The 57,671-nt window shown below is 63.4% G+C and carries 19 protein-coding genes (2 of these 19 cut by a window edge); 10 read left to right on the top strand and 9 right to left on the bottom strand.

Translation table 11 applies throughout. The features are described from left to right. Positions 1-329: the end of an ATP-binding protein gene (locus tag POF45_RS06325; RefSeq protein ID WP_282316009.1), read on the top strand. 2,866 nt of this gene lie to the left of the window's left edge; only the last 329 of its 3,195 coding nucleotides appear in the window; its start codon lies off the left edge, out of view; its stop codon occupies positions 327-329. Positions 330-338: 9 nt separating this feature from the next. Here POF45_RS06325 and dkgB read toward each other — a convergent pair whose 3' ends face one another. Beyond that, positions 339-1,142 (bottom strand): 2,5-didehydrogluconate reductase DkgB, encoded by an 804-nt coding sequence (gene dkgB / locus POF45_RS06320; protein WP_259495217.1) that lies wholly within the window; start codon positions 1,140-1,142, stop codon positions 339-341. Between the two features lie 223 nt (positions 1,143-1,365). Here dkgB and POF45_RS06315 point away from each other — a divergent pair, with 223 nt between their 5' ends. From POF45_RS06315 to POF45_RS06305, 3 genes are all read left to right on the top strand, one after another. Continuing rightward, positions 1,366-2,232, top strand: coding sequence for a pirin family protein (locus POF45_RS06315; RefSeq protein WP_282315355.1), 867 nt, complete (start codon positions 1,366-1,368; stop codon positions 2,230-2,232). Between the two features lie 155 nt (positions 2,233-2,387). After that, positions 2,388-3,833 carry a mechanosensitive ion channel family protein gene (locus POF45_RS06310; RefSeq protein ID WP_282315354.1) on the top strand — a complete coding sequence of 482 codons (1,446 nt, stop codon included), beginning with the start codon at positions 2,388-2,390 and terminating at the stop codon, positions 3,831-3,833. 497 nt (positions 3,834-4,330) lie between these two features. Then, positions 4,331-4,774, top strand: a complete 444-nt coding sequence (locus tag POF45_RS06305) for a carboxymuconolactone decarboxylase family protein (protein ID WP_259495213.1) — start codon at positions 4,331-4,333, stop codon at positions 4,772-4,774. Here the strand turns inward: POF45_RS06305 and POF45_RS06300 are convergent. The 3 genes from POF45_RS06300 to POF45_RS06290 all read right to left on the bottom strand — a co-directional run bounded on the left by POF45_RS06300 (position 4,771) and on the right by POF45_RS06290 (position 8,339). Further along, positions 4,771-6,363, bottom strand: coding sequence for a DHA2 family efflux MFS transporter permease subunit (locus POF45_RS06300; protein ID WP_259495212.1), 1,593 nt, complete (start codon positions 6,361-6,363; stop codon positions 4,771-4,773). The two genes, POF45_RS06305 and POF45_RS06300, sit on opposite strands and share 4 nt — an antisense overlap. Next, entirely contained in the window at positions 6,360-7,478 is a 1,119-nt protein-coding gene (locus tag POF45_RS06295) for an HlyD family secretion protein (RefSeq protein ID WP_282315353.1), read from the bottom strand. Before POF45_RS06295 ends, POF45_RS06300 begins: the two co-directional genes overlap by 4 nt. Before the next feature lie 96 nt (positions 7,479-7,574). Then, positions 7,575-8,339: an AraC family transcriptional regulator gene (locus POF45_RS06290; protein ID WP_282315352.1), complete on the bottom strand. Its 765-nt coding sequence runs from the start codon at positions 8,337-8,339 to the stop codon at positions 7,575-7,577. 98 nt (positions 8,340-8,437) lie between these two features. On the opposite strand from POF45_RS06290, the gene POF45_RS06285 reads away from it, so the two are divergent. From POF45_RS06285 to POF45_RS06275, 3 genes are all read left to right on the top strand, one after another. Then, complete coding sequence (locus POF45_RS06285) at positions 8,438-9,559, top strand: MFS transporter (RefSeq protein WP_282315351.1); 1,122 nt, start codon at positions 8,438-8,440, stop codon at positions 9,557-9,559. A gap of 120 nt (positions 9,560-9,679) precedes the next feature. Continuing rightward, positions 9,680-11,407 carry a ShlB/FhaC/HecB family hemolysin secretion/activation protein gene (locus POF45_RS06280; protein WP_282315350.1) on the top strand — a complete coding sequence of 576 codons (1,728 nt, stop codon included), beginning with the start codon at positions 9,680-9,682 and terminating at the stop codon, positions 11,405-11,407. A 93-nt stretch (positions 11,408-11,500) separates the two neighbouring features. Beyond that, the gene (locus tag POF45_RS06275) at positions 11,501-16,012 is read left to right on the top strand and encodes a hemagglutinin repeat-containing protein (protein ID WP_282315349.1); all 4,512 of its coding nucleotides are present in this window, start codon (positions 11,501-11,503) and stop codon (positions 16,010-16,012) included. Between the two features lie 893 nt (positions 16,013-16,905). On the opposite strand, the gene POF45_RS06270 is transcribed toward POF45_RS06275, so the two are convergent. The 5 genes from POF45_RS06270 to POF45_RS06250 form a co-directional block, all read right to left on the bottom strand. Beyond that, positions 16,906-18,354, bottom strand: coding sequence for an efflux transporter outer membrane subunit (locus POF45_RS06270; RefSeq protein ID WP_259495204.1), 1,449 nt, complete (start codon positions 18,352-18,354; stop codon positions 16,906-16,908). After that, the gene (locus tag POF45_RS06265; RefSeq protein ID WP_282315348.1) at positions 18,347-19,537 is read right to left on the bottom strand and encodes an efflux RND transporter periplasmic adaptor subunit; all 1,191 of its coding nucleotides are present in this window, start codon (positions 19,535-19,537) and stop codon (positions 18,347-18,349) included. Before POF45_RS06265 ends, POF45_RS06270 begins: the two co-directional genes overlap by 8 nt. Position 19,538: 1 nt before the next feature. Then, entirely contained in the window at positions 19,539-22,739 is a 3,201-nt protein-coding gene (locus tag POF45_RS06260; RefSeq protein ID WP_282315347.1) for an efflux RND transporter permease subunit, read from the bottom strand. Between the two features lie 458 nt (positions 22,740-23,197). Then, positions 23,198-24,622 carry an efflux transporter outer membrane subunit gene (locus POF45_RS06255; RefSeq protein ID WP_282315346.1) on the bottom strand — a complete coding sequence of 475 codons (1,425 nt, stop codon included), beginning with the start codon at positions 24,620-24,622 and terminating at the stop codon, positions 23,198-23,200. Continuing rightward, a complete protein-coding gene (locus POF45_RS06250) occupies positions 24,619-25,410 on the bottom strand; it encodes a helix-turn-helix transcriptional regulator (protein WP_259495199.1) in 792 nt (263 codons plus the stop codon). The genes POF45_RS06255 and POF45_RS06250 overlap by 4 nt, the downstream gene beginning before the upstream one ends. 543 nt (positions 25,411-25,953) lie before the next feature. Between POF45_RS06250 and POF45_RS06245 the strand changes: the two genes are divergently transcribed. From POF45_RS06245 to POF45_RS06235, 3 genes are all read left to right on the top strand, one after another. After that, positions 25,954-42,006, top strand: coding sequence for a non-ribosomal peptide synthetase (locus POF45_RS06245; RefSeq protein ID WP_282315345.1), 16,053 nt, complete (start codon positions 25,954-25,956; stop codon positions 42,004-42,006). 297 nt (positions 42,007-42,303) lie between these two features. Continuing rightward, positions 42,304-55,314: a non-ribosomal peptide synthetase gene (locus tag POF45_RS06240; RefSeq protein WP_282315344.1), complete on the top strand. Its 13,011-nt coding sequence runs from the start codon at positions 42,304-42,306 to the stop codon at positions 55,312-55,314. Continuing rightward, positions 55,311-57,671: the 5' end (the start) of a non-ribosomal peptide synthetase gene (locus POF45_RS06235; protein ID WP_282315343.1), read on the top strand. It continues 5,940 nt past the right edge of the window; only the first 2,361 of its 8,301 coding nucleotides appear in the window; it begins with the start codon at positions 55,311-55,313; its stop codon lies off the right edge, out of view. The genes POF45_RS06240 and POF45_RS06235 overlap by 4 nt, the downstream gene beginning before the upstream one ends.

Below are 57,671 nucleotides of genomic sequence, written 5' to 3'. Positions count from 1 at the left end.
AAATCGATCTGGCAGGCCTGGAGCAATACGTCGGTACGGACCGTACGTTGATCAATCGGCTGCTGCATGATCTGGTCGTGACCAATCGGATGGACCGTCAACAGCTGCTTGAGGTCCAGGCTGCCAATGATCGTCAGGGCCTTGAGGACCTGGCGCACCGCATCAAGGGCGGCGCGCGCATGGTCCGGGCGATGCGCCTGATCGAGTGTTGCGAGCAACTGGAACAGGCCTGCGACGGCGACGACTGGGTGGCGATCAACGCGGCAGTGGATCGTCTGCAACAGGCCATGACCTTGCTCGATCAGAGACTTGGACAGACTGACGCTTGATCCCGAGGCTCAATCCCAGTGCGGTGCGATGCCTTTGGGGCTGGTCAGGCGCTGGCCGCGATCAAGCCCGGCGATCAAGGCCATGTCGGCCTCGCTCAACGTCAGATTGCAGGCCAGCAGGTTGCTTTGCAGGTTGGCGCGGCGGGTCGAAGACGGGATGACCGCGTAACCCGACTGCATGGCCCAGGCCAGCGTGACTTGCGCAGGTGTCGCCTGAAGGCGCTCGGCAATCTGCCGGATCAGCGGGTCTTTGAGCACTTCGCCGTAGGCCAGGGTCATGTACGACGTTATCTGGATACCCTGGCTGCGAGCAAAGTCGGCCACCTTGCGGTTTTGCAGGTACGGGTGCAGTTCAATCTGGTGGGTGGCGATGTGTTCGGCACCAACGGCGGCAATCGCCTGTTTCATCAGGTCGATGGTGAAGTTCGACACCCCGATCTGCCGGGTCAGGCCCAGCTTCTTCGCTTCGAGCAGAGCGCCCATGAATTCTTCGACCGGCACCTGGTTTTCAGGCGACGGCCAGTGAATCAGTGTCAGGTCGAGGTAGTCGGTCTGCAGTTTTTGCAGGCTTTCCCTGAGGCTGTCGATCAGTCTGTCCTTGGCGAAATTGGCGACCCAGATCTTGCTGGTGATGAACAACTGGTCACGGGCGATGCCGCTGGCGGCGATGGCCTGGCCGACCTCGGCTTCGTTCTCGTAGATTTGCGCGGTGTCGATGACCCGGTAGCCCAGCTCAAGGCCGGTGCTCACCGAATCGATGACCACCTGGCCTTGCAGACGAAACGTACCAAGACCAAAAGCGGGAACAGACATGGTTGAATCCTTCGGTTGCAGTGGGAATGGGCACCAGTATCCGCGCCGGTTAGCGTGAGAAAAACCGCCTGTTGGGCAAAGCAGTGTTGACCGCAAGTCATGAATCGAAAGCGTGTTTATCGTTCTCCTGATAGAACGATCAAGCCGGTTTTTGCCGTCTAGTGCCGCAAAGCATTCAGTTTTAAGCTTAATGCATGCGTTACTCATCCGATTTGGAGGCAGAATGAAAAACATCATCGGCATCTACACCAGCCCACGACCGCATTGGGTCGGTGACGGTTTTCCGGTTCGCACGCTGTTTTCCTATGACAACCTGGGCAAGCACATCAGCCCGTTTCTGTTGCTGGACCATGCCGGCCCCGTCGAATTCACCCCGACCACAGAACGCCGTGGCGTCGGCCAGCACCCGCATCGCGGGTTTGAAACCGTGACCATCGTCTACGACGGCGAACTGGAGCACCGCGATTCCAGCGGCGGCGGTGGCAAGATCGGCCCTGGTGACGTGCAGTGGATGACGGCCGCCTCCGGGATCATCCATGAGGAGTTCCACTCCGAAGGCTTCGCCAAAAGCGGTGGCACCATGGAAATGGTGCAACTGTGGGTCAACTTGCCTGCCAGGGACAAAATGGCCGACGCCGGTTATCAGACGATCCTCGACAGCGACATCCCGAGCATCGCGCTCAAGGACGACGCTGGCAGCCTGCGCCTGATCGCCGGTGAGTTCGACGGCCACACAGGTCCGTCGCGCACGTTCACCCCGATCGATGTCTGGGACATTCGTCTCAATGGCGGCAAGTCGTTGACCCTGGACCTGCACGAAGGTCGCAACACGGCGCTGGTGGTCCTGCGTGGCACGGTGCAGGTCAATGGCCAGGAACTGGCGCAGCAGGGACAATTGGCGCTGTTCGAACGCGATGGTCGGCAGATCAGCCTGCAAGCGAACGATGACGCGCTGGTGTTGCTGCTCAGCGGCGAACCGATCGACGAGCCCATCGTCGGACATGGCCCGTTCGTGATGAACCGCGAGCAGGAAATTCACCAGGCCTTTGCCGACTATCAGTCGGGGCGGTTTGGGCGGATGGCCTCTTGAAATCAACCCACTGACCCTGTGGGAGCGAGCAGGCTCGCTCCCACATGGGTTTTGTGTGGGTTTGAAACGTGTGCCCTGCCTGCGTGAATCAAATCCTCCTACACTGTGCCCAATTCGTGCGATCTTTGCGTATTGGCCTTTGCTGGAGTTGTTTGATGCTGTCACTGCTCACCGATCATCCACTGTTGTGCGCGGTGGTTCTGGTTCTTGTCGACATCGGTTTGTGGCGTTTGATCAGTGCCAGCGGCAGCAACTGGAAACTGGCCGTGCGCCTGGTGATTTTCTCGCTGTTCAGCTTCCTGCTGTTCAACGAGGGCCTGAACCCGATGGAGCCCCCGCCCTGGACCGACAACGTGGCACTGCACCTGGCGGCCACCGGCTTGCAGATCGGCTGGTGGCTGTTCGGCGCACGCACGCTGACGGTGCTGCTCGGCGCGGTGATGATGCAACGGGTCGGCCACACCGGGCGTCTGTTGCAGGACATCATCGGGGCGGTGATTTTCCTGATCGCGATCATCGCCGCCATGGCCTACGTGCTGGACCTGCCGGTCAAAGGTGTGCTGGCGACGTCCGGCGCGGTGGCGATCATTGTCGGCCTGGCACTGCAAAGCACGCTCAGCGATGTGTTCTCCGGCATCGTGCTGAATGCCACCAAGCCTTATCAGATCGATGACTGGATCTCCATCGACGGCACCGAAGGCCGGGTCACCGACATCGACTGGCGCGCCACGCGCATGCAGACGTCCCAGGGCAGCATGGCGGTTATCCCCAATTCCCTCGCGGCCAAGGCCAAGATCATCAACTTCAGCCGGCCCAGCGACATTTTTGGTGTCTCCATCAGCCTGCAGTTGAGTCCCCATGCCCGACCGCATACGGTCATCGACGCGCTGGAACGAGCGATGCAGGGTTGTCGGTTCCTGTTGGCCAAGCCGGCACCGTGCGTGGCGCTGAAAAGCTCCAGCAGCAGTGGCGTGGAGTACGAAATCAGCGGTTTCGTGGTGTCCATGGATCAGAAGCGCATGGTGCGCAATCTGCTGTTCGACCTGGCTTATCGGCACTTGCAGGCGTCGGGCGTCAGCCTGTTGTCCAGCGTCGAGCCTAACGCGCCGGCCAGCCTGTCACGGCCCCGGGCGTTGCTGGACAGCTCGAGCATTTTCTCGACCCTGCGCCAGGAAGAGAAAGAAACGTTCAGCCAGAACATGAAACTGCAAACGTTCCGCGCCGGGGAAGTGATCCTGGCGAGCGGCGAAGTCAGCGATCACCTGTTCATCATCGAATCCGGTGTGGTCTCGGTGGCCTTGAGCCGCGCCGGGGTCAAGTTCGAAGCCGGGCGCATGGGGCCGGGCGAGGTGATCGGCGAGGCGGGGATTTTGTCCGATGAATCGGTCCCTGCCGAATTCACTGCCAAGACCTTCTGCGCGCTGTATCGCATCGAAAAGGAATACCTCAAGCCGTGCCTCGATGCCCGTCACGACATCAACGAAGCGATGAAAGCATTGCTTGAATTGCGTCTGCACACCGCCCAGACCCTGACCCAGGAAGCGCCCAAGACGATAGAGAAGAAAGGGTTCTTGCAATGGTTGCGCAGCCGCGGGCACTGATCGATCCGTGCTGTTGTGTCGCCTGTTCCGGCCTCTTCGCGAGCAGGGGAGATGTGAGCGCCATAGAACCATGTGGGAGCCGGGCTTGCCCGCGATGAGGCCAGACCAGTCACCCCAAACCCACCCCCGGCCCAATGTGGGAGTCGGGCTTGCCCGCGATGAGGCCAGCACAGACACCCCAAACCCCAGCCCACCCCCCAGCCCAATGTGGGAGCGAGCCTGCCCGCGATGAGGCCAGCACAGTCCCCCCAAACCCCAGCCCACCCCCGGCCCAATGTGGGAGTCGGGCTTGCCCGCGATGAGGCCAGCACAGTCCCCCCAAACCCCAGCCCACCCCCCAGCCCAATGTGGGAGAGAGCCTGCCCGCAATGAGGCCAGCACAGACACCACAACCCCAGGCCCCATTGGCCACCCCATCTTCCCCACAATTGGCTATTTTTACCGCCCCGGCACCGCGTTACCGTAGCTCCACATTCATATGTTCCCTGGAGCTCACCATGCAACCGCGTATCGATTTCTACACCGCATCCCCGGACGGCCTCAAAGCCATGCTCGGTCTGGAAAATGCCGTCTCCAAATTGCCACTGGAAAAGTCCCTGCTCGAACTGGTCAAACTGCGCGCCTCGCAGATCAACGGCTGTGCCTTCTGCCTCGATATGCACACCGCCGATGCCCGCAAGGGCGGTGAAACCGAACGTCGGCTGTACACCGTGTCGGCCTGGCGTGAAACGCCGTTCTTCACCCCCCGTGAGCGTGCGGCCCTGGCCTGGACCGAAGCCCTGACCCTGCTCAGTCAGACCCACGCCCCGGACGAGGACTACGCTCAGCTCAGCGCCGAATTCAGCCCCAAGGAAATGGTCGACCTGAGCGTGGCCATCGCCACCATCAACAGCTGGAATCGCCTGGCTGTGGGCTTTCGAAAAATGCCTGCCGCTGACTAATGCGCATCCGCTGACGGCGCCGCCGGTGGTTGCACCTTGCGCATCAACGGCACCATCAGCGTCGCGATGACAAAGCACACGCCAATCATCAAGAACGCATCGCCATAGGTTTGCGTTTGCGCTTCGCGGTACGTCAGCAGCCACAGTTGATGCAGGCTGGCGGTGACGCCTGCGTTATCGCTCTGGCCGAGGGCGGCAAAGTTGTTGCCGACCTCGGACAGCCACTGATTGAGCGCTTCATTGGTGCTGTTCAGATGCTCGGCCAACCGCGTGAAATGCAGGTTGGTGCGGTCGTTGAGGATGGTCGCACACGCGGCAATACCGATGGCGCCACCGAGGTTGCGCATCAGGTTGAACAGCCCCGAGGCGTGTTTGAGTCGCGCCGGCGCCAGGCCACCCAACGTCAGCGTCACCGCAGGGGGCACCGCCAGTTGTTGGGCAATCCCGCGCAGGGCTTGCGGCAGCATCAACTCCCTGGCCCCCCAATCATGGGTAATCGGGCTGAAATCCCACATCGACAAGGCGAACAACCCCAGGCCGGTCATCATGATCCAGCGCAGGTCGACGCGGTTGGCCAGAAAGGCGTACAGCGGAATCGCCATGATCTGGAACACCCCGGTGGAAAATACCGCCAGACCAATGTCCAGCGCGCTGTAGCCGCGTACCCGACCGAGAAACAGCGGCGTCAGGTAAATGGTCGCGAACAGGCCGATCCCGGTGACGAACGAAAAGAAGCAGCCAAGGGCGAAATTGCGGTCTTTCAGCGCCCGCAGATCCACAATCGGATTGGCCACCTGCAAGGTCCGGCCAATGAACGCCAGCCCGGCCAACCCGCTGATCCATGCCGTGGTCAATATCGTGCTGTCACTGAACCAGTTCCAGCGCGGGCCTTCTTCCAGCGTGTATTCCAGACAGCCAAGAAACAGCGCCAGGAACAGCATGCTCAGGTAGTCGGCACCCTTGAGCAGCGACAGCTCCGGCTGATCGATTTTCACCAGCATCGGCACCGCCACCGCGACGAAAATCCCCGGCACCAGGTTGATGTAGAACAGCCAGTGCCAGGACGACACGTCGGTGATGAACCCGCCGATCACCGGCCCCAACGTCGGCGCCAATGACGCCACGGCGCCGATGGTCGCGGCGGCGATCACCCGTTGCTTGCCGTTGAAGAAAAAGAACGCGGTAGTGAATACCAGCGGGATCATCGAACCGCCGAGAAAACCTTGCAGGGCACGGAAGGCGATCATGCTCTGGATGTTCCAGGCCACGCCACACAGCAGGCTGGCCAACGTGAAACCAATGGCCGAGGCGCAAAACAGCCAGCGGGTCGAGAACACCCGCGACAGCCAGCCGGACAACGGAATCACGATGATTTCGGCGATCAGGTAACTGGTCTGCACCCACGCCGTTTCGTCAGTGCCGGCCGAGAGCCCGCCGCCAATGTCTCGCAACGACGCCGAGACGATCTGGATGTCCAGCAACGCAATGAACATGCCCACGCACATGCTGGCGAAGGCGAACACCTTGGTCGCTGTCGCCAGGTCGGCGGCGTTGAACGGTTGCGCAGGAGCGGCGAGGGCGCGGCTCATGGCGCGCTAGCCATGGCAGATGTCTGCGGCTCGGCACGGGTGTCGACTTCAGCCGTCACCGACAGGCCGGGACGCAAATGACCAAGCACGCCGTCCGCCGGGTCCAGCATCACGCGCACCGGCACCCGCTGGACGATTTTGGTGAAGTTGCCGGTGGCGTTTTCCGGCGGCAACACGCTGAACTGCGCGCCCGTGGCCGGGGCGAGGCTGTCCAGATGACCATGAAACACCTGCCCTGAGAGCACGTCGGCACGGATGCTTACCCGCTGACCGGGGCTCATGCGCGCCAGTTGGTCTTCCTTGAAATTGGCATCGACCCACAACCCGCTGGCTGGCACCACCGACAGCAATTGCGCCCCGGCCTGAGCATAAGCGCCGACCCGCGCCCGGCGGTTGCCGATCACGCCGTCTACCGGGGCCCGCAGCTCGGTGTAGCCGAGGTTCAATTGCGCCAGATCCCGCTCGGCCTTGGCTTGCATCAATGCGGCACGGGCCTGCTGTTTCTGGGTCTCGATCACGTTCAGTTGTCGTTGCGTGGCCAGTAACTCGGCCTGCGCCCGGGCGCCGAGGGCCTGAGCGGTCTTGAACGTGGCGTCGGCCCGCTGCGCGCTTTCCACCGAGACCGCGTTGCTGCCCACCAGGCGTTTGTAGCGGGCGTTGTCATCGCGCGAGCGAGCGGTTTCCGCACCCGTGGCATCAATCCCGGCACGGGCCTGGCCGATCACTGCCTGTTGCAATTGTTCGGTGGCGTCGAGGTTGGCCAGCAGCGCTTCTTCGGCGGCCACCGCGCCTTCGGCCTTGGCCAGGTTGGCGCGATAATCCCGCGAATCGAGGCGAATCAACACGTCGCCAGCGCTGACTTTCTGGTTGTCGGTCACCAGCACTTCTTCGATGTAACCCGCGACTTTCGGTCCGATCACCGTCACGTCGCCGCCAATGTAGGCGTCGTCGGTTTCTTCGAGAAAGCGCCCGGTGTTCCACCAGTGGGCGGCATACACACCGAGAAACACCAGCGCGGCGATGGCCACGGTCAGCAGCAATAAACGCTTGAGCATGGGCTTGCGGGTGTTCACCGCAACAGCAAGGTCGGGTTCGAGGCTGGGCATGCTGGTCATGGCAAATACCTGTGGCGGGCCGTTGTTTATTACGATCGTAATATGACGTATGTAATGTTTACTGACAATTGATTTTTATTGCCGATCGTCAGTTGCTTACTTGAGCCAGGCGCCGGGGGTGATGCCGGTCATGTCCTTGAAGAACGCGATGAAGGCGCTGTCGCTGGCAAACCCCAGTTCGAAAGCGCAATAGCCGATGTTGCGGCCGATGGTGAGCAATTCCATGGCACGCATCAACCGCCACTGTTGGCGCCATTGCTGATAACTCATGCCGGTTTCACGCTGGAAAATCCGCCCGATGGTACGGCCACTGGCGCCGATCTGACGTTCCAGCACCTGAAGTTCCGGTGGCTGTTGTTCAGGCGTTGCCAGGAGCGGCGCCAGACGTTTGTCCCGGGGCAGGGGCAAGAGCATCGGTTGCTGCGCGGCGTCGGCAATTTCGCTCAGGCACAGGCCCAGCAGGTGTGCGTGTTTGCCTTGCTGCCAATCGGTATCGAAATCGGCAGCGGCCATCGGCTCCAGCACGGCGCGCAGCAATGGGCTGACTTCAATCACGCAGACCTGTTGCGGCAAGTCCGCACACAACGCCGGGGTCAGCCAGATCGAGCGGTAGTCCACGCTCTGCTGCATCACCGCACGATGGACCACACCCGGTGGAATCCACGCGGCGCGAGAGGGCGGCAGCAGGCACAACTGCTGCGCGAGGGTGATGCGTGTGCAGCCCTGACGGGCGAATAACAACTGCCCACGCGCATGCCGATGCAACCCGGAATCGTGATCGCCCAAGGTGGAGGCGATACCAATGACCGGCGCGCCATAGCGGTCGGGATCGAAAGAGTCGTGCGCGTCGAGCCAGGCCATGGGTTGTCCGATTTAAACGATTTATTGTCAGGATCTTGATAATACGTCAGTTGCAACTGAATAAGCTGCTCGCCAGTTTTCCTGGAAGAGATGTCGTGATGAATTCAAAACGCCTGTTGGCATTGGCCATCGCCTTGCTGATGTTCCCGCAGATCGCCCAAACCCTTTACAGCCCGGCGCTGGCGGATATCGGCCAGGCCTTTGCCGTTGGCCCGCAACAAGCGGCGCAAACCCTGTCGGTGTATTTCCTGGCCTTCGCCTTCGGCGTGGTGTTGTGGGGGCGGCTGTGTGACCGGATCGGGCGCAGGCCCTCGATGCTGGCCGGTCTGGCGCTATATGTCGGTGCCTCGGTGCTGGCGCTGCGGGTCAGCACATTCAACGGCCTGTTGCTGGCTCAGGCGCTGGCCGGATTGGCGGCCGCGGTGGGGTCGGTGGTGACGCAAACCCTGCTGCGTGATCGCTTCAAAGGCGCGGAACTGGCGCAGGTGTTTTCGGTGATGGGCATCGCACTGGCGGCCAGTCCGGCCATTGGCTTGTTCACCGGGGCGAGCCTGGTACACGCCTTCGGCTACCGCGCAGTGTTGGCGGGTTTGTTGCTGCTGGCCTTGGCGCTCTGGTTGTGGTGCCTGCGGAGCTTGCCTGAAACCCGCCCGCAACACCTGACAACGCCCGCGTTGTTCGCAACCCTGTGGCACATGCTGGGCGACCGCGATATCTGGCGTTCGACGCTGTTGGTCGCGTTGTTCAACATCGCCTTGTTCAGCTACTACAGCCTGGGCCCGTTCATGTTTGAACGGCTGGGATTGAGCGCATCGATGTTTGGCTACAGCGGTGTGGTGCTCGCGCTGGGCTCTGGCCTCGGCGCCTGGCTGAACAAACGTCTGTTGCGCCGGGGGTTCAGCGGGTCGCGGCTGATCCGCCTTGCGGCATTCATCGCACTGTCCGGGGGCATCGGCGTCTGGTTGATGCAAGGCAGCGGCTGGTTTGTGCTGGCGATGCTGTGGGTGGTGCTGGCATTTGGCATGGCGATCCCCAACGTCCTCGGTTCGGCGCTGGCGAACTACGGCGACCAGCTCGGCACGGCGGGTGCGTTGTTTGGTTTGTTCTACTACCTGTTGATCGGTGCGGGATTGATGTTGGCCGCATGGTCTCAGGCGCTAGGGGAAACCCTGATAGCCTGCGGTGCCTTGGCCCTGCTAGTGATTGGCAGACAAAGCTGAGCAATTGTTTAAGAAATGTAAGCGTTGTAGGACTCGTCTTGCATTTGCGTAGGAACACTCTGACTATCACGCAAATTGATGGAGTGGCATTACGCCAGTTGATGATTGCAAGGATGTTGAGTGCCGTATTCGTTCCGCGTTGTGCCTCGTCGTCGTTCCACGCCTTGCACGCTGTTGTCGGCCCTGCTGTTGAGCCTGAGTGTTTCATCGATTCATGCAGCAGAGCCCGCCGCCCCGGGTCAGGAAGTGCTGCGCCAGCAACAACAGCAACAGCGCGATCTGCAACAACTGCAACTGGAACAGCGGCGCCGGCAACTGGAACGCGGCAGTTTCGGCCCGGCGCCTGCGACACCGGTGCTACCCACGCAGGTGGCCCCGGATGAACGCTGCTGGCCCCTGAGCGGCACGCGCATCGGCGGCGTCACACTGATCGACAGCCAGACACTCAACGAGCGAATCAAACCGCTGCTGTCGTCATGCATGGGCGTGGGCCAGATCAACCATCTGCTGGCGACCATCACGGCGCTGTATGTGGATGCCGGTTATATCGCCAGCCGACCTTACCTCGTCAGCGCACCAGCGGCGGGGCAGTCGCTGGATATCAGGGTCGATGAAGGCTATGTCGAGTCCATCGAGCTGGCGGATCAGAGCCTGCCGGTGTCCCTCGGCGGCGCGTTCCCGGGCATGCTCGGCAAGCCGCTGAACCTGCGGGACCTGGAGCAGGGCCTGGACCAGTTGAACCGGCTGCGCTCCATCGACCTGACCGCCGACGTCGCCCCCGGCACCCAGCCCGGCGCCACGCGACTTATCCTGCGTTCGCGCACCAGCGGCCAGTCGCACTGGGCGTTGGGTCTTGGCATGGACAACCTCGGCAGCGCCAGCACCGGGCGTGATCGCGACACCGTCAGCCTGAGTCTGGACAGCCCGCTGCAACTCAACGACGCGCTCAATCTGAGTGCCAGCGACACCCTCAATCAGGGCGACCGCTACAGCCGTAACGCCAGCCTTTACTACGCGATTCCTTATGGCTACTGGACGTTCAGCACCTTCGCCAGCCATGCCGAATACCGTGCACCGTTGAAAATCAGCGCGGTGACGTTTCACAGCACCGGCATCACCGATCAGCTCAGTCTGAGGGCCGACCGCGTATTGTGGCGCGATCAGGGGCATCAACTCAGCGCCAATCTGCAACTGGCGCACAAGGACGTCGACAGCTATCTGGAGAACGTCCGTCTGGGCATTCAGAGCCCGACGCTCACCGTGGCCGAAGCGGGGCTGAATCTGTTCTGGCTCAACAGCGCGGTGTGGAACCTGGACATCAATTACGCCCAGGGCCTGCGCTGGCTTGGCGCCGACGACGATGCCAATCATCAGGTCAACAACCAGCCCAAGGCGCAGTTTCGCAAGTACCGCGCCGGCCTCAGCCAGTGGCGCAACGGCCAGTTCGCTCAGCAGGCGTGGCAGTGGCAGAGCCAGCTCAACCTGCAATACAGCCCCGATCCGCTGCCGGCCATTGAACAACTGCTGGGCACCGACGACTCCGCCGTGCGCGGCTACCGGGTCAACAGCGCCTCGGGCGCCAGCGGCGCGATCTGGCGCAACACCTTGCGCCTGCCATTGCGCAGCGGTTTGCCGGTGCAGATCACCCCGCGCCTGGGCCTCGACAACGGCTGGCTGAAAGCCGACCACGGCGCCCAGGGACAACGCCTGAACGGGGCCAGCGCCGGGGTCAACCTGAGCTGGAAAAACCTGCAAGTGGACGTTGATTACCAACGCAGCCTCACCACCCCCAGCGGCTTTCGGCACGAGCCTGAAACCTGGCTGATGCGCGTGGGGTTGCAGCTATGAACACCGCAGCAAACAGCCGTCGGATCTGTGCGCGACAGCCACGGCAACCTACCAACGCGCAACGTGATGCCGCACTTTAATTGAGAGGTTTTTATGCCTGTACAGACATTTGCGTTTCATCTTTCCCCTCGGGGCAAACTGCGCTGGGCGATTGCCAGCCTGTTTCTGGTTGTGCATCTGCCGAACGCGTTGGCCGGTGGTGTGGTGGTCGCACCCGGCCCTGGCGGCACCGCGCAATTGCAAACCCAGGGCGGCGTGCCCATCGTCAACATCGTGGCGCCGAACGGCTCCGGTCTGTCGCACAACCAGTTCCTGGATTACAACGTCGACCGTCAGGGCCTGGTGCTGAACAACGCCTTGCAGGCCGGGCAGTCGCAACTGGCCGGGCAACTGGCGGCCAACCCGCAGTTCCAGGGCCAGGCGGCGAGCGTGATCCTCAACGAAGTGATCAGCCGCAACGCCTCGACCCTCAACGGCGCCCAGGAAATTTTCGGTCGCGCCGCCGATTACGTGTTGGCCAACCCCAACGGTATCTCGGTCAATGGCGGCAGCTTCATCAATACGCCGAACGCCAACCTGGTGGTCGGTCGTCCTGAATTGAACGACGGCAAGCTGCAAGCCCTGAGCACCCGCGACGCCACGGGCGCCTTGCAGGTGCAGGGGCAGGGCCTGCAAAACCGCGAGGGCTCGATCAACCTGATCGCTCCGCGCATCGACACCCAGGGCCGCGTCGACGCCCGCGATCAACTCAACCTCACCGTCGGCCGCAACCAGGTGGACTACGCCAGCGGCCGGGTGAAAGCGGTCGACCCGGCGGGCAACACCACCGAGCAACGCATCGACGCCAGCCTGTTCGGCGCAATGCAGGCCGGGCGCATCAATATTGTCAGCACCGCCGAAGGCGCGGGCGTGCGGGTTGGCCCGGTGCAGGTGGCGGGCCGCGACGGCGTGCAGATTCGCTCGGCGGGCGACCTGAGCATCAGCGGTGAAGCCGTGCCCAACAGCCTCGACGTGCAGCGTGCCGGGGTACGCAGCAGTGCCGGCGATGTCGGTTTGCACAGCGGCAAGGACCTGACCCTGGCCGCCACCGACGTCAGCGGACGTGACGTCAAACTCGACGCCAAACGCAACCTGACCCTGAGCACCGTCCAAAGCCGCAAGCTTCAGGAGCAACGGGAAAACTGGAACAGCAGCACCCTGGGCATCACCTGGGAAACCTATGACCGGACCCAGACCGACAGCGACTCGCGGCAGCACGGCAGCCAAGTGCTGGCCAGCCGCGACGCCGAGCTGTCGTCCGGTGGCAATACCGAACTCAAGGCCGCCAAGCTCGAAGCGGCGAAGAACCTCAGTGTCAAAAGCGCCGGCGATTTACGTCTGACCGCCGCCACCGAAACCCATACGCAAACCGATCAAGGCAACCACCGCAAACACCTGTGGAAAGCCAATTGGGACACCCGCAGCGAAGAACAGCGCAGCGTCACCAGCCAGTTGAAAGGTGGCAACATCGCCCTGGCCACGGCGGCACTGTTGCATTCCGAAGGCGCCGAGTTGAGCAGCCAGGGCGACATCAATCTGGCCGGCAAGCAGGTGGACATCACCAGCGCCAGCCGCACCCAGCGCAAGAGCGACAACAGCTATTCGGGCGATCTGGTGGGCGGCGGTTTCTTCGGCAAGACCGGCGATGCCGATCAGGGCAAGACCCAGAACCAGGGCAGCAAGATCAACGCGACGGGCAAGCTGATCGTCAAGGCAGATGAGGTGCGCATCAGCGGCAGCCAGGTACGTGGCGGCACCGAGGCCAGTGTCATCAGCGACAAGGGTTCGCTGGTCATCGACGGCGTGCAAGACACCTCGCACAGCAACAGCCATGACAAGGACAGCAAGTTCTTCGGCATCACCAAGGACGAAACCCGGCAGAACGCCAAGGACAGCACCACTGTGCGCAGCGGGCTGACCTCCGACAGCAACCTCACGCTCAAAAGCGCCAAAGACCTCGACGTGGCGGGCTCCACGGTCAAGGCCGGTGGCGCGCTCGACGTTGCGGCGGCGGGGGACGTCAATGTGCACTCGGCGCGGGACACCCGCGACAGCAGCAACAGCCATGAAACCCGTGGCTTCGACGCGTACGCCAAAGAGAATGCGCCGGACGCCGGGCAGTACCGCGCCGGTATTCATTACCAAGACAAACAGCAGACCGTGACCCGCAACGACGTGCACCAGCAAGGCTCCAGCCTCAGCGGTGGCAGCGTACAGGTGCAGGCGGGCGGTGACTTGACGCTCAAGGGCGCCGACGTCAACGCCACTCACGGTGATACGACCCTGAGCGGAAAAAATGTCGCGCTGCTGGCCGAGCAGGACAGCCACAACACCTCGACCGATAAAGCCAGCACCAGCGGCGGTTTCTACTACACCGGCGGCCTCGATCGCGCGGGCAGCGGCGTGGATTTTGCGCACAGCACGTCCCGGGACACCACCGGGCAAACCACGGCGCAAACCACCCGCGTCAGCAGCAGTGGCAAGCTCAACATCAACGCCGACACACTCACCACCGAAGGCGCCCGGCTCAACGCCGGCACCGGCCTGAACGTGGCGGCGGGCGAGGTCGACAATCGCGCCGCCCGCAACACCGACAGCAGCACTCACACCGAGAGCAACTGGCAGGCGGACATCGGCGCCAACGTCGAATACAAAGACATTGCCCGTCCCGTCGCCACCGCTATCAAAGACGTGTTGGGCGGCAAGGTGCCGGACAAGGACGCACTGTCCAAACTGGGCCAGCCGAACGTCGGCCTCGATCTCGCCATCGGTCATCAGGACGCCAGCCACACCGAGCAAGCCGGCAGCGCCGTGGTCAGCCAGTTCAAGGGCGGCACCGTGGACGTCAACGTCGGCGGCACCTTGCAGGACCAGGGCACGCAGTACCAGGCGAGCGCCGGCAAGGTCACTGTCAACGCCGACAAGCTGGTCGCCAACGCGGCCAGCAACAGCCACAGCAGCACCGATCAGGCACTGGATGCCAAGTCCGGTGCGCGCGTCTACACCAAAACCGGCGAAGACGTGAACGTCGCCGGCAGCGGCGCGGGCGGTAGCAGCCAAAGCAGCAAGAACAGTGACACCGCTGTGGTCGGCAGTTATGCCGGCAGCAACGGGGTCAACCTCAACCTGCGCGGCGACGGCCAGTTCGAAGGCAGCCAGTTCAACGGCGGACAGGGCGGTGTGAGCATCAAGACCGGCGGCGATCTGGCGCTGAATCAGGCCAACGACCACCAGAGCAGCGACAGCGCCAGCCTGCGCGGCAATGGCTCGCTGAGCGTCGGCACCTTACCGGGCACCGACGGCACCAACGTCAACCTGGGCGCCGGGTTCCAGCTCGATCACAAAGACAGCCAGACCCGCGACAGCCAGGCGCATGTCGCCGGTATTCAGGGCCAAGGGCCGGTGCACCTGAGCAGCGGTGGCAACCAGACCCTGCAAGGGACAAAGATCGACAGCGTCGGCGGTATCGATTTGAAGGCCGACGGCAAGCTCGATCTGCAAGCCGCCAGCGACACCCACAGCGCCACTGGCAGCCATCTGGGTGGCGGGCTCAACGTCGGCGGCAGCAAAACCAGCACCGAGAAGAGCCTGGACAAGGGCGGTAACCTCAGCGCCAATTTCAACATCGGCGGGGTCAATGAAGACACCCGGACGCTGACTGGCGGCCAACTCAATGGCCTGGGCGGCATTGCGCTCAGCGGCGATGCCATCCATCTGCAAGGCACGCAGGTCAGCGCACCGAGCGTCAGTCTGGATGCGCAGGGCGGTGGCATCTCCCAGGAGTCAGCCCAGTCCGCGCAAAACCGCAGCAACTGGAACGTGGCGCTGAATGCCGGTGGCAACCTGAGCAACAGCACGCCGACGGCTGCCGGTGACAAGGACGCGGCGAAGAGCGATCACGGCTTCAATGCCGGGGCCAAGATCGGGGTCGATTACCTGCAAGGCACCACCCAGCAGAACAGCCAGGTCAAGGCTGACAGCGTGGTCATCAACAGTGTCGGTGACGTGCATCTGGCCGGCGCGCGGATCGATGCCAAAACCGTCAACGGCAAGGTGGGCGGCGACCTGACGGTGGAAAGCCGCCAGGACAGCCAGACGAATGCCAAGGTCGATGTCGACCTGGGCCTGACCGGCAAAAAAGCCGCGCCGGCCGATAAGGACAAAGTCGCCGACAACGCCAAACCGGGCGGCACCGATTACAAGCCGACCCTCAAGATTGACGGCGGGTATTCACACAAGGACAGCGTTGGCCAGGCTTCGGGTATCAGCGGCACGCAAGGGGTGAACCTCAAGGTGGACGGTTCAACCCAACTGACCGGTGCACGGATTTCTGCCACTGAGGGTCATGTGGACCTGGGCGGTTCCAAGGTCGGCACCCGCACGGTGAACAACCGTGATTACGGAGTGACTGCAGGACTGGACCTGCCGCAAAAACCGCAAGAGGAGGGCGCCAAACCCGCCGTTTCCGCTGCGGGAGAACACAGCGTCAAACTGGGGCCAGTGACCGTGGGCGGCCATTACGACAGCCAGGCGTTGCAGGCGGGGATTGATGAGAAAAATATCTAGGCCATGAATCTGTGGTGGCGCACACATCCTGTGCCCACCGCACCCCCCCCTGTGGGAGCGGGCTTGCCCGCGATGGCGGTAGACCAGTCACGGACGATGTTGACTGACCCACCGCTATCGCGGGCAAGCCCGCTCCCACATTTTTCTGTGTTCATACACGGACTTTGTGTTCGATGAAGACCCCCCCTGTGGGAGTGGGCTTGCCCGCGATGGCGGTAATCCAGTCACTGAGATGTTGGCTGACCCGGCGCTATCGCGGGCAAGCCCGCTCCCACATTTTTTTGTGGTTGTACGCAAATCTTGTGTTCGCCGAAGGATCCCCCTGTGGGAGCGGGCTTGCCCGCGATGGCGGTAGACCAGTCACGGACGATGTTGACTGATCCACCGCTATCGCGAGCAAGCCCGCTCCCACATTTTTTTGTGGTCATACCCGGACTTTGTGTTCGCTGAAGATCCCCCTGTGGGAGTGGGCTTGCCCGCGATGGCGGTATTCCAGTCACTAAGATGTTGGCTGACCCACCGCTATCGCGAGCAAGCTCGCTCCCACATTTTTTTTGTGGTCATACCCGGATTTTGTGTTCGCTGAAGACCCCCCTTGTGGGAGTGGGCTTGCCCGCGATGGCGGTTGTCCAGTCACTAAGATGTTGGCTGACCTGGCGCTATCGCGAGCAAGCCCGCTCCCACATTTTTTTGTGGTCATACCCGGACTTTGTGTTCGCTGAATATCCCCCCTGTGGCCGTATACAGACTTTGTGTTCGCTGAAGACCCCCCCCCTGTGGGAGCGGGCTTGCCCGCGATGGCGGTAATCCAGTCACTGATATGTTGACTGACCCACCGTCTTCGCGGGCAAGCCCGCTTGCACATTCAGATCTCTGTAGGCCGTTAATTGCGCTCACTCCTTGTGCGCTGAAATACTCGCCAATTCCTCGCTCGACCAGCCGCCACCCAACGCCTTGATCAACCCCACATTGGCGCTCAACTGGCGGGTCTGCAAATCCAGCACGCTGCTTTGCGCCTGCAACGCGGTGGTCTGTGCGGAGACGACATCCAGATACCCCACAGCCCCCTGACGATACTGGTCCAGCGCCAGGTTCTCCGATTGCTGCGCCGCATCCGCCGCGTCGCGTTGGTCCTTGAGGGCCGAGCCCAGCCCGGACACCAGCGACAGGTTGTCTTCGACCTGGGCGAATGCCGCCAGCACCACGCTGCGGTAGTGCGCGCCGGCCTCATCGGTGGCAGCCCTGGCCGCGTCCAGTTCGGCCTGGTGCGCGCCACCGTCGAACAGGGTGCCCACCAGGGACGGCCCGATCATCCAGAACAGGTTGGGCGCCGAGAGCAGTTTGGCGTACTCGGCGCTTTGGAAGCCGGCCTGGGCGCTCAAGGTCAGGCTGGGATAAAACGCTGCACGGGCCACGCCGATTTTTGCATTGGCTTCGGCGGTCCGGCGTTCGGCGGCGGCGATGTCGGGGCGCCGTTGCAACAAGGTCGATGGCAAGCCGACGGGCACCACGGGCAGGGTCACGACGCGGGTGCTTTGAGCGATAGTGAAGTCCGACGCCGAAGCACCCACCAGCGCCGCAATGGCGTGTTCCAGCAGGGCGCGCTGGGCGATGTTCTGCGTCAGTTGCGATCTGGCCGAAGACAGCTGCGTGCGAGCGCGAGCCACGTCCAGCCCCGAGACAATGCCGCCGTCATGCAGACCCTGAGTCAGGTTCAGCGCTTTCTCGAACGCTGCGCCAGTTGCCGTCAGCAACCGCGTCTGTTGATCAAGGCCCCGCAGACGAATATACGTGTCGGCCAGTTGCGTTTGCAGGCTCAGGCGCGCCGAGGCCAGATCGGCTTTCTGCGCCTGGGCTTCATCTTTGCCGGCGGCGACTGTATCGCGCACGCGGCCCCACAAATCCACCTCGTAGTCGATCTCGGCCCCGACGGTCACCGAGTTGTACACATCAGGCCCGCCGGAGCGCAGCGGCTTGTTGTCCGACTGGCGAATGCGTTGCGGCTCGGCATTGCCGGTGATGGTTGGAAACAGCCCCGACTCCACCTGCCTCACAAAGGCCTGGGCCTGGGCGTAATGCGCCAGCGCGGCGCTCAGGTCCGGGTTGTTGTGCAGCAATTGCTGTTGCAGCGCGTCGAGTTGTGGGTCGTTGTACATCTGCCACCAGCCATCGCGGCTCAACTGATCCGAAGGCTGCGCGGTGGTCCAGGGTGCGATGCTGCGGAACTGCCCGGCCACCGGTGTGGGCGGCACATGGTAGGCGGGCGCCAGCGAGCAGGCACTGAGCCCCAGCACCGCGCCCAGCAACCAGCCCGATGTGCACAACACCGTCCGCTCAGCCATTGCCTTTGGCCCCCTTGTCGGGCTGCACCACTTGCACGCTGTCATCGTCGGCGAGACCGTCTGGCGGGGTGTCGATCACCCGGTCACTGGCCAACAGCCCCGAGCCGACTTCCACCGAATCACCCAGTTCGCGGGCGATGGTGATGGTTTTGAAGCGTACCTTGTCGTTCGAATCCAGCGTTGCCACCCGCAGACCGTGTTCGTCATAGATCAGCGCGCTGGCCGGCAGACGCAGGGCCTTGACCTGCACCGGCAGCTTGAATTCGACATTGGTGAAACCGCCCGGTATCAGACGTCCACCGGGATTATCGACCAGCAATTGAACCAGCGTGGTGCCCGAGGTGGCGTTGACCGAATCGGCAGTGGCGATGACCCGGGCGGGAAACTGTTCCTTCTGGTATTCGGGCACCGTCAGGCTGGCGATGGTGCCGGCCCGCACCAGCGGCGAAAAAGTCTGCGGCACCTGCACGTAAACCCGCAGACGGCTGACGTCCGACACGACGAACAACTCCGGGCCATTCGCGCCACTGCCGGCATTGATCAACGCCCCGACATCGGTTTCGCGCGCCGTTACCACGCCGTCGAATGGCGCGACCAGACGCTGGAAGCCCTTGGTCGCCACCAGCCGGTCGACATTGGCTTTCGCCGCCATGACCTGCGCCTGTTTGGCGCTCAAGTCACCGGTGCGCTGATCGACGTCCTGGCGCGACACCGAGTCGGAGGCCAGCATCGCCTGCCAGCGTTTCGCCGTGGTGGCCGCCAGCGACTCGTTGGCCTGGGCGGTGGCCAGGTCGGCGCGGGCCTGAAGCAGTTGCTGGTCGAGTTCAGGGGCGTCGATTTCGGCGAGCAGTTGCCCGGCCTTGACCGGGGCGCCGATGTCGAATTTCCACGACTTCAGATAACCGCTGACACGGGCGAAGATCGAGGCTCTGGAAAACGCCTCCAGCCGCCCCGGCAAATTCAGCACCGGACCTTGCGGGGCGACGCTTGGGGAGATCAGCACGACGTTGGGCAGCGCCTGTTTGTCGGTCCAGTCCTTGAGGGTGCGCGACTCGCTGACGCGCCAGATGACGCAGGCGACAACGATCAGCAACAGAACCAGCACCGTCAGTGCGATGCGCCACAGGCTGTGCTTGCGACGCTGGGGAGGCGTGTTGTTCGGTGCAACGGTGTCGTTGGACATGTCAGGCCCCCTCTGGGGTAGCAGAGGCCGCGTCAGTGGCCGGGGCAGGCTCGCTGTCGTCACGGGCGTGGACAATGCTGAAAATGATCGGCACCAGGAACAGTGTGGCCACCGTGGCGAAGGACAACCCGCCAATCACCGCCCGCCCCAGGGGTGCATTCTGCTCGCCACCTTCGCCCAGGCTCAGGGCCATCGGCGTCATGCCGATGATCATGGCCAGGGCGGTCATCAGCACCGGGCGGAACCGGGTGAAACCGGCCTCCAGCGCCGAGGCGATGGAGTCGCCGTGGGCGTCCAGACGTTCACGGCAGAAACTGACCACCAGAATCGCGTTGGCGGTCGCCACGCCGATGCACATGATCGCGCCGGTCAACGCCGGCACCGACAACGGCGTATGGGTGAGGAACAGCATCCAGACAATACCCGCCAACGCCGCCGGCAACGCCATGAGAATGACGAACGGATCGAGCCAGGACTGGAAGTTGACCACGATCACCAGGTAGATCAGCACCACGGCGCCGAGCAGGCCGTACAGCATGCCGTTGAACGCGCTGTTCATGGTTTGCACCTGGCCTTGCAGCGCCACTTTCGAGCCCTTGGGCACGTCCTTGGCATGGGAGTTGATGATGTTCTGGATGTCCGCTGCCACGGCGCCGAGATCGCGGTCCTGGGTCGAGGCGTAAATCTCCACCACCGGCTGCAGCTCCGACTGGCTGAACACCGAGTGGCTGTTGGTGCGCTCAAGCGTCGCCAGGCCGCCGAGAATCTGTTCGTCATTGCCGGCGCCGGTCGGGCTGAGCGGCAAGTTGTTCAGGGCTGACAGTGAGTCGAGGTTGTATTGCGGCGTCTGCATCACGATCGGGTAGGAGATGCCATTGGCATTGTTCAGCCAGTAAGTCGGCGCCACCTGGCTGGAGCCCGCGAGGTTGACCACCAGGCTGTTGGTGACATCGCGCTCGGTGATGCCGACCAGTTGCGCCCGCGTGCGGTCGACGTTGACCTTGAACGTCGGCAATTGCTGCGATTGCTGGATCCGCGCATCGGCGACCCCCGGCACCCGGCGAATCTCGCGCAGCAGGGTGTTGGCATAGGTGAAGTTGGCGGCCTGGTTGTTCCCCTGGATTTGCAGGTCAATCGGAGCGGAGGCGCCGAAATTCAGAATCTGCCCGACGATGTCTGCCGGCGGAAAGGAAAACACCAGGCTGGGGAATTGCCGGGACAGTTGTTCGCGCATTTGCCGCATGTACTCGGCGCTGGGGCGATGGCCGTCATTGAGTTTGATGTGGATGTCACTGTCCTGTGAGCCGACGGTCCCGGTGTTGTTGTAGGTGATGTTGATACCGCTGATCGACAGGCCGATGTTGTCGACCACCGAACCGAGGTCCGCTGGCGGGATGATGCGCCGGATCGAGTCTTCAACCTTGAAGATGTATTCGGCGGTCTTCTCCACCCGTGTCCCGACCGGCGCCCTTACGTGCAACAGGATCTGCCCGGCATCGACCGCCGGGAAAAAGTTGCGCCCCAGAAAAGGCACGAGGATGAAGGACGCAAGCACAAAGCCGAAAAAGCACACCACGAAAATCCCCCGGTGATGCAGGGTCGTTTCCAGCAGCGCGTGATAGCGGTCGCGTGCGGCTTCGAAACGCTTTTCGAAGCCACGCTGAAAGCGCACCAGCGGATTGCCCGAGCGCTTGTTGTGCTCTGCTTCTTCATCCTTGGTGTGTGGCTTGAGCAGGTAGTTGGCCATGGTCGGCACCAGCGTTCGCGACAGCAGGAACGAGGCGATCATGGCGAACACCACGGCCTCGGCCATGGGCACGAACAGATACCGGGCGATGCCTTCGAGGAAGAACATCGGCACGAACACGATGCAAATGCACAGCAGCGAGACAAAGGCCGGGGTGACGATCTGCGCGGCGCCATCGAGGATCGCGGTCTTCACCTCTTTGCCCTGTTCCAGGTGCCAGTTGATGTTCTCGATGGTGACGGTCGCCTCGTCCACCAGAATCCCCACCGCCAGCGCCAGGCCACCGAGGGTCATGATATTCAGGGTTTCACCCATGGCGGCGAGGGTGGCAATGGAGGCCAGAATCGACAGCGGGATTGACACGGCAATGATCACCGTCGAGCGCCAGCTGCCCAGGAACAACAGGATCATCAGGCTGGTCAGCGCCGCGGCGATGATCCCTTCCTTGGCCACGCTGCTGATCGCCGCCCGGACGAACACCGACTGGTCTTCAATGAGTTCGATTTTCAGGTTGTCGGGCAGGGCGGCCTTGGACTCGTCCAGTTTGTCCCGGATGCCGGTGATGACGCCCAGTGTCGAGGCCGAGCCGGTCTTGAGGATGGTCAGCAGCAGCGAGCGGGCGCCATTGACGTGCACGATGTTGGTTTGCGGCGGGTTGCCGTCGCGCACCGTCGCCACATCACGCATCAGCACCGTGGTGCCATTGGCGGTCTTGATCGGCAGGTCTTCCAGGTCCTTGAAGTCCGACGGCGCGTTGTTCAGCAGCAGCGGGTATTCGTAGTCGCCGATTTTTTCGGTGCCGATCGGGGTGATCAGGTTTTGAGTGGCCAGCGCATTGGCCACGTCCTGCCCCGAGAGCCCACGGGCCTGCAACGCGGCTGAATCGAGATCGATCTGGATCTGCCGGCTCTTGCCGCCGAACGGATACGGGATGGCCGCCCCGGCGACGGTCGTCAGCATCAGTCGCACGGTGTTGAGCCCGATGTCGCCCAGTTGCTGTTCGCTCAAGCCCTTGCCGGACAGCGCCAGCTGAATGATCGGCACGGTTGAAGCGCTGTAGTTGAGGATCAACGGCGGGGTAGTGGCGGGTGGCAGCTGGCGCAGAATCGCTTGCGACACCGAGGTCACTTGCGCGTTGGCGTTGGTGATATTGACGTTGGGCTGGAAGAAGATTTTCACGATCCCGTAGCCGTTCAACGACTGCGCCTCGATGTGCCGTATGTCGTTGACGGTGGTGGTCAGCACCCGCTGGAACGGCGAGGTGATCCGCCCGGCCATCTGGTCCGGTGACAGGCCGGTGAACTGCCAGATGACGGCAATCACCGGAATGCGGATCTCGGGAAAGATGTCGGTGGGCGTGCGCAATGCCGCCAACGGCCCGGCGATCAGGATCAGGATCGCCAGCACGACAAAGGTATACGGTTTTCCCAACGCGATACGTACAAGTGCATGCATTGCGATTATCCGGGCTGCGGACCGGACAGCGACACGAGCGACGGCCTGGACGCGACCGCTGGATCGACTGCCTGTCCATGGAAACGTGAGTGAGCCCGGTTGGCGACTGGATACGAAACACGATGGCCGCACGAGTGCGTGCGCAAGGGCGCATCATGGCGTCAGTGCCGCGGCTCTGCTCAACGCAGAATAGACCCCCACGGCCTGCGCAATGCGCAAAGCGACCAAAAACTGCATGAATATTTAGTCAGCTTGCTAATTATTCAGGACGCCTGAGCCGGCGTTGCCATGAAATGACTTCGGGCTCCGGCACATCCTGTGGCGAGGGAGCTTGCTCCCGCTGGGCGGCGAAGCGGCCCTGGACCCATGCGCGCGGTGTATCAGGCAAACCTGGCCCGGCGGCTTACGACTGCTGCGCAGCCGAGCGGGAGCAAGCTCCCTCGGCACAGGAACCGTGTTTATTTTTGGCTGATCGACATGGGTGTCGGCTGCGCCTCCCAGGCCCCACCCAGCGCCGTGTACAGATTCACCTCGGCGATCAACTGCGCCAGCCGATCAGTGATCAGCCCTTGTTGCGCACCATACAGCGAGCGTTGTGCGTCGAGAAACACCAGGTGGCTGTCGACGCCGATGCGATAACGGTGTTCGGCCAGGGTGTAGTAGTCCTGGCTGGCCTGGACAAAGGCGCGCTGGGCGGCGAGCTGATCGTTATAGGTCTGGCGTGCCGCCAGGCCGTCAGCCACTTCCTGAAACGCGGCCTGAATCGACTTTTCGTATTGGGCGACAGTGATGTCCTTCTGCAACTTTGCGTAATCCAGGCTGGCTCGCAGGCTGCCGGCATTGAAGATCGGCAGGTTGATTTGTGGCTGGAAGGTCCAGGTCCCGGAACCGCCCTTGAACAGCCCGGACATCTGCAGGCTGGTGGTGCCGGCGTTGGCGGTCAGGGTGATACTGGGGAAAAAAGCCGCCCGGGCCGCGCCGATGTTGGCGTTGGCCGCCTGCAGCTTGTATTCGGCCTGGACGATGTCCGGGCGCCGTTGCAGCAATTGCGACGGCAACCCGGCCGGCACCCGCGCCACCAGATCGCTGGCCAACGGTCGTCCGGGCAATGAATCGTCAACCGGGGCACCCACCAGCAGCGTCAGGGCGTTGACGTCCCGGGCAACCTGGCGGGTGTAGCGCGCGAGGCTGGCACGGGTGCTGTCGACGCTGGTCTGCGCCTGGATCGAGTCCAGCGCCGAGACCTTGCCGGTGGTGCTGGTGCGCAGGGTCAGGCGCAGGCTTTCTTCGTCGGCGGCGAGGGTCTGGCGGGTCAGCTCCAGCAGTTCCTGGTCAGCACGCCAGGTCAGGTACGCGTTGGCGACGTTGGCCACCAGGCTGATCTCGGCACTGCGCCGGGCTTCTTCGGTTGCCAGGTAGTTGAGCATCGCCTGATCCGTGAGGCTGCGCACGCGACCGAAAAAATCCAGCTCATAAGCGCTGATGCCCAGAGTCGCCGAATAAGAGGCATTGATCCGCGCCTTGCTCGGCCCGATACCGGGTATGCGCTGACGCGAGCCGGTGCCGTTGGCGGATACGGCAGGGAACAGGTCGGCGCGCTGAATGCGGTATTGCGCCTGGAACGCTTGCACGTTCAAGGCCGCCACGCGCAGGTCGCGGTTGTTCATCAGGGCGCCGTTAATCAACTGCTGCAACGCCGGGTCATGGAACAGTGTCTGCCAGCCGGCCGGCATCGGTGTTGTTGGAGCCACCGCCGCGCCATAGGCTGGCCCTTGTGGATACTGCGCAGCCGTCGGTGACGGCGGCTGTCGGTAATCCGGTATCAGCGAGCAACCTCCCAGTAACAACGCCGCGCTCAGTATCGCGATTGACCGCTCACTCATGCCCCGGCCATCCACTTGGCCAGTCCGTGCCGGCCGCTGACCCCAAGCTTGGCCGCGGCGCGTTTGAGGTAAGTTTCGATGGAGCTGTTTTTCACGCTGAGCTTGTCCGCCATTTCCGGCACGGTGCCGCCGGACAGCAACCCCAGACACACTTCTTTTTCCCGGGCCGACAAGGCGATGTCGTCGCGCGCCAGTCGTTCATGGAACTCGCGCTGCAAGGGCGTCTGCTCACCGGCGATAGCAGTGCCCGGATTGTGCGGCTGGGTGTGACGGCAGATCCGGGCGTGGCACTCGATCAATGGCAGCAGGGTTTGCGACAGGCTTTTGAGAAACGACAGTTCGGACAGGGAAAACACCCGTTGCGTGTGTGCCCGGTAGAACGAGATGACGCAGCGGCGATTGGACTTGCGTGACACCAGATTGCACTGATGCGAAGTGCAGCGTGCGTCGGGGCTTTTGCTTTGGGCGTTCATCTGGATCAGCAGCGAGTCATCCATTTCAATGATGTTCTTGAACAGTGGATGGTCGTCCTGGCGGTGTGACAGTTCGGTAAAGCAGATGTCAGCCCACAGGCCGGCGCTGCCCAGATGCTTGATGTCGAGGATGCTGGCCTGGCGCTCGTCGAGGGTCCATTCGGTCAACTCCACCCGATTGATCGGCACCAGTTTGTCCACCAGATGCAGCATGTTCTCGGCAAATCGGTCATGGCCTGCGTTAGCAATCAGTTCCCCCAGTTCGAAGTAAAAATGTGGACTTTCCACGTTTTGGATGCTGCTGGTCAGACCCATATCCTGATCATCCTTGATGGAGAGAATTGCCCGTTTAAGTCCCGATGAAGTCAGCTCTCCTTGAACATGATTCAGTGCCCGAGACTCATTTAATCCCACGGATTTGCTCTGCGTCTGTAACGGAAAGCGGGGACACAAAGTGCCATGAAAACCACGCGATAAATCTGACGGTTCTGACGCGAACGCTTCTTTTTTGGATCACGAAAAGTATCGATGTATGGGTGTATCTGTCTGATAAAAAAGAGTTTTATCAAGAACTGCACAGTCGCGTTGGGAACGATTCGCTTCGGCGACATGTAGTTAATGTCCTACAAGCTTTTCAGCATTTCTTTTGTGAACGTCCCCAAAACACCTGCAATGGGTGTCCGGGTTTCAGGTGACATACAGGCGCCGGGGCCGATGCTTAAATCCGCGCAATCTTTGTCATTGCCTGTGGTTAAAGGCTCGCTTCGCCCCAGCGCGGATCGGCCAACCGGGGGTAAATCCCCGCGCAACAAATAAACCCGGCAGCCCCAACTGAACACCTCACATGAGACGGATCTTATGACGCATTTTTCTGCCGACGCTGCGGGCGCCGTTGTCGCCGACGATCACCTCGCCGACACGCATGCCCAGACGTTCCCGCTGACCGCTGCCCAGCGTGATATCTGGCTGGATCAACTGCGGGCGGGCGATTCACCGCTGTACAACATAGGCGGCTACGTTGAACTCAGTGGGCGTATCGATGCCGGTTTGATTCAGCGGGCCGTGGAATGTCTGGTGGAAAAGCACGATGCATTGCGCACCCGCCTGGTGCCCGGCGCGGGGGCTGATGGCTTGCCGTTGCAACGCTTTGCCCGGCGGATACCGGTGCAGGTGCCGCTGTATGACTTCGCGGATCGACCCGACCCGCAGGCCGCCGCGCAAGCCTTGATGCAACAGCAGATGGCGCTGCCTTACACGCTGGAGCATGGCCCGTTGTTCCGGTTTTTCCTGGTGCGCCTGAGTAATCGCCATCACCTGCTGGGGACCCAGGCTCATCACCTGATTCTGGACGGCTGGGGTTTCGGTCAGATGCTGCAATCGCTGGGCGGCATCTACAGCGCGCTGGAGCGAGGCGTGCAGGTGGAGATGTCGGCGCCGTCCTATGTCGACTTCATTCGTGACGATGCCCGCTACCACGGCTCGGACCGGCATACCCGCGATCAGGCGTACTGGCTGGACAAATACCGCACGTTGCCTGAACCGCTGCTGGTGCCGCGTCATCGCAATCAACAGGTTCAAAGCAGCAATACACTGGTTCTGCCGTTTCCGACGGCGTTGCACGAATGCATGAAGCGTCTGGCGCGAACCTGCCAGGCCTCGGCGTTCCATGTGTTGCTGGCGGCGATGCAGGTGTATTTCAGCCGTACCGCGCAGCGTGACGAATGTGTGTTCGGGCTGCCGATCCTTAATCGCTCCAATGCCCGCTTCAAATCCACGCTGGGGTTGTTTACCCAGGTCAGCGCGGTGCGTTTCGATTTTGCCGGCGAGCTGTCTTTCGGCGAATTGATCCGCGCTATTCGCGACGTGCTCAAGCAGGATTTTCGCCATCAACGCCTGCCCCTGAGCGAGATGAATCGCGCCTTGGGCCTGCTGCGCGAGGATCGTTCGCAGCTGTTTGACCTGTCGGTGTCCTATGAGCAGGACGACCATGACTATCGCTATGGCGAAGCCATGGCCCATGCGGTCAAAGTCTCGAACCGTCACGAGCCGACGCCGCTGGCCGTTCACCTGCGATCCAATGCCTACAACGACAAGGCCTGGGTGCATTACGTCTACAACGAGGCGTATTTCGAGCGCGCCGAGGTCGAGGCGCTGGCGGGTCGTCTGATCCATGTGCTGGAGCAGGGGCTGAGTAACCTGACCTTGCCGATTGGCCAGTTCTCGTTGATGCCTGCCGATGAAGCGGTGCAGACGCAGCAATGGAATGACACTGACGTCGAGTACCCGCCGAACTTGACCCTCCATCAGTGCATCGAGGTGCAAACGGCCGAGTACCCGGACGCCGTGGCGCTGATCGCGGGCGAACAGCAACTGACCCGTCGCGAACTCAACGAACGTGCCAACCAGTTGGCCCATCACTTGCGCGAACAGGGCGTGGGACCGGATTCACGGGTGGCGATCTGCGTCGAACGCGGGCTGGACATGGTGGTCGGCCTGCTGGCGATCCTCAAGGCGGGCGGCGCCTACGTGCCGCTCGACCCCGCCTATCCACTGGACCGGCTGGCCTACATGCTGGCGGACAGTGCCCCGGCGGTCGCGCTGGTGCAGGGTTCGACGCGCGGTTTGCTCGGTGAGGTGGCTGTGCCGGTGATCGATCTGGATCAGCCGGTGTGGCGGGATCAGCCGCTTGGCAATCCGCACATTCCCGAGCTGACGCCGCAGCACCTGGCGTACGTGATCTACACCTCGGGCTCCACCGGCCAGCCCAAAGGCGTGATGAATGAACATGGCGCCGTGATCAACCGCTTGCTGTGGATGCAGGACGCATACAACCTGACCCCAGGCGACGCGGTGTTGCAGAAAACCCCGTTCAGTTTCGACGTCTCGGTGTGGGAATTCTTCTGGCCGTTGATGACCGGCGCACGGCTGGTGATGGCGCGTCCTGAAGGCCATAAGGACCCGGCTTACCTGAGCGAAGTGATCAAGGCCGAACACATCACTACCTTGCACTTCGTGCCGTCGATGCTGGACGTGTTCCTGGCCCACGCTGACATGAACCAGTGCATGTCCGTGACACGGGTCATGTGCAGTGGCGAAGCCTTGCCGGGCAGTGTGGTGCGACGTTTCAAAGTCCAGATGCCGGGCAGCGAACTGCATAACCTGTACGGCCCGACCGAAGCGGCGGTGGACGTCACCGCGTGGAGTTGCGCAGGCCCTGTGGAGCAAACGCCGGACAACACGCCCATCGGCAAACCGATCGCCAACACCCGTATGTACCTGCTCGACGGGCAAATGCGGCCCGTGCCTACCGGCGTGGTTGGCGAGTTGTACATCGGCGGCGTGCAGGTGGCGCGGGGTTATCTGCACCGCCCGGAACTGACCGCCGAGCGCTTTTTGCAAGACCCGTTCAGCGATGACCCGACGGCGCGCATGTACCGCACCGGCGACGTTGCCCGCTATCGCACCGACGGCAATATCGAGTACCTGGGACGTAACGACGATCAGGTGAAAATCCGTGGTTTGCGCATTGAACTCGGCGAAATCCAGGCGCGGTTGACGCAATACCCCGGCATCAACGAAGCCGTGGTCGTGGCCCGCGAAGACGTGCCCGGCGACAAGCGTCTGATCGCCTACTACACCGGCGACGCGCAAGGCATCGAAGCCCTGCGCGAGCATCTGCGGCACCACCTGCCGGAGTACATGGTCCCGGCCGTGCTGATGCACCTCGATGCCTTGCCCCTGAGCCCGAACGGCAAACTCGATCGCAAGGCCTTGCCGGTGCCGGATCAGGCCTCGTTGCCGAACCGCGAATACGCAGCGCCACAAGGCGAGGTCGAAGAAACGCTGGCGCAGATATGGGCTGAGGTGCTCAAGGTTGAGCGAGTAGGGCGCCACGACAACTTTTTCGAACTGGGCGGCCATTCGTTGCTGGCGGTCAGCCTGATTGCGCGGATGCGTGTGGCCGGCATGGTGGCGGATGTGCGAGGGCTGTTCGCCCGGCCAACCCTCTCGGCGCAAGCGGCTGCGGTGGGTGGCGATGCTGATGAATTCGAGGTGCCGGTCAATCGTATCGCGCCGAACTGCGCGCAGATCACCCCCACCATGCTGCCGCTGGCAACACTCACCCAGCAAGATATCGATACCCTCGTCGCCAGCGTCCCCGGTGGCGTGGCCAATGTGCAGGACATTTACGGCCTGACCCCGTTGCAGGCGGGCATTCTCTATCATCATCTGGCGGCAGACGTGGGCGATCCCTATCTGACGCAGGCGCAATTTGCCTTCGCCAGTCTCGACCACTTGCATGCCTTTACCCAGGCCTTGCAGAGCGTGATCGAACGTCATGACGTGTTCAGGAGTTCGTTCCATTGGGAAGGGCTCAGCGAGCCGGTGCAAGTGGTCTGGCGCCAGGCCTCACTGGTGCCTGAAACGGTCGAACTGGATAACAATGACGTTGATGCACTGAGCCAGTTGCAAGGCCGTTTTGATTCGTGTCGTTATCGCCTGGACATCACCCGGGCGCCGTTGCTGCGCCTGGTCCATGCCCGGGATGCGGTGAATCATCGGGTGGTGGCGCTGTTGCTGTTCCATCACCTGATCATGGATCACCTGGCTTTGGAAGTGATGCAGCAGGACATGCAGGCCTGCCTGCTCGGTCATGGGGAGCGTCTGGACGAACCGGTGCCGTACCGCAACTATGTGGCCCAGACACGACTGGATGCCCGTGAACAGGAGCACGAGGCCTTTTTCCGCGCGATGTTGCAAGACATCGAAGAGCCGACCTTGCCGTTCGGTCTGGCGGTGACGCAGGTGGGCGCCAGTGATGTCGATGAGGCCCGGCTGGTGGTCGATGATGCCTTGAGCCTGCGTTTGCGCACTCAGGCTCGGCAACGGGGTGTCAGCGCCGCCAGCCTGATGCACCTGGCGTGGGCGCAGGTATTGGCCGGCGTTTCAGGACAGGACAGCGTGGTGTTTGGCACCGTGTTGCTGGGTCGGATGCAGGGTGGCGAAGTCGCCGAGCGCGGCATGGGGGTGTTCATCAACACCTTGCCGTTGCGCGTCGAACTCGGCGAGCAGACGGTGAACAGCGCCGTGGCGGCGACCCATGCCCGCCTGACCCAATTGCTCAGTCACGAGCACGCGTCACTGGCGCTGGCGCAACGTTGCAGCGGCCTGCCGGGCAATACGCCGCTGTTCAGCGTGCTGTTCAACTATCGCCACAGCGCGCCGTCGGCCATGGCTGACGACACCACGATGGCGTGGCACGGCATGCAATTGCTGGACGCCGTGGAGCGTACCCACTATCCGCTGAACCTCAATGTCGATGACCTCGGCGAGGGCTTCGTGCTCACGGCCATGAGCGTGGCCGGGATCGACGCGCAGCGAATCTGCAACTACATGGACACCGCCCTGCAATCGCTGGTTACGGCGCTGGAGCAGACGCCTCAACTGCCGCTGAACCGCTTGCCGATTCTCACCGTTGAGGAGCGCGAGCATCTGCTGTTCGACCTCAACGCCACAGACGTTGATTACCCGCTGCAGCAAACCATTCATGGCCTGTTCGAAGACCAGGTGTCGTGCACGCCGCAGGCGTTGGCGGTGCTGGCCGGCGATGAACGCCTGACGTATCGCGAACTCAATGAGCGCTCAAACCAGTTGGCCCATCACTTGCGCGAACAGGGCGTGGGGCCGGACTCACGGGTGGCGATCTGTGTCGAGCGCGGGCTGGACATGGTGGTCGGCCTGCTGGCGATTCTCAAGGCGGGCGGCGCCTACGTGCCGCTGGACCCGACTTATCCGCTGGACCGGCTGGCTTACATGCTGGCGGACAGCGCGCCGGCGGCGGTGCTGGTGCAGGGTTCGACGCGCGGTTTGCTCGGTGAGGTGGCTGTGCCGGTGATCGATCTGGATCAGCCGGTGTGGCGGGATCAGCCGCTTGGCAATCCGCACATTCCCGAGCTGACGCCGCAGCACCTGGTCTACGTGATCTACACCTCCGGTTCCACCGGCCAGCCCAAAGGCGTGATGAACGAACACCATGCGGTGATCAATCGCCTGCTGTGGATGCAGGACGCATACAACCTGACCTCAAACGACGCGGTATTGCAGAAAACCCCGTTCAGTTTCGACGTCTCGGTGTGGGAATTCTTCTGGCCGTTGATGATCGGTGCACGGCTGGTGATGGCGCGTCCTGAAGGGCATAAGGACCCGGCTTACCTGAGCGAAGTGATCAAGGCCGAACACATCACCACGCTGCACTTCGTGCCGTCGATGCTGGACGTGTTCCTGGCCCACGGCGACGTTGCTGCCTGTGCCGGATTGAAGAACGTGATGTGCAGCGGCGAGGCGCTGCCGGGCAGTCTGGTTCGGCGTTTCAAAAGCCAACTGCCGGGCAGCGCACTGCATAACTTGTACGGCCCGACCGAAGCCGCGGTGGACGTTACCGCGTGGCATTGCGCAGGCCCTGGGGAGCAGGCCCCGGACAACACCCCCATCGGCAAACCGATTGCCAACACCCGCCTGTACCTGCTCGACGGGCAGATGCAGCCGGTGCCGATGGGCGTGATCGGTGAGTTGTACATCGGCGGCGTGCAAGTGGCGCGGGGTTATCTGCACCGCCCGGAATTGACCGCCGAGCGCTTCCTCAAGGACCCGTTCAGCGATGACCCGACGGCGCGCATGTACCGCACCGGTGACGTTGCCCGCTATCGCACCGACGGCAATATCGAGTACCTGGGACGTAACGACGATCAGGTGAAAATCCGTGGTTTGCGCATTGAACTCGGCGAAATCCAGGCGCGGTTGACCCAGTACCAGGGTGTTCAGGAAGCGGTGGTGCTGGCCCGCGAAGACGTGCCCGGCGACAAGCGTCTGATCGCGTACTGCACCGGCCAGGCGCACAGCACCGAAGCGTTGCGCAGCCACCTGCTGCAACACCTGCCGGAGTACATGGTGCCGGCCGTATTCGTGCACCTCGACGCCTTGCCCCTGAGCCCCAACGGCAAGCTCGACCGCAAGGCGCTCCCGGCACCGGGTCTGGATTCGTTGAGCAGGCGCGAGTACGAGGCTCCGGTGGGCGACAGCGAAATCACCTTGGCGCGGCTCTGGGCCGAGTTGCTGAAGGTCGAGCGAGTCGGTCGCCACGACAACTTCTTCGAACTGGGCGGCCATTCGTTGCTGGCGGTCAGCCTGATTGCGCGGATGCGTGGCGCCGGCATGGCGGCGGACGTGCGCTCGCTGCTCGCTCGGCCAACCCTGTCGGCACAGGCCGCTGCACTCGGTGGCGCTGGCGGTGAAATCGAGGTGCCGCAAAACCGGATCGCGCCGACCAGTACCCAGATCACCCCTGGCATGCTGCCGCTGGCGACGCTCACTCAGCAAGACATCGACAGCATCGTTGCCAACGTCCCCGGTGGCGTGGCCAACGTGCAGGACATCTATGGCCTGGCCCCCTTGCAGGCGGGCATCCTCTATCACCATCTGGCGGCGGACCGTGGCGACCCTTATTTGATGCAGGCGCAGTTTGCCTTCACCGGTCCTGACCGTCTGCGGGCTTTTGCCCAGGCCTTGCAGAGCGTGATCGAGCGCCATGACGTGCTCCGCACGTCGGTCCATTGGCAGGGGCTCAGCGAGCCGGTGCAGGTGGTCTGGCGCCAGGCCTCGCTGGTGTCTGAAACGGTCGAGCTGGACAGTGACATGGATGCCTTGAGCCAGTTGCAAAGCCGTTTCGATGCAAGCCGCTATCGCCTGGACATCACCCGCGCGCCCTTGCTGCGCCTGGTTCATGCCTGGGATGCGGTCAACCATCGGGTGGTGGCGCTGTTGCTGTTCCATCACCTGGCCATGGATCACCTGGCCCTGGAGGTATTGCAGCAGGACATGCAGGCCTGCCTGCTCGGTCATCGGGAACGCTTGGGCGAACCGGTGCCGTACCGCAACTATGTGGCCCAGACGCGCCTGGGCATCAGTGAGCAGGAGCACGAGGCGTTTTTCCGCCAGATGCTGCAAGACGTCGAAGAACTCACCTTGCCGTTCGGTCTGGCGGCGGCGCAGGTTGACGCCCGTGATGTCGATGAGGCCCGGCTGGCGGTCGATGACGCCTTGAGCCTGCGTTTGCGCACTCAGGCCCGGCAACGGGGTGTCAGCGCCGCCAGCCTGATGCACCTGGCGTGGGCGCAGGTATTGGCCGGCGTTTCGGGACAGGACAGCGTAGTGTTTGGCACCGTGTTGCTCGGTCGGATGCAGGGCGGCGAAGGCGCCGAACGCGGCATGGGGGTGTTCATCAACACCTTGCCGTTGCGCATTGAGCTCGGCGAGCAAACGGTGAACAGCGCCGTGGCGGCGACCCATGCCCGCCTGACCCAGTTGCTCAGCCACGAACACGCGTCACTGGCGCTGGCACAACGTTGCAGCGGCCTGCCGGGCAATACGCCGCTGTTCAGTGTGCTGTTCAACTATCGCCACAGTGCGCCTTCGGCCATGGCCGACGACACCACGACGGCGTGGCAGGGCATGCAATTGCTCAACGCCGTGGAGCGCACCAATTACCTGTTGACCGTCAGTGTCGACGATCTGGGCGAGGGCTTTGCCTTCACCGCGTTGGCGGCGTCCGGCATTGACGCGTTGGCGGTCTGCGGCTACCTGCACACGGCACTGGAGCATCTGCTGCAGGCGCTGGAGCACACGCCTGAGAAGACGCTCAACCGCTTGCCGATTCTGTCTGGCGCCGAACAGGCGCACCTGCTGAACACCTTCAACGACACGACCATTGACTACCCGCAAGGCCTGACCCTGCACCAGCGCGTCGAAGCCCGCGCCGCTGCACATCCGGACACCGTGGCAGCGCTGCAACAGGGGCAGTCGCTGACCTATGCCGAGCTCAATCGTGGCGCCAACCAGCTGGCCCGGCACCTGCGCGAGTTGGGTGTACAGCCCGATGACCGGGTCGCCATCGTCGCCCGTCGCGGTCTGCACACCCTGACCGGTTTGCTGGCGATCCTGAAAGCCGGCGCCTGTTATGTGCCGATTGATCCGACGCATCCCGCCGAGCGTCTGAATTATCTACTCGGCGATTGCACGCCGGTGGCGGTGCTGACGCAGCAGGCCTTGCTCGAAACCTTGCCGGCTGTGGGCGTGCCGCTGATCAATCTCGATCTGCCGACATGGCTGGCGCAGGCCGACACCGATCTGCAAGTGCCGGGCCTGAGCGCCTCGAACCTGGCCTATGTGATCTACACCTCGGGTTCCACCGGCCTGCCCAAAGGCGTGATGGTGGAACATCAGACCCTGTCCAACCTGGTGGACTGGCACTGCGAAGACTTTGACCTGCGCCACGGTCGCCACACCTCCAGCGTTGCCGGGTTCGGTTTCGACGCCATGGCCTGGGAAGTCTGGCCGGCCTTATGTGCCGGTGCGACCCTGCACCTGCCACCGGCGGACGTCGGCAATGAAAAAATTGATGAACTGCTGGACTGGTGGTGCGCGCAACCGCTGGACGTCAGCTTCCTGCCGACGCCGGTGGCCGAATACGCCTTCAGCCAGAACCTTGGACACCCGACCCTGCGCACCCTGCTGATCGGCGGTGATCGCTTGCGCCAGTTCAGCCGGGCGCAAACGTTCGAGGTGATCAACAACTACGGTCCGACCGAAGCCACGGTGGTGGCGACCTCCGGCCGCGTCGAGATCGGCCAGCCGCTGCACATCGGCCAACCCATTGCCAACGCCAGGGTCTACCTGCTCGATGAACAACAACGGCCGGTGCCGATCGGCGTGGCCGGGGAGTTGTACGTCGGTGGTGCTGGCGTGGCACGGGGTTACCTGAACCGTCCAGAGATGACGGCCGAGCGTTTCCTTGAAGACCCGTTCAACCCGCAGGCGCGCATGTACCGCACGGGCGATTTCGCACGCTGGCTGGCGGACGGCACCATCGAGTACCTGGGGCGCAACGATGATCAGGTCAAGATCCGCGGCATGCGCATCGAGCTGGCGGAAATCGACACCGCGCTGGCGAACTTCAGCGGCGTGAAAGAGGCCGTGGTGCAGGTGCGGGACGGGCGGCTGGTGGCCTGGTTCACCGAACACGCGGCGCTCGACATCGCAGACCTTCGCCAGCATCTGCAAGCCCGGCTGCCGGAGTACATGGTGCCTTCGGCCTATGTTCGGCTGCACAGCCTGCCGCTGACCGCCAACGGCAAACTCGACCACAAGGCACTGCCGGCACCGGATCAGGCGGCGTTGCTGAGCCGCGAATATGAAGCGCCGCAAGGCGAGATCGAAACCGCATTGGTGCAGATCTGGGCCGAGGTGTTGCAGGTCGGGCGGGTCGGGCGTCGGGATCATTTCTTTGAATTGGGCGGCCATTCGCTGCTGGCCATGCGCATGGTGTCGCGGGTCCGCATGCAGCTTGGGGTCGAGCTGGTCTTGAGCGATCTGTTCGCCAACCCGCAACTGGCGGCCGTGGCGCAAGTACTGGCGCAAGCCGGTCGCAGCACACTGCCGCCCATTGTCGCGTTGTCGCGCGACGAGGACCTGCCACTGTCCTTCGCCCAGCAGCGCTTGTGGTTCCTGGCGCAAATGGGCGACGCCAACAGTGCCTACAACATTCCGGCAGCCCTGACGCTGCGCGGGGCTTTGAACGTCGAGGCCTTGCAACGGGCGCTGGCGCGGATCGTCGAGCGTCACGAGACGTTGCGCAGCCGTTTCGTTCAGCTCAATGCCGAGCCACAGGTGCTGGTGGTTGCTGATTTGACATTCGGCTTGGTGGTTGAGGACCTGCGTCATGAGTACGAGGCGCAAGCCGTATTGCAGTCGCGGATTGACCACGAAGCGGCGCAGCCGTTTGATCTGGAAAACGGGCCGTTGATTCGCGGCCGCCTGCTGGTCATGGCCAACGATGAGCACGTACTGCTGCTGACGATGCACCACATCGTCTCCGATGGCTGGTCGATGGGCGTGCTGACCCAGGAACTGATGGCGCTGTATCAGGCCTTTAATCAGGGCCAACCAGACCCGCTGCCAGCGCTGAGCGTGCAGTACGGCGACTTTGCGTTGTGGCAGCGGCGCTGGCTGAGCGGTGATGTGCTGCAACGCCGGACCGAGTACTGGCAGCAAGCCCTGGCCGGCGCCCCGGCCTTGTTGATGGTGCCCACTGACCGGCCACGACCGGCGCAGCAGGATTATTCGGGACACAGCATCGAGGTGCAGCTGGACCCAGCGCTGACAGCCGGACTCAAGGCCCTGAGCCAGCGTCACGGCACCACCCTCTACATGACGCTGATGGCGGCCTGGGCCCTGTTGCTGGGGCGCCTTGCCGGGGAGCAGGACGTGGTCATCGGTTCGCCGGCAGCCAACCGGCAGCGCACGGAAGTCGAAGGCTTGATCGGCCTGTTCGTCAACACCCTCGCAGTGCGCATCGACACCTCGGGCGAACTCAGCGTCGAGGCGCTGCTGGCGCGGGTCAAGGCCCAGACGCTGGCGGCGCAGGCCCATCAGGACCTGCCGTTCGAGCAGGTGGTGGAAATCACCCGTCCGGTGCGCAGCCTGTCTTACAGCCCGTTGTTCCAGGCCTCGCTGGCGTGGCAGAACCTCCAAGCCCCGGCGCTGGTGCTGGAGGGTATCCAGGTGCAAGGGCTGGCGCAGGCGAGTCATTTTGCCAAGTTCGATCTGGCGCTGAGCCTGGGTGAAGGGCCGGATGGCATTGACGGCGTGCTGGACTACGCGACGGCGTTGTTCGACGAATCGACGGTGCGGCGTTTTATCGGCTATTTCACGCGCCTGCTGCAGGCCATGGTCGCCAACGATCAGGCCGTGCTGGCGCAGGTGGATTTGCTCGACGATGCCGAGCGCGAACATCTGCTGTGCGACTTCAACGATACCGACGCCGATTACCCGCGCGAGCACACCGTGCACGGCGTGTTCGAAGCTCAGGTGCAACGCACCCCCGACGCCCTGGCGCTGGGCGAAGGCGAGCAGCGCCTGACGTACCGTGAACTCAATGATCGGGCCAACCGCCTGGCGCACCACCTGATCGGTCTGGGGGTCAAACCCGGCGACAACGTGGCGATCCTGCTGGAGCGTTCGGTGGCGCTGGTGGTCAGCCAACTGGCGATCAGCAAGTGCGCGGCGGCCTATGTGCCGCTGGACATCCATGCCCCCACCGAGCGGCAACGCTTCATGGTCGAGGACAGCGCCGCCGTGGTGCTGCTGACCGACGACAGCCGCGTGATCGACTACCCGGCACGCCGGGTCGACCTCGACAAACTGCCGCGCGAAAGACGTGCGCTGCACAACCCGGACCTGGCGCAGTCCTCCGAAACGGTGGCGTACATCATGTACACCTCGGGTTCCACCGGCACCCCGAAAGGCGTGCGGGTGCCGCACCGGGCGATCACGCGGTTGGTGATCAACAACGGTTACGCCGACTTCAACCCGCAGGACCGCGTGGCGTTTGCCTCGAACCCGGCGTTCGACGCCAGCACCATGGACGTCTGGGGTGCGTTGCTCAACGGCGCCCAGGTGCTGGTGATCGACCACGACACCTTGCTCGAACCGGCCCATTTCGGTCAGGCCCTGAGCGATTCCGGGGCGACGATCCTGTTCGTCACCACGGCACTGTTCAACCAGTACGTGCAGCTGATTCCCGACGCCCTCAAAGGCTTGCGGATTCTGCTGTGTGGCGGCGAACGGGCCGACCCGGCAGTGTTCCGCCGGCTGCTGGCGCTGGCGCCGGACTTGCGCCTGGTGCATTGCTACGGGCCGACCGAAACCACCACTTACGCCACCACGCATGAGGTCAAGTCATTGCCGGCGGACGCGGACAGCGTGCCGATTGGCGGCCCGATCTCCAACACCCGTATCTACGTGCTGGACGAGCGCCAGCAACCCGTGCCCAGCGGGGTGACGGGGGAAATCTGCATCGGCGGCGAAGGCGTTGCCAAGGGTTATCTGAACCGGCCGGAGCTGACCGCAGAAAAGTTTGTGGCCGACCCGTTCAGCGAGCGTCCCGAGGCCCTGATGTACCGCACCGGCGACCTCGGCCGATGGTCGGCGCAGGGGCTGCTGGAGTGCATCGGGCGTAATGACGATCAGGTGAAAATCCGTGGTTTCCGCATCGAACTGGGGGAAATCGAGATGCGCCTGGCGACCTGTCCGGGTGTCAACGAAGTGGTGGTGCTGGCCCGCGAAGACGTGCCGGGGGACAAGCGCCTGGTGGCGTATTACACCGCGCACGATCAGGCGCTGGACATCGCCCAACTGCGGGCTCACCTGCAAGGGCAACTGCCCGACTACATGGTGCCGTCGGCCTATGTGCAGTTGGCCTCCCTGCCGCTGACCGGCAACGGCAAAGTTGACCGCAAGGCGCTGCCGGAGCCGGATCAGGCGTCGTTGCTGAGCCGCGAATACGCAGCGCCACAGGGCGAAATCGAAGTGGCGTTGGCGCAGATCTGGGTGGACGTGCTCAAGGTCGAGCACGTGGGGCGGCACGACCACTTCTTCGAACTGGGCGGCCATTCGTTGCTGGCGGTGAGCGTGATCGAACGCATGCGCCAGGGCGGCATGAATGTCGATGTGCGCATCCTGTTCAGCCAGCCGACCCTGATGGCGCTGGCCGCCGCCGTGGGCAGCGGTCGGGAAATCGAAGTGCCGGCCAACCGCATTCCAGCGAATTGCCAACGGATCACCCCGGACCTGCTGTCACTGGTGGAGCTGGATCAGGACGCCATCGACCGCGTCGTTGCCAGCGTGCCGGGCGGGGCTGCCAATGTGCAGGATATTTACCCGTTGGCACCGTTGCAGGAGGGCATTCTTTATCACCACATCACGGCTGGGCAGGGCGATACGTACCTGCTGCAATCGCGCATGGCCTTCACCAGTCTGGAGCGGATGAACGCCTTCAGTCAGGCGCTGCAACAGGTCATCGATCGTCACGACATCCTCCGTACCTCGGTGGTATGGGAGGGCTTGCAGCAACCGCTGCAAGTGGTCTGGCGCCACGCGGAACTGACGGTGCAATCGGCGCCGGTCGACCCTGCTGCGGGCGATGTCCTGACGCAGTTGCACAGCCGTTTTGACGCTCGGCACTACCGCCTGGAACTCAATCAGGCGCCGCTGATCCGGCTGGTGTATGCGCATGATCCGGCGCAGCAGCGCATCGTTGCCGTTGTGCTGTTCCACCACATCGCACTGGACCACGTCGCGCTGGACGTGGTGCGCGCCGAAATGCAGGCCAGCCTGCTGGGGCAGCATGCGCTGTTGGGCGAAGCGATCCCTTATCGCAATTACGTGGCCCAGGCGCGACTGGGCGTCAGCGAACAGGAACACGAGGCGTTTTTCCGCGACATGCTCGCTGACATTGATGAGCCGACGTTACCGTTTGGTTTGCAGAGCGTGCAAGGCGATGGCAGCGATATCGAGGAGGTCCGCCAAGTGCTGCCGGACGCGTTGAGCCTGCGCTTGCGTGGCCGCGCGCGGGAGCTTGGGGTCAGTGCCGCGAGCCTGTTCCATCTGGCCTGGGCCCAAGTGCTGGCGGCGGCGTCCGGCCGGGAATCGGTGGTGTTCGGCACCGTATTGATGGGGCGGATGCAGGGCGGCGACGGCGCTGATCGGGCGCTGGGGGTGTTCATCAACACCTTGCCGCTGCGTGTCGATACCGGTTCGACCGGTGTTCGGGCAGGCGTCAGGGCTACCCACGCCCGCCTGACCGCGCTGCTTGCTCATGAACATGCATCGCTGTCCCTGGCACAACGTTGCAGCGGTGTCGCGGCGCCCTTGCCGTTGTTCAGCGCGATGCTCAACTATCGGCACAGTGCCGCTGAGGCCGATCTGCCAAGCGCCTGGCAGGGCATCGAAACCCTGGGCGGCGAAGAGCGCACCAACTTCCCGTTGACCCTGAGTGTCGATGATCTGGGCGAGGGCTTCATGATCAGGACGGTGACGCTTGCCCGGGTCGGTGCCCAGCGGATCTGCGAGTTCGTGCACACCGCGCTCCAGGTGCTGGTGGAGGTACTGGAACAGACACCGCAAATGCCGTTGAACCGATTGTCGATCCTGCCGGCGCAGGAGCGCAATTATCTGCTGACCGGACTCAATGCCACGGCGGTTGATTACCCGCTGGAGCAAACCATTCAGTCCGTGTTCGAAGCGCAGGTCGAGCGCACGCCGGATGCCGTGGCGCTGGTGGCGGGGGAGCAGCAACTGACCTACCGCGAACTCAATGAACGCGCCAATCAGCTGGCTCATCACCTGCGTCAACAGGGCGTGGGGCCGGATGCGCGGGTGGTGCTCTGCGTCGAACGCGGCCTGGAACTGGTGATCGGCCTGTGGGCGATTCTCAAGGCCGGCGGCGCTTATGTACCGGTGGACCCCGGTTATCCGCCAGAGCGCATCGCTTACATGTTGCAGGACTGTGGCGCGGTGGCGGTGCTGGTGCATGGCGCCACCCGAGGGCTGCTCAAGGACGTCGCCGTACCGATGATCGACTTCGACCAGAACAGCTGGCAGACCAATCCGCTCGGTAATCCACAGGTGCCGGAACTGAACGCCTCGCACATGGCGTACGTGATTTACACCTCCGGTTCCACCGGCACGCCGAAGGGGGTGATGGTCGAGCATCGTGGGCTCAACAATTTGGTGTTCTGGAGTTCGCAGCTGTGCCCGAATGCGCAACGCGGTGCTTTGTTGCAGAAGGCCCCGTTCAGTTTCGACGGCTCGGTGTGGGAGTTTTTCTGGCCGTTGACCACCGGCATGCGCCTGGTGCTGGCCCGTCCCGACGGTCATCGCGAGCCTGAGTATCTGCATCAACTGGTACGCGAACAGCAGGTCACGGTGATCAAGTTCGTGCCGGCGATGCTGGCGCAGTTCCTCGACGTGGCGGAGGTCAGCCAGTGCAGCAGCCTCACCGACATCGTCTGCGGCGGTGGTGAATTGACGGCCGAGCTGGGTCGTCGGGTCCAGCAATTGCTGCCCAAGGTGCGACTGCACAACGTCTATGGCCCGACCGAGGCCACCGTGGACAGCAGCAGCTGGACCCTGGAACCGGGTGCACCGGTGCCGGATGTCCAGTTGCCAATCGGCAAGCCGATCAGCAATACCCGGCTGTACGTGCTGGACGCCAACGACCTGCCGGTGCCGTTCGGCGTCAGCGGGCACTTGCACATCGGCGGGGTCGGCGTGGCGCGCGGTTATCTGGGGCTGCCGACACTGATGGCCGAGCGCTTTATCGCCAGCCCGTTTGTCGCTGGCGACCGCTTGTATCGCACCGGGGACCTGGTGCGTTACCTGCCGGACGGCAGCCTGCAATTCCTCGGTCGCAACGACTTCCAGGTGAAGCTGCGTGGTTTGCGTGTCGAGCTGGGTGAAATCGAAGCGCGTCTGTCGGCCTATCCGGCGCTGAAGGACGTCGCGGTGCTGATGCGCGATGAACGTCTGGTGGCGTATTTCACACTGCAGACCGCCAGCCAGGTACCCGCGATCGAGGACCTGCGGGCGTACTTGCTGCGGCTGCTGCCGGATTACATGGTGCCCTCGGCCTATGTGTCACTCGACACACTGCCGCTGAGCCCCAACGGCAAACTCGACCGCCGCGCCTTGCCGGCGCCGGGGCTGGACGCGGTGCTGAGCCGAGACTACGAAGCCCCACGGGGGCCGGTGGAAACCGCGCTGGCAGCGATCTGGACCGAGGTCCTGAAGATCGAACGGGTGGGGCGCCATGACCACTTTTTCGAACTGGGCGGGCATTCGCTGCTGGCGGTCAACCTGGTGTCGCGCATGCGTCAGGCCGGCCTGAACGCCGATGCACGAACGCTGTTCAGTGAACCGACACTGGCGGCACTGGCGGCGAAAACCGTAGGGCACGTGGAGCAGGTCGCAGTCCCCGAAACCACCATCCCGAGCCTTCAGCGCAAGCGACGGCTCTAACACGAGCGAGAACACCACAAATCCGTGTGGGAGCGAGCTTGCTCGCGATTACGGTAGATCAGCCAATACACATGTTGGATATGAAACCGCCATCGCGAGCAAGCTCGCTCCCACAGGTTTTGTGCTGGTACGTGCCGCAGGCCTTGTCCCGGCTTCCCATGTCAGACAGGCACTGGCGGATGTTTTAGTTTTTCAGGCCTGACGGATCAGTGTCCTTATTACTTTTGAGCATGACGGCCAGACCGTTTTCGCGTCTGCCCGTCACGCTGTCATTCAAAACCACGGAGCAGGTTACCCATGCAGTTCAGCGAATTGATGGCCGTTATTTCCACCTACGCGATCCGTCTTCAGCGCGAAGACGATGATCTGGTCATTCTGGGGGACGACGAGGCGCTGGACGATGCGTTGTGGGACAACCTGCTCAGGCACAAAGGGCAATTGCTCGACCTGGTGGCGCAAAACGGCGGTGACTGGCTGAGCCCGGCCTACCGGATCACCCCGGACATGTTGCCGCTGGTGCAACTGGACCAGGCAAGCATCGACCGTATCGTTGCCGGAGTGCCGGGCGGCGCGCCCAACGTGCAGGACATCTATCCGCTGGCGCCGTTGCAGGAAGGCATGCTGTACCACTATCTGTCGGCGCAGCAGGGCGACCCGTATGTGTTGCAGGCACAGCTTGCGTTCTCTGATCGCGAGCTGTTCGAGACGTATGCCAAGGCGCTGCAATGGGTGATCGATCGTCACGACATCCTGCGCACATCCATGGCCTGGGAGCGTCTGGACGAGCCGGTGCAAGTGGTCTGGCGCCAGGCGCAACTGGTCTGCGAGCAGGTGCACTTCGACGCCGCGCACGGTGATGTCCTGAGCCAGTTGCGGGCCCGCTGCGATGTCCACCGCAATCGTCTGGACCTGCGCCAGGCGCCACTGGTGCGTCTGGTGTTTGCCGAGGACCAGGCCCAGGGCCGTGTGGTCGCGATGCTGCTGCACCATCACATGGTGATGGACCACACCGCACTGGAAGTGGTGAGTCGCGAGTTGCAGGCCTGCCTGCAGGGCAAGACCGCCGAACTGGGGCCGCCCGTGCCGTTTCGCAATCACCTGGTCCAGGCGCGAATGAGCCACAGCGAGCAGGAGCACGAAGCCTTTTTTCGCGAGATGCTCGGCGATATCGATGAGCCAACCCTGCCGTTCGGTTTGCAGGATGTGCAAGGCAATGGCCAGGGTATCGAGCAATCCCGTGTGACCCTCGACAGCGAGTTGAGCCAGCGTCTGCGCACTCAGGCCCGACAATTGGGCGTGAGCGCCGCAAGCCTGATGCACCTGGCGCAGGCGCTGGTGCTGAGCAAAGTGTCCGGATGCCAGTCGGTGGTATTCGGCACGGTGCTGCTGGGGCGCATGGACGCGTCAGCCGGTTCCGACCAGTCGTTGGGTATCTTCATCAATACCTTGCCGCTGCGGGTGGATGTCGGTGAGCAGGGCGTGCGTGCCGGGGTCAAGGCCACCCACTTGCGTCTGACCGCGTTGCTGGGTCATGAACAGGCATCGCTGGCGTTGGCACAACGTTGCAGCGGCGTGACCGCACCCACGCCGTTGTTCAGTTCCATGCTCAATTATCGTCACACCGCCGCCGCCGAGGTGGCAGACGTCATCGACGTGGCGCCCGGCATTCAGGTGTTGGCCGCCGAGGAGCGCACCAACTACCCGCTGACGGTGAACGTCGATGACCTGGGCGACGATTTCTCCATCACCGTCATGGTGACGGCCTCGATCGGTGCACCGCGGGTTGCGCGCTACCTGCAAACCGCACTGGAAAGCCTGGTGCTGGCGCTGGAAGAAACACCGGACGTGGCGCTGCACACCCTGAACATCCTGCCGGCCATCGAGCGCCGTCATCTGTTGCAGACCTTGAACACCTACCTGGGTGACTACGCCGATTCCTCGTTGATCCATCATCAGGTCGAAGCCCAGGCCGCTGTCCGCCCCGAAGCGGTCGCCGTGCTGTTTGAACACCAGACCCTGAGCTACCGTGCCCTCAATGAACGTGCGAACCAGGTCGCTCATCGACTGCTGGCGCTGGGCGTGTGCCCGGATGACCGGGTGGCGATCTGCGTCGAACGTGGTCTGGAAATGATCATCGGCCTGCTGGGTATTCTCAAGGCGGGGGCCGGGTATGTGCCCATCGACCCGGCTTATCCGGCCGAACGCATTGCCTATACGCTGGAAGACAGTGCGCCGGTCGCGGTGCTGGTGCAGCCGGCCACCGCGGCGTTGGTCGGGCAACGGGCAGTGCCAGTCATCGACCTGGAAAGCCATGGCCTGCGTGACGAATCCAGTGCCAACCCGCTGGTGCCGGGGCTGACGTCAGCGAGCCTGGCCTATGTGATCTACACCTCCGGTTCCACCGGCCAGCCCAAGGGGGTGATGGTCGAGCATCGCAACGTGGCGCGGCTGTTTTCGGCGACGCGCTATTGGTTCGACTTCAACCGTCAGGACGTGTGGGCGCTGTTTCACTCTTTCGCTTTCGATTTTTCCGTCTGGGAAATCTGGGGCGCGTTGATCCACGGCGGCCAGTTGCTGGTGGTGCCGCAATGGGTCAGCCGTTCGCCGGACGAGTGCTACGCGCTGCTGTGCGAGGCGGGCGTGAGCATCCTCAATCAGACGCCCAGCGCGTTCCGGCAGCTGATCGTGGCGCAAGGCAACAGCGCCTTGAAGCATTCCCTGCGCCAGGTGATTTTTGGTGGCGAAGCCCTCGACCCGGGCATTCTCAAACCCTGGTACACGCGGGTGAGCAACGCCGGAACGCAACTGGTGAACATGTACGGCATCACCGAAACCACGGTGCACGTGACGTACCGCGCACTGGAGGCGGCGGATGCGCAGTTGACCGGCGTCAGCCCGATTGGCGGGCGTATTCCCGACTTGCAACTCTATGTGCTGGACGCGCGCCGCGAACCGGTGCCGGCCGGTGTCATCGGTGAGCTGTATGTCGGTGGCGCCGGGGTCGCCCGGGGCTATCTGAACCGCGCCGAGCTGACCGCCGAGCGCTTCATTGCCGACCCGTTCAGCGGTCGTGCCGATGCCCGTCTGTACAAGACCGGCGACCTGGCGCGCTGGATGCCGGATGGCACGCTGCAATACCTTGGTCGTAATGACGATCAGGTGAAGATCCGTGGTTTCCGCATCGAGCTGGGCGAGATCGAATCCCGCCTCGTCGCTTGCCCAGGTGTGCGCGAAGCGCTGGTGATCGCCCGTGAGGACGCCCCCGGCGACCTGCGCCTGGTCGCGTACGTGATTGCCGGACCGGACATTGAATTGAGCGCCGCTGGGCTGCGCGATCACCTGCTGCTGTCCCTGGCCGAGTACATGGTGCCGAGCGCGTTTGTCCTGCTCGACCGCTTTGCGCTGACCACCAACGGCAAACTCGATCGCAAGGCCTTGCCTGCGCCGGACACCGATGCCTTTGCCCGTCGCGGCCACGAAGCGCCGCAGGGCGATACCGAGAGCCGCATCGCGGCGATCTGGCGCGACCTGCTCAAGCTTGATCAGGTAGGCCGCCACGACAACTTTTTCGAACTGGGCGGCCATTCGCTGCTCGCGGTCAAACTCATCGAACGCATGCGTCAGCTGGAACTGAGCGCCGACGTGCGGGTGTTGTTCGGTCAACCGACCCTCGCGGCACTGGCCGCAGCGGTGGGCGGCCAGCATCAGGTGCGCGTACCCGCCAACCTGATTGGCGCCGATTGCACCCGCATCACCCCGGACCTGTTGCCGCTGGCCACGCTGGATCAGGAGGCGATTGACCGCATCGTCGCGACGGTGCCTGGCGGGGTCGCCAATGTGCAGGACATTTATGCACTGGCGCCGTTGCAGGCGGGCATCCTCTATCACCATCTCAGCGCCACCGAGGGCGATCCCTATGTCCTGCAAGTGCAGTTCAGCTTTGCTGGCCTGAAGCAGATCAAGGCGTTTGTCCGGGCGCTGCAAGGCGCGATTGCGCGCCACGACATCCTGCGCACCAGCGTGCTGTGGCAGGGGCTCGATGAAGCGGTTCAAGTGGTCTGGCGCCAGGCGCCGCTGGCGCTGGAGCGGGTGGACGCCGACCCGCAAGACGGTGATGTGCTGCAACAGATGCAGGCGCTTTTCGACCCACGGCACTATCGCCTGGATTTCAGCAAGGCGTCGCTGATGCGCTTTGCCTACACCGAGGATCCTCGACAGTCGCGCTGGGTCGGTATTCTGCTGCTGCACCACCTGCTGCTCGACCACACCGCGCTTGAAGTGCTGGTGCACGAGTTGAGCGCCAGCCTGACCGGCCAGCACGACCCGCAAAGTGCGGCCGTGCCTTATCGCAACTATGTGGCGCAGGCCCGGTTGGGCATCAGCCGCGAAGAGCACGAACAATTTTTCAGTGACATGCTGGGCGACATTGACGAGCCGACGCTGGCCTTTGGTTTGCAAGACGTCAACGGTGACGGCAGCGGCATTGAAGAAGCCAAATCGACCCTCGACGCCTCCCTCAGTCAGCGTCTGCGTGAGCAGGCCAGGCAGTTGGGCGTCAGTGCCGCGAGCGTGGCGCACCTGGCCTGGGCGCAGGTGCTGGGCCAGGTCACCGGCCGCGAAGAGGTGGTGTTCGGCACCGTCTTGTTGGGCCGCATGCAGGGTGGCGAAGGTGCCGACCGGGCGCTGGGCATGTTCATCAACAGCCTGCCGCTGCGGGTGAGTGTGGGCAGCACCGGCGTGCGCGAAGGCGTGCGTGCCACCCATGCGCGACTTTCGCAATTGCTGGGGCACGAACACGCCTCGCTGTCCCTGGCCCAGCGTTGCAGCGGTGTCCCGGCCTCGGTGCCGTTGTTCAGCAGCCTGCTCAACTATCGGCACAGCGTGGTGGACGAGGACGGGGCCAACGCGTTGGGCTGGGAAGGCATCGAGATCCTTTATTCGCAGGAGCGCAGCAACTATCCGCTGGTGCTCAGTGTCGATGACCTGGGCAAAGGATTCCGGCTGACCGTGCAGACGCTGGCCGGGGTCGGCGCCGAGCGAATTGGCGCGTACATGCACACGGCACTGGAGCAACTGGTGCAGGCAATGGAGCAGACGCCACAGCGTCCATTGAACCAGTTGTCGATGCTGCCCGCCCTGGAACGCGATCAAGTGTTGCGCGCCTTCAATGCCACTGTCGCGCCGTACCCCAGCGGGCACACCGTGCACGGGCTGTTCGAAGTTCAGGCGCAGCTTCGGCCTTATGCCCTGGCCGTGATTCAAGGCACCGAGCGCCTGAACTACCAGCAACTCAATCAGCGCGCCAACCAGTTGGCTCATCACCTGCTGCAACAGGGCGTGCAGCCGGATGACCGGGTTGCGCTCTGCGTACGCCGAGGCCCGGACATGCTGGTGGGCATGTTGGCAATTCTCAAGGCCGGGGCGGGCTACGTGCCGATTGATCCGGCTTATCCTGCCGAGCGTATTGCCTACCTGTTGCAGGACAGCGCCCCGGTGGCGGTGCTGGCGCACGCGACAACCCGTGATCTGTTGGGCAATGTTGCGGTCGTCGATCTCGACGGCGCGGATTGGCAGCAACACTCAAACGTCAATCCTCAGGCTCATGGCCTGACCCCGTCGAACCTGGCCTACGTCATCTACACCTCCGGCTCGACCGGCCTGCCCAAAGGGGTGATGGTCGAGCACCGCACCGTGGAAAACCTGGTGCATTGGCACTGCGATGCCTTCCACCTCGGGCAAGACAGCCAGACCTCCAGCGTTGCCGGTTTCGGCTTTGACGCGATGGCCTGGGAAGTCTGGCCGGCATTGTGTGCCGGCGCGACCTTGCACTTGCCACCGGCGCATGTCGGCAATGAGAACATTGATGAGTTGCTCCACTGGTGGCGAACGCAGCCGCTGGACGTCAGTTTTCTGCCGACGCCCATTGCCGAATATGCCTTCAGCCAGCACCTGGAACACCCGACGCTGCGCACGCTATTGATCGGCGGCGACCGCTTGCGGCAGTTCAGTCGGGCGCAAACCTTCGAGGTGATCAACAACTACGGCCCGACCGAAGCGACAGTGGTCGCGACCTCGGGCCGGGTCGAGCTTGGGCAGTTGCTGCACATCGGCAAACCGATCGCCAATGCCACGGTGTACCTGCTGGACGAACAGCAGCGACCGGTGCCCATTGGTGCGGCCGGCGAACTGTACGTCGGCGGTGCCGGCGTGGCGCGGGGCTACCTGAACCGCCCGGATCTGACCGCCGAGCGCTTCCTTGAAGATCCATTCAACCCGCAGGCACGCCTGTACCGCACTGGTGATATGGCGCGCTGGCTGGCGGACGGCAACATCGAATACCTGGGACGCAACGACGACCAGGTGAAAATCCGTGGCATGCGCATCGAACTGGGCGAAATCGAAGCTGCGCTCGGCAGCCACAGCGACGTCAAAGAAGCCGTGGCGCTGGTGCAGGACGGACGTCTGGTGGTCTGGTTCACCGAGCACGCGCCGCTCGACATCGAAGACCTGCGCAGCCATCTGCAAGGCAGACTGCCGGCCTACATGGTGCCATCGGCCTACGTGCGACTGGATAGCCTGCCACTGACCGCCAACGGCAAACTCGACCGCAAGGCGCTGCCGGCGCCGGATCAGGCGTCGCTGCTGAACCGCGAATACGAGGCGCCGCAGGATGAAGTCGAAGTGGCCCTGGCGCAGATCTGGGCCGACGTGCTCAAGGTCGAGCGCGTAGGGCGTCACGATCATTTCTTCGAGCTGGGCGGCCATTCCCTGCTGGCCGTGAGCCTGATCGAACGCATGCGTCAGCGTGGCCTGAGCGCCGACGTGCGCATCCTGTTCAGCCAGCCGACCCTGATGGCGCTGGCCGCCGCCGTGGGCAGCGGTCGTGAAATCGAGGTGCCGGCCAACCGCATTCCAGCGGATTGCCAGCGCATCACCCCGCAGATGCTGTCACTGGTGCAACTGGACCAGCAGACCATCGACCGCGTGGTCGCCAGCGTGCCGGGCGGCGCGGCCAACGTGCAGGATATTTACCCGTTGGCGCCGTTGCAGGAAGGCATTCTTTATCACCACCTCAGCGCCGAACAGGGCGACCCCTATCTGTTGCAGTCGCACATGGCCTTCGACAGCCTTGAGCGCTTGCACACGTTCAGCCGGGCGTTGCAGCAGGTCATCGATCGCCACGACATCTTGCGCACGGCGGTGCTGTGGCAAGGCCTTGAAAGCCCGCTGCAAGTGGTTTGGCGCAAGGCCGAGCTGGTGCTGCAAGAGGTGCCGAACGACCCGGCGGCCGGCGATGTGCTGACGCAGTTGCAGTCGCGTTTCGATGCTCGGCATTACCGCCTGGACCTCACCGCAGCGCCCCTGATTCGGTTGGTCTATGCCCAGGATCCGGCAAACCAGCGGCTCGTAGCGATTGTGCTGTTCCATCATCTGGCGCTGGACCACACGGCCATGGAGGTGGTGGGGCAGGAAATGCACGGTTTCCTGTTCAATCCGGATGTGCAGCCGGCAGCAGCGGTGCCGTATCGCAACTACGTGGCTCAGGTGCGCCTCGGGGTCAGCACCGAGGAGCATGAGACGTTCTTGCGCGACATGCTCGGCGATATTGATGAACCGACGCTGCCGTTCGGCCTGCAGGATGTGCAGGGCGAGGGCCACGACATCGAAGAAGCGCAATTGCCGGTCGACGCGACCCTGGCGCGGCGGGTGCGTGAGCAGGCCAGGCAGGTGGGCGTCAGTGCCGCCAGCCTGATGCACCTGGCATGGGCCCAGGTGCTGGGCCAGGTCACGGGCCGCGAAGAGGTGGTGTTCGGCACGGTCCTGTTGGGCCGGATGCAGGCGGGCGACGGCGCTGACCGGGCGCTGGGGATGTTTATCAATACCCTGCCGCTGCGGGTCAATGTCGGCAGCACCGGCGTGCGCGAGGGCGTGCGCGCCACCCACGCGCGGCTCTCGCAATTGTTGGGGCACGAGCATGCGTCACTGTCGCTGGCTCAACGGTGCAGTGGCGTCCCGGCCTCGGTGCCGTTGTTCAACAGCTTGCTCAACTACCGCCACAGCGCGGTGGATGAGGGCCGCCACAAACCGTTCGACTGGGAAGGCATTCAGGTCCTCGATTCCCAGGGGCGCAGCAATTATCCGCTGGTGCTCAACGTCAATGACCTGGGCGAAGATTTTCGGTTCACGCTCCAGACGCTGCCCGAGGTCGGCGCCCGGCGCGTCGGCGCGTACATGCACACGGCGCTGGAACAGTTGGTGAAGGCACTGGAACAGGCCCCGCAGCGGGCATTGAACCAGTTGTCGATTCTGCCCGTGCACGAGCGCGAGCGAGTCCTGCGCAGCTTCAACGCCAGTGCCGCGCACTACCCGAGCGGGCACACCTTGCAGGGGCTGTTCGAAGTTCAGGCGCAGCTGCGGCCGGATGCGCTGGCGGTGATTCAAGGCGCCGAGCGTCTGAACTACCAGCAACTCAACCAGCGCGCCAACCAGTTGGCCCATCACCTGGTGCAACAAGGCGTGCAGCCGGATGACCGGGTTGCGCTCTGCGTGCGGCGCGGGCCGGACATGCTGGTGGGGATGCTGGCGATTCTCAAGGCCGGGGCCGGTTATGTGCCGGTTGATCCGGCTTATCCACCGGAGCGCTTGAGCTATCTGCTCAGCGACAGTGCGCCGGTGGCGGTAGTGACCCAGCAGGCCTTGCTGGAACAGCTGCCGGCCCTCGACGTGCCATTGATCAATCTCGACCAACTGCTGTGGCAGGCGCTGCCCCACAGCAATCCACACGTCCCGGGCCTGACCTCGTCGAACCTGGCCTACGTCATCTACACCTCCGGCTCGACCGGCCTGCCCAAAGGGGTGATGGTCGAGCACCGTACCGTGGAAAACCTGGTGCATTGGCACTGCGATGCCTTCCACCTCGGGCAAGACAGCCAGACCTCCAGCGTTGCCGGTTTCGGCTTTGACGCGATGGCCTGGGAAGTCTGGCCGGCATTGTGTGCCGGCGCGACCTTGCACTTGCCACCGGCGCCTGTCGGCAACGAAAACATCGATGAACTACTCGACTGGTGGCGTGCGCAACCGCTGGATGTCAGCTTCCTGCCGACACCTGTGGCCGAATACGCGTTCAGCCAGCACCTTGATCACCCGACGCTGCGCACGCTATTGATCGGCGGCGACCGCTTGCGGCAGTTCAGTCGGGCGCAAACCTTCGAGGTGATCAACAACTACGGCCCGACCGAAGCGACAGTGGTCGCGACCTCGGGCCGGGTCGAGGCTGGGCAGTTGCTGCACATCGGCAAACCGATCGCCAATGCCACGGTGTACCTGCTGGACGAACAGCAGCGACCGGTGCCCATTGGTGCGGCCGGCGAACTGTACGTTGGCGGTGCCGGCGTGGCGCGGGGCTACCTGAACCGCCCGGATCTGACCGCCGAGCGCTTCCTTGAAGATCCATTCAACCCGCAGGCACGCCTGTACCGCACCGGCGATATGGCGCGCTGGCTGGCAGACGGCAACATCGAATACCTGGGACGCAACGACGACCAGGTAAAAGTCCGTGGCATGCGCATCGAGCCGGGCGAAATCGAAGCCGCGCTGGCCAGCCATCACTACGTGAAGGAAGCCGTGGCATTGGTGCAGGACGGACGCTTGGTGGTCTGGTTCACCGAACATGCGCCGCTCGACATCGAAGACCTGCGCAGCCATCTGCAAGGCAGACTGCCGGCCTACATGGTGCCATCGGCCTACGTGCGACTGGACAGCCTGCCACTGACCGCCAACGGCAAACTCGACCGCAAGGCGCTGCCATCGCCGGATCAGGCGTCGCTGCTGAACCGCGAATACGAGGCGCCGCAGGGTGAAGTCGAAGCGGCGCTGGCGCAGATCTGGGCCGACGTGCTCAAGGTCGAGCGCGTAGGGCGTCACGATCATTTCTTCGAGCTGGGCGGCCATTCCCTGCTGGCCGTGAGCCTGATCGAGCGCATGCGCCAGCGTGGCCTGAGCGCCGACGTGCGCATCCTGTTCAGCCAGCCGACCCTGATGGCGCTGGCCGCCGCCGTGGGCAGCGGTCGGGAAATCGAAGTGCCGGCCAACCGCATTCCAGCGGATTGCCAGCGCATCACCCCGCAGCTGCTGTCACTGGTGCAACTGGACCAGCAGACCATCGACCGTGTGGTCGCCAGCGTGCCGGGCGGCGCGGCCAACGTGCAGGATATTTACCCGTTGGCGCCGTTGCAGGAAGGCATTCTTTATCACCACATCACCACCCGACAGGGCGATCCGTACCTGCTGCAAACGCAATTGGCCTTTGACAGCCTTGAGCGCCTGCACGCGTTTGCCGGGGCGCTGCAAAAGGTCATCGACCGCCATGACATCCTGCGTACGGGGGTAATCTGGGAGGGCTTGAGCCAGCCGCTGCAAGTGGTATGGCGCCATGCCGAACTGAGGTCCGAGCCAGTGCCGACCCTGCCACTGGCCGGGGACGTGCTGAGCCAGCTGAATGCACGGTTCGATGCGCGGCATTATCGGCTGGACGTGACGAAGGCGCCGCTGATGCAACTGATGTATGCGCAGGACCCGGCCCGGCAACGGGTGGTGGCGGTGCTGCTGTTCCATCACATTGCGCTGGATCACACCGCACTCGATGTGGTGCGGGACGAAATACTGGCGAGCCTGCTCGGTCAGCGTGAGCCGCTGAGCGAGGCGATTCCTTATCGCAACTACGTGGCCCAGGCCCGGCTGGGCGTCAGTGAGCAGGAGCATGAGGCGTTCTTCCACGAGATGCTCGCTGACGTCGATGAACCGACCCTGCCATTTGGTCTGCAAGACGTACAAGGCGATGGCAACGGTGTCGAGGAGTTCCGGCAAGCGCTTTCGGACGCGCTGAGCAGGCGTCTGCGCGCCCAGACCCGGACGCTGGGTGTCAGTGCCGCCAGCCTGTTCCATCTGGCCTGGGCCCAGGTGCTGGCGGCGACGTCCGGTAAGGCGTCGGTGGTGTTCGGCACTGTATTGATGGGGCGCATGCAAGGCGGCGCCGGTGCTGACCGGGCGCTGGGGATGTTCATCAATACCCTGCCATTGCGCGTGAATGTGGACGAGGGCGGCGTGCGCGACGCCGTGCGCGCCACCCATGCGCGACTCTCGCAACTGTTGGGGCACGAACATGCATCGCTGTCCCTGGCACAACGTTGCAGCGGTGTCGCGGCGCCCCTGCCGTTGTTCAGCGCGATGCTCAACTACCGGCACAGCAGCAGCGAGACTGAGCCGCAAGCCGGTTGGCAGGGCATCGAAACCCTGGCCAGTGCAGAACGCACCAACTTCCCGTTGACCCTGAGCGTGGATGACCTGGGCGAAGGCTTCGTGCTTACTGCCAGAACGGTGGCCCAGGTCGGCGCACAGCGGATTGGCGACTTCATGCGCACCGCGCTCGAATCGCTGGTGGAGGCCCTGGAACAGACACCGCAAATGCCGTTGAACCGATTGCCGGTCCTGGCGGCGCAGGAACGGGAATATCTGCTGACTGACCTCAATGCCACGGCGGTTGATTATCCGCTGGAGCAAACCATTCAGTCCGTGTTCGAAGCGCAGGTCGAGCGCACGCCGGATGCCGTGGCGCTGGTGGCGGGTGAGCAGCAGCTGACCTACCGCGAACTCAATGAACGCGCCAATCAGCTGGCTCATCACCTGCGTCAACAGGGTGTGGGGCCGGATGCGCGGGTGGTGCTCTGCGTCGAACGCGGCCTGGAACTGGTGATCGGCCTGTGGGCGATTCTCAAGGCCGGCGGCGCTTACGTACCGGTGGACCCCGGTTATCCACCGGAGCGCATCGCCTACATGTTGCAGGACTGCGGGCCGACCGCGGTGCTGGTGCATGCGGCGACGCGAGCCCTGCTCAAAGACGTGGCGGTGCCGGTGATCGACTTCGACCAGAACAGCTGGCAAGCCAATCCGCTCGGCAACCCGCAGGTGCCGCAGTTGAGCGCCTCGCACATGGCCTATGTGATTTACACCTCCGGCACGACGGGAACGCCCAAAGGGGTGATGGTCGAGCACCGTGGGCTGAACAACCTGGTGTTCTGGAGTTCGCAACTGTGCCGTCACGCACCCAACGGCGCGCTGCTGCAAAAAGCCCCGTTCAGTTTCGACGGCTCGGTGTGGGAGTTTTTCTGGCCGTTGACCACCGGCATGCGCCTGGTGCTGGCCCGTCCTGACGGTCATCGCGAGCCGGAGTATCTGCAGCAGCTGGTACGCGAGCAGCAGGTCACGGTGATCAAGTTCGTGCCGGCGATGCTGGCGCAGTTCCTCGATGTGGCGGACGTCAGCCAGTGCAGCAGCCTCACCGACATCGTCTGCGGCGGTGGTGAATTGACGGCCGAGCTGGGTCGTCGGGTCCAGCAATTGCTGCCCAAGGTGCGGCTGCACAACGTCTATGGCCCGACCGAGGCCACCGTGGACAGCAGCAGCTGGACCCTGGAACCGGGTGCGCCGGTGCCGGATGTCCAGTTGCCAATCGGCAAGCCGATCAGCAATACCCGGCTGTACGTGCTCGACGCCAACGACCTGCCGGTGCCCGTGGGCGTCAGCGGGCACTTGCACATCGGCGGGGTCGGCGTGGCGCGCGGTTATCTGGGGCTGGCGCCGTTGACCGCCGAGCGCTTCATCGACAGTCCGTTCGTGGCCGGTGATCGGCTCTACCGCACCGGCGACCTGGTGCGTTATCTGCCGGATGGCAACCTGCAGTTCCTCGGTCGCAATGACTTCCAGGTCAAGTTGCACGGCTTGCGTGTCGAGCTGGGTGAAATCGAAGCGCGACTGGCGTCGCACCCGGCGCTGGGTGAAGTGGCGGTGCTGATGCGCGACGAACGCCTGGTGGCGTATTTCACGCTGCGAGTCGCCAGCGAGGCGCCCGGCATCGAGGCACTGCGCGAACATCTGCTCAGTCAGTTGCCGGCGTACATGGTGCCTTCGGCCTATGTCGTGCTCGACGCATTGCCCCTGAGCCCCAACGGCAAACTGGATCGCAAGGCCTTGCCGGCGCCGGGGCTGACGGCGGTGATCGTGCGCGAGTACGAAGCCCCGGTCGGCGACACCGAAATCCTCATGGCACGGCTGTGGGCGCAACTGCTGAACGTCGAGCGAGTAGGGCGGCACGACAACTTCTTCGAACTGGGCGGGCACTCGCTGCTGGCAGTCAGCCTGGTCGGCCAGTTGAACAAGGAAGGCATGGAAGCCGATGTCAGGGCGTTGTTCGAGCAACCGACCTTGTCGGGCTACGCGGCTATTACCGAACGAATGGAGATCCTCCTGTGAACGTGACCGACCTGTTGGCAACACTCAAGGCTAAAGATATCCAGCTGTCGCTCAAGGGTGATCAGCTCTCGGTTCAGGGTAACAAGCAGGCACTGAGCGAACCGGCGGTGCTGGCGTTGTTGCGCGAGCACAAGCCGGCGCTGATCGAGCTGATCCGGGCGGGAGAATATTCGGCCAGCCGAACCGGCAACGTCACGGTGCCGGCCAACGGCATCACGCCCGGCGCCACCCGGATCACGCCCGCGATGCTGACGCTGGTGACGCTGGAGCAGGACGCCATCGACCGCATCGTTGCGACCGTCCCCGGTGGCGCGGCGAACGTGCAGGATACTTATCCGTTGGCGCCGTTGCAGGAAGGCATTCTTTATCACCACGTCAGCGCCGAACAGGGCGACCCGTACATCATGCAGTCGCAGTTCGCCTTCGACAGCCTCGAGCGGCTGAACCGCTTTGCCCAGGCGTTGCAGTGCGTGATCGACCGGCACGATATCTTGCGCACCTCGGTGCTCTGGGAAGGGCTGGAGCAACCGGTGCAGGTGGTCTGGCGCCAGGCGACGCTGACCCTCGAGCCAGTGACCTTCGACACGCCGGGCGAGGATGTCTGCGCCAGGTTGCACGAGCGTTACGACGGCCGGCGTTTTCGCCTGGACGTCGGCCAGGCACCGCTGGTGCGCCTGGTGCATGCCCGGGACGACGCGAATCAACGGATCGTGGCGATGCTGCTGTTCCACCACATGGTCATGGACCACAGTGCGCAGGAGGTGCTGGGTAGCGAAATGCAGGCGTTCCTGCTCGGGCAGGGCGAGCGACTGGGGCCGCCGGTGCCGTTTCGCAACTACGTCGCGCAGGCGTTGCTGGGCATCAGCGAACAGGAACACGAAGCCTTTTTCCGCCAGATGCTGGGTGACATCGATGAGCCGACCTTGCCCTTCGGTTTGCAGGACGTGCAGGGCGATGGCAACCAGATTCAGGAAGCCCGCCTGCCGATTGCCGACGAACTGGGCCAGCGCCTGCGAGCCCAGGCCCGACACTTGGGCGTGAGCGCCGCCAGTCTGTTTCACATGGGCTGGGCCCAAGTGCTGGGCGGGCTGTCGGGCAAGCAACAGGTGGTGTTCGGGACGGTGTTGATGGGCCGCATGCAAGGCGCGCAAGGCACTGACCGGGCCTTGGGGATCTTCATCAATACCTTGCCGTTGCGGGTGGACGTCGACGCCGGGTCGGTGCGCGACGGGGTCAAGGCGACCCATGCGCGCCTGACCACCTTGCTGCGCCACGAACACGCGCCGCTGGCCCTGGCGCAACGTTGCAGCTCGGTGGTGTCGACGGCGCCGTTGTTCAGCGCCTTGCTCAACTATCGCCATAGCGCCTCCGATGCCGACACTGAACAGACGTCGGCCTGGCAGGGTATCCAGGTACTGAGTGCCGAAGAGCGCTCCAATTACCCTTTGACCTTGAGCGTCGATGATCTGGGTGAACGTTTCCGTTTGACGCTGTTGGCGACCGTGCAGGTCGATCCGCTACAGATTTGTGGTTACCTGCACACCGCGCTGGAAAACCTGGTACAGGCGCTGGAGCACACGCCCGAGATGGCCCTCAATCGCTTGCCGATTATGTCCGCCGCCGAACAGGCGCATCTGTTGGACACGTTCAACAACACCGCGGCTGATTACCCCCAGGGCCTGACCCTGCACCAACGTGTCGAGGCGCGGGCAGGCGAACATCCGGATGCCATCGCGGCGGTGTATCCGGGGCAGTCGCTGAGCTATGCCGAGCTCAATCGCGGGGCCAATCAATTGGCGCATCACCTGCGTGAACTGGGTGTGCAGCCCGATGACCGAGTGGCGATTGTGGCCCGTCGCGGGCTGCAAACCCTGACCGCGTTGCTGGCGATCCTCAAGTCCGGCGCCTGCTATGTGCCCATTGATCCGGCGCATCCGGCCGAGCGCTTGCGCTATCTGCTGACGGACAGCGAACCGGTGGTGGTGCTGACACAACAGGCGCTGTTGCAACAGCTGCCCGCGCTGGACGTGCCGCTGATCAATCTCGATCAACCGTCCTGGCAGCACCAGCCCGAGAGCAACGTGCAGGTCCCGGGCCTGAGCGCGTCAAACCTGGCCTACGTGATCTACACCTCCGGTTCCACCGGCCTGCCCAAGGGCGTGATGGTGGAACACCAAACCCTGTCCAACCTGGTGGACTGGCACTGCGAGACGTTCGATCTGCGTCACGGTCGCCATACCTCCAGCGTCGCCGGTTTCGGCTTCGACGCCATGGCCTGGGAAGTCTGGCCGGCATTGTGCGTGGGGGCGACGTTGCACCTGCCGCCCGCCCACGACGGCAACGAAGACATCGACGCG

The organism is Pseudomonas fungipugnans, from assembly GCF_029955235.1.
Classification (GTDB): domain Bacteria; phylum Pseudomonadota; class Gammaproteobacteria; order Pseudomonadales; family Pseudomonadaceae; genus Aquipseudomonas; species Aquipseudomonas fungipugnans.
The sequence above is the reverse complement of the archived record's forward strand: the minus strand, read 5'-3'. Positions and strand labels throughout refer to the sequence as shown.

Excerpts from the sequence above, each read along its gene's own strand:
- POF45_RS06260 (WP_282315347.1), bottom strand. The coding sequence starts at position 22,739 with ATGCATGCACTTGTACGTATCGCGTTGGGAAAACCGTATACCTTTGTC.
- POF45_RS06285 (WP_282315351.1), top strand. The coding sequence starts at position 8,438 with ATGAATTCAAAACGCCTGTTGGCATTGGCCATCGCCTTGCTGATGTTC.
- dkgB (WP_259495217.1), bottom strand. The coding sequence starts at position 1,142 with ATGTCTGTTCCCGCTTTTGGTCTTGGTACGTTTCGTCTGCAAGGCCAG.
- POF45_RS06275 (WP_282315349.1), top strand. The coding sequence starts at position 11,501 with ATGCCTGTACAGACATTTGCGTTTCATCTTTCCCCTCGGGGCAAACTG.
- POF45_RS06245 (WP_282315345.1), top strand. The coding sequence starts at position 25,954 with ATGACGCATTTTTCTGCCGACGCTGCGGGCGCCGTTGTCGCCGACGAT.
- POF45_RS06250 (WP_259495199.1), bottom strand. The coding sequence starts at position 25,410 with ATGGGTCTGACCAGCAGCATCCAAAACGTGGAAAGTCCACATTTTTAC.
- POF45_RS06295 (WP_282315353.1), bottom strand. The coding sequence starts at position 7,478 with ATGACCAGCATGCCCAGCCTCGAACCCGACCTTGCTGTTGCGGTGAAC.
- POF45_RS06240 (WP_282315344.1), top strand. The coding sequence starts at position 42,304 with ATGCAGTTCAGCGAATTGATGGCCGTTATTTCCACCTACGCGATCCGT.
- POF45_RS06305 (WP_259495213.1), top strand. The coding sequence starts at position 4,331 with ATGCAACCGCGTATCGATTTCTACACCGCATCCCCGGACGGCCTCAAA.
- POF45_RS06315 (WP_282315355.1), top strand. The coding sequence starts at position 1,366 with ATGAAAAACATCATCGGCATCTACACCAGCCCACGACCGCATTGGGTC.
- POF45_RS06300 (WP_259495212.1), bottom strand. The coding sequence starts at position 6,363 with ATGAGCCGCGCCCTCGCCGCTCCTGCGCAACCGTTCAACGCCGCCGAC.
- POF45_RS06290 (WP_282315352.1), bottom strand. The coding sequence starts at position 8,339 with ATGGCCTGGCTCGACGCGCACGACTCTTTCGATCCCGACCGCTATGGC.
- POF45_RS06310 (WP_282315354.1), top strand. The coding sequence starts at position 2,388 with ATGCTGTCACTGCTCACCGATCATCCACTGTTGTGCGCGGTGGTTCTG.
- POF45_RS06265 (WP_282315348.1), bottom strand. The coding sequence starts at position 19,537 with ATGTCCAACGACACCGTTGCACCGAACAACACGCCTCCCCAGCGTCGC.
- POF45_RS06270 (WP_259495204.1), bottom strand. The coding sequence starts at position 18,354 with ATGGCTGAGCGGACGGTGTTGTGCACATCGGGCTGGTTGCTGGGCGCG.
- POF45_RS06255 (WP_282315346.1), bottom strand. The coding sequence starts at position 24,622 with ATGAGTGAGCGGTCAATCGCGATACTGAGCGCGGCGTTGTTACTGGGA.